We start from the raw sequence: 57,671 nt of genomic DNA, 5'->3' as shown, positions 1-57,671 counted from the left end.
TCTCATTGCAGAGAGAAGGTCAAAACCTGGAACTGATTTTCTCAGTACTTTATTGCTCCACCAGAACCATTTCAATTTGTCGGACGATGAAATTATATCGCAAGCGATTATGATGCTGGTTGCAGGACAAGTGACGACAACTGATCAAATGTGCAATAACTTATACACATTTTAGTTATGGGTATGGCAGCCTTTTTTGTTTGGGCGCAAAATTAGCACGAATTGAAATGCATGAAGTGTTTGAACGTTTGGCGGGAAATTTCCGTCACTTGAATTTTAGCGACCAAATCCCCTCGATAAGAAAACATCATAGTCTTTCATTTTCTGACTTTGAGACATTGGGATTGAAAAAAATTTCAACACATTGCGAGGATAAAATTGTAGCCCTGGTGGAGACGCAGCCGTAATCATGGACGACTTACGAAAACCCCAAGGTCAAGGCTTCATTTTCTGATAGTTACCTCAAAAGTGAAGCTTACAAAGATTTCGTCTACTATTTAATGTAGGTAAGGAACAACCATCTTTAGGAAATAGGTATGAAAAACCAACTCTTCGCTTTTTTGATAATCTTATGTTTTAGTTCTTTTTCCTTCGCTGAAGGCAGCGCCTACAATGGCCCTGACAATCCAATTATTCCCGCTGATAAGGAAGAGATCCGGTTGAAGCTCGATCAATGTATAACCGATTTGAATGACGTATTTACTGATAATGATACGCATGATGCAGCTAAAGAACTCTGTAGGCTTAGACAGGAACATGCTGAAGCAAGACAAGCCGTGTTAAAAGGTTTGGCAGATTTAGTTGTTCAATACAAAGGGGTTACAAATCACGATCACGATCAACAACTTGGCGAAACCATCTCTTTAATACAAACCAACATAAGTAGTTGCATTAATGCTCTAGCCTCCCAAGAGTATTGCCATAACATCAATTGTGAAACCACCCCGGAGCTCGATGCCACCTTTTGTGAGAAACAAGCTCTTACTCTGATTAATCGGATTTTAGGCCGATAGGAGCTAAAGCGAAAATTGACAACCCTATTTAAATAAGATAGCGTTCACGGCATTAATTGAATCCTAGGATCTATAAATGAGTAATGAAAACATTGAATCAGTAGCAACACCTTCTCAAGAAGAACTCAACCAAGCAATGAACACCATTGGACAACAACTCTTCCAATCTTTATCGGAATCAGTTCAAAAGCTTCCTCAACCTTTACGTAAAGGAAAAATCGTTAACCAGGCTTTAGCCGCTTTTCTTACTAATGTAATCTATCGCCAATTTCCTGAGGATAAACAAGCTCGAGAGCTTACAATTGACCAACTGCTGGCGTTTGTCAAACAACACCTAGCCCAGATTTAAAACATAACAAGGTTTACTTCTCAAAATAAGAAGGGGATTGATAATGAAATCCCCAAACAATTTGGTTATAATTAAATCAAATTGATGTGGGATGCAGTAATGAAAGGTAAGTTGTCTACTGAAGAGTATTTAAAGCGTCGTGGCAGTGAATCGGCTGAAGAGCAGGCTAAGAGGATCTTTGATCATCTGATACAAACGCTTCAGCAAGACCCTAATAAAAAAATAGGTTTAATTTATGCCGCTAATAATACTCAGGCCGAACAATTTTATAGGGCCTATCAGGAAACCAAAAAACCGGAAAAGCTACCAACGATTAGTGGTAGTGGACAAGCAGCTGTATTTTCTCACTTGAATCGACTGATTAACCAACATAACAAGAAAAATCCAAGTTTTTCAGGACGAATTAGAGTGCTACCTGTCGCAACTTCGTTATACGGTGGTGAAAACGGTCCTGGAAATATCGTCGATGCTAGCCTAATTGATAGAGATCTCAAGAGCATTCAAGACCATCTATTGCAAGGCTATGATGTTCAAGGTATTCCAAATGCGTCTGGAGGATTTGCTATTGGAGGATTAACTTCAAAATATTGGTTTACTCAGCGCTATTGTGGGGTTACACTAGGTAACAAAAGCATGAGCCAAGGAGAGTTTGTTCAAAGTCAATTGGATCAATTAAAGGCCGACCCCCATCAACGTTTAGCGAAGACCAAACTCATTAAAGGCTTACACTATAAATTTGCAACGACTCCAAACAGCCCAGGACGTGACCATGGTGAATACACAGCTACTTCAGAGAACTACAAGGGCCTACAAGGCGATGCATTAAAAACTAAAATTTTAAGTGACTTTAGAGATGCAATTGCAGGTAAATCAGCAAAAGAAATACAAAACATTTATGACGATTTTAAAACAAAACCTGAGTATACCATTCTTGCTACAGGCCAGGGATGGGCAACACGCTTTTTCCATTGGAAAACATCCTCTATAATAGCGTTGAATGCAATCAAAGAAGAAGCAGCAGCAGAGAATCCCCGCCCTACTGAAGATAACTCGCCCTAACAACACTCTTAAAACTATCGGGACTTACACAAAACCCCAGTCTCTTCGCTAAAAATAGATTTCAATTCGGTCATTTAGTCAATCTAAACTCCCTCATTGAAATCTATTTTTGCCTCGACCTTGGGGTTTTGCGTAAGTCCTGACTAGAATTACCTTACTGTAATTTGCTCAATTTCGTCATTGCGAACAAGCTGAACCAAGGATAAGTACAAGGCATAAATTGGTGAGATAGATTAAATATGTTAATATATGCCCATAATATCGGCATATACATTACAGCATTATGAGTCTTAGAATAGCCTCAGACCACCCAACTTTATCATTGAAAACCAAAATCCAGGAAGTCTGTGATGAGTTTATGACAAATCACGGCTTTAATTATTTTCAATATTTACGATGTTACCATGATGGGTCTATCGGTTTATTAACCAATAACACTGGTCTTCTTGAGTATTTTCAGCATGTCGACAATTCACCGGTTGTGTTTTCTTCTTACACCGAGGATCACCAAACCTCATCGTCATACTGGTTTCTTTGGGATGAAGAACTCCCTCAAATGCCTGTGCAGCTTGCAAGGGAAAAATTCAATATTAGGAATGGAATCACCTTCGTGAAGCGTTCGAAAAACCATTACGACATGATCGCTGTTGCTACACCCGATGAACCTGCTAATGCTGGTGCTTTCTACATGAATAAGTTGAAATTGATGGAGCATTATTTCAATGAGTTTGAAATTGCCAATCATGATTTAATTCAGCTGATGAACAAAAACCCTATCTTGTTACCTGAGTCTTACAGAGACACAAACTACAAGGAATTGTGCCTAAGCCAAGGAAATGTCTTCGTCAAAGGAAAAATGGGACCAAGTTATGTGACAACTCAAGAGCTAAGCTGTTTAAGGCTATTAATTCATGGAAAATCATTTAAAGAAATCGCACAAATTTTGGAAATATCTCCCCGAACGGTTGAAACGTATCTCCAGAGAGTGAAACACAGAACTGGTCTGAATCCTCACCACGAAATGGAACTAATGAATTTATAAGTCCGGATTTGCTCCGGACAGACAAACTCATTGAACTTGATAAAATCTCCCGACTTTACGTAGTGAGGAGAAATGATGATTATCAAAGAAGCAAATTCTGCTAAGAGACTCTTAGATCAATTTTGTGTAGGTTATAAAAACAGAGATTTAAAGTATCTACTTAACCTTTTTACACAGAATGCCACTGTTCTTGGTTCAGGCATCGATGAATACCGAGTTGGCATTAGCGAGATTAAGGAACAACTTGAACGCGATTGGAGTCAATCTGAGAAAGGGGAAATTCTGGTCAATTCTTATATGCCTGGAAACAACGATAATTTATGGACAACAGCGGTTTGTACTGCCAAAGTGACTATTGAGGGCAACGAGCATACTTTTGAGCATCTTCGCGGAACAATTATCTTAGGCGAGGAAGATGGAAGTTGGAAAATTGCTCATATGCACGCGTCGTTTCCTGATTTTAGGAACCCGGAGAATAATTCGTTCCCTGTGAGTTAATTCAGTAGATACTGTCTGTAAATGCTACGGGAATAGCACGAGAATGGAGATAGATCCCACTGGGATCAGTCTCCTGCCATTTACCCAGAGCTTAATAATATCCGCTCCCTCACGGTCGCGGCTCGGTGAGCACAATTTATCCAATCCGCGACCGTGAGGGCTGAGGAATCGGCTCCTATTATAGTGCCCAACTAATCTTTTCTCTGATGGTCCGTGTAAACGTAGGTCCGGCGCTTCGCCTAATGGTGCTGCCTTAAGCAGGGTCATTCGTTAAAGCGGATGGTTTCGTATCCGCTTGCTAACGCGCGCGGCTCGGTTCACTCCCTGCTGTGACTAGGATTTGATTCAGACACCAAAGAAGGAACCGAGCCGCGCGCGTCAGCAAGCGGACCGATGCAGGCCGGATAGATGAACCTAATGACACCGCTTAAGGCAGCACCATTAGGCGAAGCACCCAATCTTTGGTATAAATGCCCCATTTTTAAAAATGAATCGATTCCTCAGCCGTGAGGGAGTGGATAGTTCATTTGACCGTGCAAACAAAATTCATTCCGTGTATTATCCTGACTGTCATATTTTACATTCAAAGGATTGCGTCTATGTTAAAACGAATACTTTTCATCAGTGTTGTTCCTTTTACTCTTTTGAACAACGCAATGGCTTTGCCATGGCTTCCCAAAGAAGGGTTAAACACAAGTTCTACTGCTTTGACAATCGCTCAAGTTTCACCAGTAGGAGAAGCCCTAGTGAACTTTTCAGGCGATTGGACAGGACAGTGTGACAACACGCAAGCCGTGGATCTCTCAATCAAACAAGATCCAAATAGGATTGCTATTTCATATGGTTTTATGGAAGAAAAGTATTTTATTGGCGAAGTTCAATCAAGCTCTTCAGCTCAAGGACCTCGCTCTGAAAACAGCCATGTTTCTGTCCGCTGGAATCCAGAGTTAAGTGCCCTTATTTTCATTCAATCAAAACTGTTTTCTAATGAACAAGGCCATTTGAACAGCTTTTTTAGTAAAGTATCCATGACACTTGAGAATGACAAACTGTTAGTGAATGGGCAGTATTACTACACCAATGCGAATGTGGGACCCATTCAGCAGGATACGATCAACTGTCTGTATATACGGAAATAAGTGAGTGTTAGGTGATGAGGCTGGGACTGACCCCAATGGTCCGTCCCAGTTTTTACCCGTATTTAAAACACAATGAGTCCAAGATACGCGTCACTAGGTTCAGTGATATCCAGCTCATTACCAGCTTTACCGATTTTCCCTAGAGTTTCCTCAATTAATGGGGAAAACATCGCTAATCTCTCATTCCTTTCAAGACAATCTGCTTGATAACACTTATTGATAGCGATTTGCAAGGCAACGGTTATACCACTCTCGTGAGCATCGGTTTGACCCGCAATTACTCCTCCATACCACAGGCCAGTATAACCTTGAAATTGATGTAAAGCTTGTTGCGCCTCATAGTAGTTTATATCCATCACTGGATGGCGATACATCACTTCACGCAAGACGTTCTTGGGCATCGCTTGTCCTGGTAATACCCAGGTTTTCATGATTGGAGTTTCTTCACTCGAAAACTCCCATTGTTTACACATGGTGTTAGCTGCTATTTTTCCATCAAACCGAGTATGCACAACAGTATGGTAGGGAGAGAGATAATCTGGGTCTCTGTGAAAGACTATTTTGGTATCATAATAAGTCACTTTTGCTAACTTTTCTCTCAATGCTTTAATCATTAAATCATCTACCCCTGACAGCAATTCCATAGATGAATAGGCTGGAGTAGAAATAACGACTTCATCGAATAAAATCGGCTTGCCTTCGGGGTCGCTATGAAAGCTATTGTCTTGCTGCAACAACTTGTATTTTGTTTTTCCCATTTCAATGACCGGTACCACTTGTTTAATTGCAGTGTTTATTTTGAATTGGGTATTTGTACATTGCTCAGCCATGTTATGGATATAGGTGCTTAGCCCATCTGGAGCGTCATACCAATCCTTCCCTGCCTCTAAGTAATACATTGCACAATGTGCACCAAAAGTTTTAATGGTATCAATCGATACCCCCCATCCTGAAGCGATTAATGGGTATAACACGTCATTTGCAAATTGATCGCGGTGATAGGGAAAGCCGGCGTCCTTACTTATAAAATCATCGACAAACTGTTCTAAAGTCAACACATCATCGGAATGGAGCAACTTATTTTTTGCCCTGTTGATGATTGCATTCAAATTCAATAAATCACACAACTCTGCAATTAGCGGATTCAAAGCGACCTTGAGTTTTTTCTGTGGGATGTTATTACGGAATAAACCAACGACTGAAAGCAACGCAGACAAGCAGTTACCCAAATAACTCTCTTTTCCATCTGAAGCATGATAGATAGGAGGCATTACCAGATGCTCATCGTCTCTTAAATCATGAAAATCCATGTTCAATTCAAACTTATTTAAGTGAACCCCTAAATGATCTAACAGCGTATGTACATTGGGATAACACTCAGGTTGGCCAATAAATTCAGCACCTCCCTCCAATACAACACCATCAATCTCAATACTATTGACGTGTCCCCCCTACCTATCTTGAGAATCAAACAGAGTCACTTTAAAGTTAGGTTGATTCTCCAGTGCCCAAGCAGTTGTTAATCCTGTACCACCGCCAATGATGGCCACATTTTGCTTACAATCGTCTCTACTCATAACATTGAATCCTTAACGTTGTGAGGTGAGTCTATTGTTTTAACATGGATTCTGCTTATGAAACAGAGGGAGGACTATCTGCCTGGTACTGACTTTTGTATACTGTTTTGAATAAAACTCAATAGGGAATAGCATGCACGATTTTTTTCAAGATCCTCCCAGTTTAGGCAATCAATTTGAAGAAGATCGTGTCTTGCAAAGGTATTTGCAGTGGAAGCTTCCTGCCCCCATGTTGGCTGAAATACAATCTGATCTGCATCAATTGGGACTCCGTGTCTCTAGTGATATTTTAGAACTAGGTCAATTAGCGGAATTAAATCCTCCCAAACACGTCCCTTATTCTCCTTGGGGAAAACGAATTGATCGCATAGAAGTGTCATCAGCCTGGTTGGAATTAGATAAAATTTCGGCTGAAGAAGGATTAATCGCAATTGGTTATGAACGTAAATATGGGCCTTTATCCCGTATCTATCAATTTGCAAAGCTTTATCTGTTCCATCCATCTTCAGCAATTTACAGCTGTCCTTTAGCAATGACCGATGGCGCTGCCCGGGCTATCGAACTTTATGGGGATGAGCAATTAAAGCAAAGAACATATCCTCGTTTAACCAGTAAAGATCCGCAACAGTTTTGGACATCTGGGCAATGGATGACTGAACGAACAGGCGGTTCAGACGTGAGTGGCACCTCCACGATTGCAATTCCTGATGACCAACAGTTTCGTCTCCATGGGGTCAAATGGTTTACCTCAGCAACTACCTCGCAAATGGCCATGACTCTCGCCCGCATTCAAGGAGCGCCAGAGGGAAGTAGAGGCTTAAGTCTGTTCTACCTAGAGCTTCGCGATAATCAGGGAAATCTCAACGGCATACAAATAAACCGTTTGAAAGAAAAGCTGGGTACAAAAGCGCTACCCACAGCAGAACTCACATTAGAAGGAACACCAGCAATACTTGTTGGCGGAGAGGGTAATGGCGTCAAGAAAATTTCTTCTTTGTTTAACATAACACGAATTTACAACGCGTGCTGCGCAGTAGGGTATATGCGCAGAGCCATAGCTCTTGCTCGGGACTATGCCCAAAAACGCAAAGCCTTTGGACGCCCACTTAATGAACTCAGTTTGCATAGGGAAACCTTAGCATCAATGCAATTGGAATTTGAAGCTGGATTCCACCTAGTATTCCATGCCATTGAATTACTGGGCAAAGAGGAGCTTGGACAAGCCAGTCAAAATGAAAAAGCGATTTTAAGACTGCTCACCCCCATTGCAAAATTGTATTCTGCAAAACAGGCCATACAAGTGGTCAGCGAATCTTTAGAGGCATTTGGAGGGGCTGGGTATATAGAGGATACAGGCCTTCCTCAGTTATTGCGCAATACACAAGTCCTTTCTATTTGGGAGGGAACTACAAATGTACTCAGTCTTGATGTGCTCCGTGCAATCCATAAAGAGAATGCAGCTATCCCCTTCCTGCAGGATATGCATCAGCGGATAAATAGTATAAAAAATAATACCTTATTCGAATCTAAAGAAAAACTGATCGTTGCGATAAATAAACTCGAAAACTACTTGAATTCCATGTCCAATCTATCCGAAGAAGAGCAACAATTAGGAGCTCGAATGTTGGCTTATCATTTAGCTCAGTGTTGTGCAGGAACTTTGTTGTTAGAACAAGCGGAATGGTCTGTTCAAAAAATCAAAGATCAATTGGCTGTAGCTTCAGCCATTCGCTGGTGTGCGAAGCCTTTTCCAGATCTTATTCAGTGCGAAGCAAGCTATAGTAAAACATCCCAATTGCTTGCCATGCAATGATTGAAACAAAACAGAGTCTTAAAACCAATGGGAGATAGTCACCCTAGGTGACCATCTCTCAGATGGAACTAGTGCAATGAAGCCGTTTGTTGTTCGGGTTGAGCAGTTACAACAGCTGGCTTTGGAGCAACTGAAGTTGGTTTCACATTGAAAAATCCTCGTTTCAATCCAGCAAAAGTGGTCGTAGCGCCTTGTTCACTAGAAACTGTTATCTTTGGAACTGAAGTCTGCTGATCAGTAACTAGAACAGATGAAGTTACAGACACAGTTACTAGTTTGGTTGGAACGGATGGCAATGTATTGGCTTCTTTGAAGGCTTTAATAAAGCTTGCATGTTCGTCAGAAGTAATGATATTTTCTCTTTCCAAGATCGAACAAATACTGTCTAGTTTTGTAGCATCAATGGTTTTATCAAATTGAGCATGATAATGGTCGTCTTCCATATCGAAGTCATCTTGATGGTATAAAGCATGATCACTGTCATTACGATGCACAAAACGATAAACACCAAGCTCAGTATCTTTTGTCATAAAAAATGTATTGATCTCAGCACTAGCACAATCCATTTGCATAAACAACACGGCCAAGAGAAGTTCAAATTCATTTCTAATGACTGGTAGCTTTTTAGGGCCTGTTGATTTTGGGTACACGGTCAAAGTATCGTTAAATAAACTTAAATTGACTTTTTTGCATAAATGGGTCAGCGCTTTAGGCATATTGAGCTCCGTGGTTACATAAACAAATGTTCTATTTAAAGGTCTTATAGAATAGTATAAAAACATTAAGGGAATATTAAGAAAAACCCATTTTGTTAAAATTTTCTTAATAATGTACAAAATAATTACTATTGGTATTCTGGTTGAGTTTGCAACAGTCATTAAACAGCAAAGCATCAGTATGCATGACCTTGCAAAAAACAGCAGGCTCTTGGTGCTTGAAAACTCAGGACATCTCTCAAATATTGAAAAACCACAACAATGGAATCAAGCAGTCATAGAACAATTTAAATAAATTTTAAAAATCCTATTGAACCTTTTGTACAGATAAGTTAATTATCAATATGGCCTCTAAAGTCACAGTAGAGTGTTTTGAGTGTACAAAAGGATTTGCACCATGAGAGTTAAGCCAAATAGCACGAGTTCACCACAATCGGATTCCAAACAAAACAGGGCTCTGTCTCTGCAATTAGTTCGAGACGCCCAACCAGATCGAACCTACTATCTGACCAATGGCATCATGACGATTGGGAACTTTGTTTCATCTCGAATCGCTGAACTGTACAATACACTCCTATTAACCTTTTCTTTAGACTCCATGGACTGGAGCAATTTTAAGCAATATGTTTGGCCTACCATATCCTCAGGTGCGGCACTGATTGTTGGAAACTATTTAAGTGAAGCAATCAGCGAATATCAAACTGGAAGCCCAGAATACGATTTCATCGTCAAGTTTCTTTTTGGGGCAGCCATACTAGGATATTGCGCCATCCATCGAATCACCGACAAAAAAATCACCTCCCAGGTCGGGCTTTCAGCTGCTGTAGCCAGTGAAGTCATGGGAATTACCTACATGTACAGTTCTGTTTTTACTGGAACTGGTTTTTTACTGGATGGCCATATTTCTGATGAATATTCCTTGATTGCAGGTCTAGGAGCCAGCGCACTCATCGTTCCTAGCACCATTTCCTTACTGACTCAGAAACTGCAAGATTTTTTAGTTCGCAGACAATATGGCTTAGGAGCCCAACGCTCAGATACTGCCGCTATTTCTAGTGGATTGACTCTGCTGTCTAATCTGTATTTTCAAATAAACCATTATGTAGCCAGTGAACTCATGGTTAGTTCTCGTTTATTTCAATTAGGTCTAATTTCACACAACACTCGCTATGCGGAGAGAATAGTTCAAAAATTTCGCAATCTACCGGCCTTATTCGCTGATTTAGCGCCTTCAACCATTAAAAAAATGGTGGCGCAGCAGAAAAAGCTTGCACATGATTACGAGTACAACCATATAGAACATCGAGTACTAAGATGGACCAGTGATGGGGCTGAATTGTTTAGCAAACCCCGGTATCAGTTGCGAACTGGAGATTTGGTGTTGTGTGATGAGAGCATTGATCTGTCCTGTGTGCCACTCTCAGGAGAACTCATCGCTTTCAAGAAGGATACCAATGACACATTTACACAGGAAGTGGAGTTGCAACAAGTTAGTGTCAATTTAAAAGCACAAAATGGCGAAGACCGTTGGATTGAGCATAAAACCAAGCCTAGCCTTGATTCGAATTACAAAAAGATTGATTTACATGCCGTAAAAAATGGGAAACAAGCTGGAGTCTTAGTCGGTGATAAATTGAATTTATACGGCAGTGACTGTGTATTTATTCAGATTAAACCAGAAAATGAGCTTGTATTAAGTAGTGCCTATGAAAAGAAAGCCGTAATCAATGACATTATATCCGAGCGAAAACAAAGAAGTGTTTTGTATTCCATATTAGGCTCCATCATCATGGCTGCCTTTTTACAAAGGGATATTACGACCATGCCTGCGGAAACTCTCAGGCTTATGTTCACACTCTTTCAAACGATGATTCCTTTTTCTGAGGCCTTTCTCCGTGAAACTGTAAACAGTCGTTTAATGAAAAAACTAAATAATAACTTAGGAGAACAATCCTTTGAAACCATTGATGCATTGCGGGTAGTTGATTTATGCAATGCGCTAGGGGGATATTATCGAGATCGATTTCCCAAAGGAGTTGCAATCCTTTCTGATAAAACAGGTACTCTTACTACCAATAAGATGAATGTATTAGGTCTATGGACTGATGACCAACCCGCTGAAGTCCAGGACACATTAAAAGTAACACAGGGATTGCTTCTCCCTACTCAAGAACGATGGCTTAAGACATTTGAAGTATTTTGTAATGCCTATACCTACAATAGTAAAGAGTTAGAGCCTGAAGAACATGCTATGTTAGAGTTCTTCAAATCTCAATTAGAAGATCAGGATTGCCTGAACGTGTCCATACATGGACATAACCACTTACGTAAAACGCTACGAATCAAGGAAGAGATAAAAGAAATTGAATCCTTCCACCTTGGTTTGTACCGTAAATTTGGTGGACGATTTACTTTGGTTAAAGACGGGAAGCAGTACTTCTTGGTATTTTGTGGAGTACCAAAGCAAGATGCCTTTGCAGGAACCCATTTATTGCACTCATACACCAGCATGCAAAGCCGAACCGAAGTTCTGTCTCGTGATTGGTGTTTAGGAAGATGCACTCTTGTTGAGAAAGAGTTTCTCACATTAAGAGACATGTTTGACCAAGATGACAAACAAAAAATCGAATCTTTCCTGACTTCAAACACTGAACTGCTTCAATCCCTGGAGCACCATGGCACTTTTATTGTGGATAACCCCGTAAAAAAAGGTGCTGAGAAATTTATCAATCAATGTCGAGACATTTCCGTGCCAGTCTTCGTAGCTACTGGAGACACTATTAAAGCGGCAGAAAATATCGCAAACGTATTATGCCCACTCAATAGCCAACACATTTTTACTATTCGTGCCGAACAGATCGAAGAAGAAGCCGAAAAAAAAGAAGAGAAGGAAGATGAAATGTATCCACCTAACTCAACCATAATCTACTCTGGCGCGAAGGAAAAGATTTTGCAGCATTTTGAAACCGTCATGGAAATTGAACCAAGCAAACGACCTGTGATTATTTTTGCTGAAATGAGTACGAATGATAAAGGCGCTTTAGCTCTCTATCTTAAGAATCATCACTATTTTGTTGTAGCAAATGGTGATGGCTCAAACGATGTGATGATGATGAAAAACGCCAACGTTGTTATTGCTCACCAAGCTGAAGATGGCAGTTTCGCCCCAGGAGTTGACGCTTTATCAAACATCAGTGAAGAACAGTTGAGGCGATTATTCGGCTCAGAAAAATCTTTTTATGAATTGTTTGATATCAACCTCCCCAAAAGTTTATTTGTGCAACAATTTGCTCCCCTTGCCAACTCTCAGGAAAAGCCAAGCGAGGCTTTAGCCCTTAAAAGTGGAAAAATGACTTTCGATTTAGCCAAAGCCGTCGGAGCCAACGTCACTGAAATGAACCACCAACATTGGTACAGTGTAGGGTTCGACTTGTTGTGGTTGTGGATTGCATTTTATGAAATTAATCAAAGTGCTGATTTGCCTATGGACAACCGTAATATCAATGTTTCGACACTGATTTCCAATTCGATGGCAATTGCCATGTTTTTTGGCGTATTGCAAGCTGTAGGCAACTACATGTGTTGTAATGAATCAACCAACTTATTCAGCATGATGCTGATCTTGCTTATATTGCCTTTTGCATTACGATGCATCTTTGACGGGTTTAAGATGGTGCAAAACAACCTGTATCCTAAACCTGAACCTAAAATTGTAGAAATAGATGATTCTTCAGTAGAAACAATAAAGAGTAACTCAGTGTTTGAGTATCTAGGTACCCTGTTTTCAAAGAAAAAGGTTAAACAAGTTGAAGGAGTCAAAGATCTAGCCAATACTGAACGTTCAAATCATGGTTTAAAATAAGCTTACACTTCATCATCTGTTATACTTTAACAATACGTATTGAATAAGGGATAATTCGATGGGCGAAGAGAATAAAGATACGGAAATTTATATGGCGTTTCCAGAGGATAATGATTCGTCTAAAAAAAACCCTCCTCCATCTGCCGACAAAGAAAAATCAGAGCCCTTAGTTAGGCCATGGGTTCGCTTTTGGGCCCGCTCAGTGGATGAAGTTCTTTTCTCCTATGTTTTTGCATTTTTGCTGTTCTATTTTGTGCCTAGCTTTTTTGAAGGCCCCTATTATCTGGCATTTGCAGTGAGTTGTTTGTTTTGCTGGATATTTGTAGAAACCGCTTTTCTGATTACTTGGGGAACAACTCCAGGAAAATGGATTTTAAACATTCGAATACAAGCCAATAATGGCCAAAAACCCTCTGTTCTCCATGCATTCAAACGAAGTGTAAAAGTCTGGTTTTTTGGCGAAGGAATAGGTGTTCCATTTATTAGCATATTCACCCTATTTTGTGCTTATTTCGAATTAGATAAAAACAAAATATGTACCTGGGATAAATCAGAACAGTTTACGATAACTCACCGGCCACTATCTCATTATCGTATTTTTGCCGCCTCCATGATACTTGTAGTATCTACAGCACTGAGTATTTATGCGACTTTCTTTTAGGTGCCATTATCCGCTCCCTTACGGTCGCGGCTCGGATAGCATGTGACAAAACCGAGCCGAGACCCTAAGGGAGCGGATAAGTGATCCCCAACGGGGACGGACCCCAGTGGAGTCCGTCCCCTGCATCACTGCTTTAATCCCGAACGGGGACGGACCCCAGTGGGGTCCGTCCCCTGCATCTTGCTCTGCATCTTGCTACCAGATCTTAAATTTACCCCACGACTACCAAAGGATGCATCAACATATCCACAATAAACCTCTCACATCGAGCCAACTGATCCAAACTAACAAATTCATCAGCCCTATGCGCCTGCTCAATACTCCCAGGTCCACAAACGATAGTTGGAATTTGTGCCTGCTGAAACAGTCCAGCCTCAGTGGCATAAGCTACTTTTAATACTTCGTCACTTTGACATAGGGACTGAGCTGCTTGAACTAAAGGTTCTGAAAGCTCAGTTTCTAAACCAGGAGCTTTTGCGATCGTATCCAGAATCACTTCAACCTCACTTTGTTCAGCCTGCATTTCAGGCAAAAGATGATCATCTACGAAAGAGGTGATTTTCTGATGAATTAAATCCGAGTCGTCCGTTGCCAGATTTCTAAACTCAAAAATAAACTCGCATAAACTGGGAATAGTATTGTAAGCATTTCCACCTTTAATTAAATTCGTTGTTATTGTTGTGTAAGGAACGTCATAAGAGGAATCCTTTTCTCCATACAACTGATAGTGTTTAGCCATATCACGCAAATAGGTGATAAAACTTGCTGCGTGCTCAATGGCATTACAACCTTGATTGACCAATGAGGAATGTGCAGCCACCCCATGAATTTGACAACGATAGGATTGCTTTCCCTTATGGCCAATCACAGGTTTCATCGAGGTAGGCTCCCCAACAATACAGGCTTTGGGGTGATAATTAAGCTCTATGATTTTATCAATAAGAGAAGGTGCTCCTAAACAACCAATTTCCTCATCGTAAGAAAAGGCAAAATGCACTGGATACTCTAAATTCATGGTTTTAATTTGCGGAAGCAAGGCCATTACCACTGCAATGAAACCTTTCATATCACAAGTTCCGCGCCCATAAACAACCCCCCCTCGTAGGGTTGCTTCAAATGGATTACTAGCCCAATCTTGTCCGTCAACAGGAACTACATCGGTATGCCCTGAAAGAACGATTCCTCCTTCAACACCACCGTCTTTTCCAGGAATACTCGCTAATAAGTTAGCCTTAGGTTCCTTACTGTCATGAATAAGAATAGGTTTGATCGCATGCTCCTCAAGAGCATTCGCCAGATAATTTATCAAATCTAAATTTGAATAACGAGATGTTGTATCAAAGGCAATTAGTTTCTTTAACCAATCAAGAGTTGTCATCGTTTTCCTTGTATATTTATACAGCCAATACGTCCACTAATTGAGGCTCTTTTGCCACCTGCTTCCCTTCTTTATAAAACAAAGAGGCAAACAAACTAATGGAAACAGCAAGCATCAAATAATAGGTAAATATCATGGGGTTTTTAGTATACTCAATCAATGCCGTTATCACGAAAGGCGCAAAGCCACCAAACAACATGACGCCTAGGTTGTAGCTAATCGCCAAACAGGTGGAACGACCTTCTTCTGGAAATAAGTTGCTCAATACACTGGTAAAAACACCAAAGTAAGCCGCTATACATAAGGCTAAAATCGATTCCACCAAAACCAATATTTCTGTGCTTGGATTGGAGTTGAGCATCGATAACAAAGGAAAAATAAGACTAAGATAAACTGTGAGGGATATAACAAGAATTTGTTTTTTTCCTATCTTATCGGATAAAGCACCGAATGCAGGGATTAAAAGGGCACTAATGGTTGTCCCAACTAAAGGACCTAAATACGCTTGCCACAGTGTAAAGTGCAAATACTTCTTACCAAACACAGGCATATAACTGAATAACGTGTATACCGAACCAGTGCAACCAATCACCAATCCTAGGCCAATGACCAAAGTACCCTTTTGTCTTCGAATTAAAGGCAATAAGGCAACGGATTTTGGTTTCATACTCCTCCAAAAACCTTGATTTTGCAGTTGCCTTCTTAAAACCCAAGCAATGGGTAAGATGACCAAGCCAAAAGCAAAAGGAAGGCGCCAGGCATACTGATAGAGAACCTCCTCACTGCAGGTCATTGTTAATAGGAAACATAAGGAAGAACCTAGAATTAAAGCAAGTAATTGCCCTACCATTTGCAATGATGTGTACAACCCTTTCTTATTCATGGGAGCTAATGCAGCCAATAATGAGCTTGCGATACCAAATTCTCCACCCGTTGCTAATCCTTGCAACAAACGTGCTCCAACAAGTAGAACAGTAGCTATGATGCCAATTTTCGCGTAAGTGGGTGTCAACGTAATCAAAGCGGTGGCAACTGTCATTAGATAAAAAACCAACATCAGTGCTTTATGATGACCACGCTTATCGGCCCAGGCCCCCAGTAGGATGCCTCCAATAGGCCTAACTACTAAAGCGACCCCAGAGCTAATCATCGTAGCCAGCAACGAGTGTATATCGTTTTGACTTGGGAAATAGGCTTGGGCTATAAAGAGCAGTAAGTAGTTAAAGATCATAAAATCATACCATTCCATTGCATTGCCAATACAAATAGCGGACATGGTTCTTACTGAGTTGGCTGTCTTGATCATGATTCCCTATACACTGCTAGAAGCTGGAAAATCACTATCCTAAATGAATTCGTGCGTAAATGGCAAGCCACAGTTTCCATATTAACCTCTAGTCAAATTGAATACCTTGAGTACAATATGGCCCTTGTTTAGTCTTTTTGTGAACAGAGGTCCTACAATGCGTGAATGGTTAAAATGTTTTTTTTATGAAAAAGAGGCCACATTGGTTATAAACGGCAAATCCTATAAGCCATCAGATTGGGAAAAAATCGGAGAAGGTTCTGAAAAGAGAGTATTTAAGATCAAAGATGAAAAACTTTGTTTCTTTATTCCAAACAAATGGAGAAGTGAAGACGATTGGAATAGTAAAATTGAAGCTGAAAAATACTTTCTCGATGAAATGACCAAGTTGGGAATGAAAACTCAGCAATTTGAGCTGGTTTCAATAGACATTAGTGCGCCCAATAAACCAACCTATACCATCAAAGCACTTACCACAACAGATTTTGAAAACCTTTGTAAAGAGGAATCCATCGTTATCCATAACCCCAAAGGAGATCAGCGCATCATAGGGACCCCTCCAGATTTTATGGCTATGAGGGACAAGTTTAAGGACAAACAATTTGTTCGCGAGGTGTTTAAGAAGTTTATTGATGAATACGCCACTGCTTATACGTTCTCATTGCCCGTTTCAGCACTTCAAAGCAATGACGATAGCCAACACCTCTGCTTCGAGTTATCTGCAAATCCCGAACAGCCACCAGTAGTAAGATATATGTTTTGGGATGTTGTATCGGATATGGGTAACCGTGCTTTAATTCCTATAGTACCTACTCTAAAAGAACTTAGAAAGGGAGCCGAATCATATACCTGGAGAACAAACGATAATGATGCACTGGCGGCACTGGCTAGTTCGGTAGCCTATTCCATTTATGAAATGCTCAATCAATCTGTAAAACAAAATATTGATCCATTCAAATTCATCAAAGAATTAGAAACAGACATTCTATCAGCCATCGATGACGATGCGTTTTTATTGCCAGCACTTGAACATGCGAAAAAGCAAGCGGTGAAAATGATCAATGAAAATCTAACTGAATTAAGCCAAGATCAAAGATCAAATGAAATATTCATTGGATTGATGCTCTTAGCCATCCCTACTGACGATATTGATTTAGTTAAACGTTGCTTTCAGTTTTGCTCTCCGAGCGATATCAAGAAGGAACAAGTTGATAAAGTGATGGAAATAGCCTCAAAATACAATAACCCGGTCATTATTCAATGCATCAAAGATAACTTAGGCACCGAAAAAGAGAAGGTCCAAGGCTTAAAACCATCATTCTTTAAACAACACCAGGTTCAAATAAACGAAATAAGGTCTACAGTGTCTAATACGATGTGAAAAGGTTAAACCATTGTCACAAGCCCGCCGACTTTTAGCTCTTATTCAGCTGTTGCGGCAACCCCGCTATGCTGTCAGTGGGCAACACCTAGCAGATACTTTAGGCGTGAGCCTACGAACGATTTTAGAGAGAGTGAAGTCAGTTTGTGCCCCTCACAGTCGCGACTCGGATTTGCTCCGCGCTGACCGAGAAGCGACCTTGAGGAAACGGATAAAAAGTGCCAATCATCAATCAATCGATGAGCTAAAACCTCTAGCTAACGCGCTGGCAATGTAATAGACCCGCAAGCTCCTCTAATGCTTGTTTATCTTGTACAGTAAGCAAAGTAACCCAAGCAGCAATAATCTGATTGTAGGTATACACCCTATTTAACCATTGCTTTTCCTTCTCTTTTTCCGAAATCATTTCAACCAAAGCCTGTTGCTTCTTATCGAGCAACTCAAAACTAGTAATCGCATTGGCAAGAGAATCATTTTTATTCTTTAACGCCCAATCTAAAATAATGGCATTTCTATCCTTGTGGTAAGCAATTAGATCTGGATCATTTTTCTTTGCAGATAAGTACTGCAGATAATACATATCAAATTGATAGGGATGTTGATACAAATGCTTGTCGACAAGGGTTTGATACAGTTCTTTTTCAAAAGTGGATTGTTTCTCGTTCAACACGTTTGCATTTGATTGCTCCACTGCGATTTTCCAACTTGGAAAAATAATCTGAAGGCTAAGATTCATCATGCCATCCCAAAGAGTCTCTAATTCTTTACCTTGATCCTGTAAGTGATCTTCTAGAGTACTTATTTTCTTCTTTTGCTCCTCCAATGACAGGGACACAAAACTCTTCGCCTCAGGCATGTGTTGGATAATCTTATTCTCAGAATCTTTTGCCAACTGAACGAATTGAGCAAGATCTTGGTTCTTTAAAGAAGCAATTTCTTTTTTATAATTGAAGAAAATGGTTTTGATCGCCTTCTCATCATACTGATCCAAACGTGATTTCAGATGATTTGCAGCAAACAAATGTGCCCATTGCAATAAATAATAGTCCGAAGTACTGAGTGGAATATCAACAGTCATATCCTCTAAAATTGCTGATTGATGAGCAGCCAAAATGCTCTTTGCAGGCTCTCGAATTTTTTTACCGTCAATAACACTAAAACCCGTGTACCACTCCGTGAATGACCGCTCATAACCCTGATAAGTATCCCCATTTGCATCAGCAGTACACCCACTGGCGTAATGGTCATCGTTTGTAGAAGTAAATCCACAAATTGCTGGATTCGCCTTTGGATATCCCTCTTTGAATGATACCGACAATTGGTGAAAACCTCCTGAATAGCATTGAGACATTACGAAAACCACATGCTTACTGGGAACTAATGAGAGTAACGAGGATAATTCATTTTTAGATAAACACGTGTTACTAAAATTTTGAGCGTCCGTGAAATTATTGATAAAGGGCTTTTGGTAATGCCACAGATCAATGCAATTGTTTCCGTATTCATTAGCACTTTTATCTTCAAGAAATCCATGAGGCATTCCATGATCACTCACGAACAAATAAAAGCGGTCCGTTGTCGAACTTTTTTGAATTTTATCCTTTAAAAAATAAGCAATTACATTGGGTTTATTGGCTTGATGATTATTTGCAATGATCCCAGTTAGCATCTTATCTTGCTTATTCTCGTCACTGCCAATGAGCCTATGCACATCAAAGGGCAACATTTCCGAGCTAAGAGTATTACCTCCCCCAAAAAACAAGCTTACTGTGCTTGGTTCAAATCGAGTCAATAAGTGCTCATAAAGGGTTTTAGTTTGTAGATATTGAGAAAAGTGATTTAATCCAGGGTTATCTCCTCCAGATAAAACCAACACTTGTTGATTCGCACAGACCGCTAAGCTAAAAAATACGAGTGAATACATAAGATTTTTTTTCATTGATCGTCTCAACCCATTTTCTTTTCTAAGTCACTATGAATAACGCAAGCATATCAAGTCTCTATGTCCTTGCCAAAAATAACAAACTCATAAAGGGCTTCCAAATCAGTTTTTAACGACAAGATTGGGCGTTTTTCGTAAGTTTTGTCATAATTAATTCAGGAATCCTCTATTTGGAATAACACAATGAGACGCAACAGTTTACTAGTAATAATTCTAGGCATGATACAGTTTAATGCCCTTGCAGGAAATTTCACTTTAGAAAGCCCATCTTTTCAATCAAACAGCATGATCCCAGCTCAATTTACTTGTGCCGGGACTAATGTTTCTCCTCCATTGAACTGGCAAGGTGTGCCACCTAATACTAAATCGCTTGCTTTGGTCGTTAATGATCCCGATGCACCAAATGGACTTTGGACCCATTGGATTTTGTTTAATATCCCGCCCTCTGTGAACAAGTTAGAGGAAGGGACTGCTATACCCCAAGGCGCAGCAACGGCTCTCAATAGTTGGAATAATGCGATTTATCAGGGTCCATGTCCAAACTTAGGCGCTCATCGTTATGTTTTCACTCTTTATGCCCTAGACACTGTATTAGATCAGCAGAATGGTACAGCCACAAACGATGTTCTGGACGCTATAACAGGTCATGTGATTGAGAACGCAGTCTTGGTCGGTCTTTATCAGAAGTAATGCTTTTTATGAGAAAGGCAAGGATGGAGACAGCACCCTCTATGGTCCGTCCCCATTCAAAGCAAACCGAGCCGCGACCGTGAGAGCTGGGGAGTCGACTCCTAACTAATCTCATCTCTGATGGTCAGTAAGCATAGGTCCGGCGCTTCTCCGAATGGTGCCGCCTTAAGCGGCGTCATTTGTGAAAGCGGATAGTTCCGTATCCGCTTGCTGACGCGCGCGGCTCGGTTCACTCCCTGCTGCTGTGACTAGGATTTGATTCAGACACCAAAGAAGGAACCGAGCCGCGCGCGTCAGCAAGCGGACTGATGCGGGCTGGATAGAAGAACCTAATGACACCGCTTGAGGCAGCGCCATTCGGCGAAGCATCCGACCTTGGGTATAAATGCCCCATTTAAAAAATGAGTCGATTCCTCAGCCGTGAGGGAGCGGATTTACCCTTTTTACAGAGAATAACAATTGCCTAATATCCCAAAGATATGTGTAAATAGGACAGTGCTTACTAAAAAAACCAATCTCTTCGTGAAAAATAGATTTTAAAACCATTTATTTTTGCCTCGATCTTGGGGGTTGCGTAAGTCCTTTATGAATTAATCAATATGGAGATTCAATGGTGTTTAGAAATGAGCAGGTTGATTTGTTTTTAAAGTCCAAGGCATTTGCAGTTGCTGGGGCTTCTACCAATCGTGATAAATACGGGAATAAAGTATTGCGTTGTTATCTACAACATAACCTTACTGTATATCCACTAAACCCTAAGGAAAAAACAATAGAAGGTATAGGGGTAGTGCATACAATGAGTGAACTGCCTGAAGAAGTGAACAGCCTTTCAATCATTACCCCACCCGCAATAACCGAGCAGGTAGTTTCTGAGGCCATTAAGAAAGGAATTAAGAATGTCTGGATGCAGCCTGGGGCAGAAAGTGAAAAAGCAATCCAAGATTGTTTGGATAACCATGTGAACGTGATTGCTAAAGGTCCATGTATTTTAGTCGCTCTTGGCTACAGGGAAACACCATAATGCCTTCAGGAAGTCCTGTTAGTGGTAGACGGCTCTGGGCAATTGTTTTGCCTGTTCAATCCAGATCATGAGCTGAGATAAGCCGGGAATATGCTGAACAAAATGAAATTTATCGTTTTTCTCTTTGAGAAAGCTATAAAGCTGTTCAGGATTTCGATGCGCTAGCTCAGGAATGGAGTCAACCCCTACTCTTTCTAACAACTCAGCATACTCTTCGCCAATGCCACTAATGCGTGCAAGATCAGCTTGATTAGTCCATTTGAGTAGGAGTTTATGACTAATTCCGGTTAGGCCAGCAATTCTAAAGCGACCTCTTCGACTGTTACATGTACGCAATAAATCGTCCTGACTTTCTATTCCAACCCGCTTTAACATCTCGGCGTATTTTGGGCCTATTCCTTCCAGTTCAATTAATTTATGCATGTTGTGATTCAAGCTCTTCAGTATCTAATGTTAATTATAGAATAAAATGAATAATAAATGAACATTTGTTTTTTATGTATTATTTACTATAGTATTGATATTTAGCATTTATTTGAGTTTCAAACAGTAATGCCCCTAGTTGTCCTCTACAGTTAGAATTAAGGAAGAAAAATGACAAAAACCGTTGGATATGCTGCACTTGCTTGTGGTTCTTTATTGGAGCGTTTTGAATTCGAGCGCAGAGCTGCTAAAGAAACAGATGTAGCCATAGATATTTTGTATTGTGGGATCTGCCATTCGGATCTCCATCAAGTGAACAATGATTGGGCTGGCAGCCAATATCCTATGGTTCCAGGTCATGAAATAGTTGGACGAGTTAAAAGTGTTGGCTCTCAGGTGTCTCGATTTAAAGTTGGAGATTTAGTCGGTGTGGGTTGTATGGTGAATTCGTGTCGACATTGTCATTACTGCGCCCAAAATGAAGAACAATTTTGCTTGGAGGGTGGTACTTTCACCTACAACAGCCCGGATTTGATTTCAGGAGGGCTTACTTATGGTGGGTATTCAAAATACATAGTGGTTGAGCAAGATTTTGTTTTAAAAGTGAGTGAGGCTCTAGATCCTGCAGCAGCAGCGCCTTTATTATGTGCAGGGATTACCACATACTCCCCTCTAAAAAGAGCAAAAGTTGGAAAACTGAGTAAAGTCGGGATAGTAGGTCTCGGGGGATTAGGACATATGGCCGTTAAAATCGCTCATGCCATGGGGGCCTACGTGACAGTATTTACCACGTCAACCGATAAAATACAGGCAGCGAAGAGCTTAGGTGCTAATGATGTGGTTTTATCCACAGACGCTAACAGCATGAAATCATTAAATAATCACTATGACTTTATTTTGGACACGGTCTCGGCGAATCATGACATTAACAACTACTTGCGTTTGCTTAAAAAGGACGGTCAATTTACTCAAGTAGGTTTGCCTTCAGATCCATTAGAGGTTGCTATGGGGCCAGTTATCTTAAATCGTTTAACGGTCAGTGGCTCGTTAATTGGTGGGATCAAAGAAACACAAGAGGTTTTAGACTTTTGCGCACAACACAACATTGCAGCTGATATTGAGCTGATCAAAATGAGTGAGGTAAATGACGCTTATAAGCGTTTAATGAAAGGGGATGTAAAGTATCGTTTTGTGATTGATATGGCTTCACTCTAAAACGTCATCTGTACATTCTTTTTTAGGAATTATCTTGATTTGATTGATGAACGAATCTTGAACTTTCACAATGAGGGCATCAAACTCTGTAAACTGAATGAGTTCGCCCTCCTTGGGTAGTTTTCCATGATGGGTGATGATTAATCCATACAATGTACTGAGCTCCTCTTCATCAGGGAGAAGAGTAATGTCGCAATCCAGGGCTCTCTCAAGGGAATATATGGAGCAATCTCCTTTAGCAGTGATTGTGCCATCGGCATGCTTAACCCAGTCGACTTGCGTCTTATGAAATTCGTCTTTAATTCGACCGATCAAAACATGCAACAAATTATCCAAGGTCACAAAACCCAGTAAATTTGATTTAAATTTATAAATTAAGGCAAAGTGCGACATACCTGTTTTAAATTTTCTCAATAGATCCATTGCGGGTAGGTTATGAGCCACCTTAATTACAGGCATTATATAGGGAGTCAGTGAGTGAATGTCCTTATTGAGCATCAGGTCAGCGAATAAATTTTTAACATGTACCACGCCAATGATTTCTTTTGTGATTGAATCCACCACCGGATAACGACTGTAGCGATGTTTGAGGATAATCTCTTTTATTGACTCAAAAGGTTGGTTGACGTCGATGGCGATCATTTCATCGGCTGGTCGCATGACTTCGGTCACTTTCAACTCAGCAAAATCAAGCGTATGTTCAAGCATTTCCCTTTCTTCTTTTTTAATTTCGTTATGCAATTGCTCGCCAGACAGTATGAGTTTAAGTTCCTCACTGGAATAAAACCCTTCATTTTTTTGAGAAATATCCAGTCCTATCAGTGATAGGAGGAGATTAGAACAGGTATTTAAAAGCCATATCGCTGGATACATCATCCAATAAAACCAGTAAAGAGGCACGGCAGTCCAGATTGATATTTTTTCTGCTTGGCGGATGGCGATTGATTTAGGCATGAGTTCACCTAGCACAATGTGCAAAAACGAGATAATAATAAAGGCAATAAAGAACGAGCTTACTGTGATCAAATGAGGGGAAGTAATACCGATGAATGAGAAACTGGGTTTCAATAGATCCGCAAATGCAGGTTCACCAATCCATCCTAATCCTAAAGAAGTCAGAGTAATACCTAACTGGCACGCTGATAAATAGGCGTCAAGCTTATGGTGAACATGCTCAAGTATACGCCCCCGAAATCCGTATTCTTCTTTAATGGCTGGTATACGCGTGCTTCTTAATTTTACCATGCCAAACTCAGCGGCAACAAAGCAAGCATTCAGAAGTACCAGAAAGACAGCAACAACTATCAGCAGGATGTTATACATTATTCAGCAAAATCCATTTCTTCGATAAACCTCCTAGACCCTAAATAAATTATAACAGAGATTGTGGAGTGTATTCTGGAACTAGCTTAATTCATAAAAATGTATTCGATAGTTTTGCTGCCAATGGTTTTTTTCAGGATGTTGGGGTTGAATTGAAAATGAGGCAATAGTCTTTTTATCGAGAAAGTGATCTTGATTAAATAACAAGCCAAACTCTGCTGTGTCTTCAATCAAGGGGGACAACAAAAATCTACTTTGACCCATGTTTGGAATAATCCTGAATTCTTTGCTTTTTCCATCAATAAGAGTGAGATTCATGGTTAATTGATCGGTTTTATAGAGTGCACTAACGATTCTTCCCAGGAGTGTTGGTTGGATTTCAAATTCAACGAATAGAGGATGGCTTGATTTAGGTAGTTCGATTTTTTCCCCTAATACAGCTCGTTCATCGTTTAACTTATGCAAATTTAGCTTTGGAGCTGTGGCTTGTTTTTTTAAGTAGAGATTGCTGTTTTTGAATTGGAAGGGTTGATAATTACCAAGAAGTAATGGCCAACTGGTTCCATCTTCCAGAGAAGGAAGACGATTATCGATGGGCTCGATTTTGAAAATGATGTATTCCGGGCTGGTTGCACTCGCTAAATAATGAGCATTTGTTTCTGCAAGTGATTGGGTAAACACGGAGTAGCTTTGAAAAACTGGTCTTGGGGACCAATTCATTCCAGCAGCGATTAAGGCGGATTGGCGGTAAGAGTAGATGTCCACACTCCCAGGCAAATTAGGGAAGTTATCCTGCTCCTTCAGATAATTCAATGCGAGATCAAAGTTTTGCTTTAACCAATTTTGATTTTCTAATCTATATTTAGCACCATACCATGCCGCTTTGTATGTTGAGGTGATGTTATCTTGGATGGAGATTTTGGTGTATTGACCATTGATGTATGTGGCTGAGTATATCGCTAGAGCTATAATGGGAGCATTCCATTTGGATTTGGACACAAAAGGAAGCAGAAAAGAGGCTAGCAATATGGAAGTACCGCTAATGAATGCATGCCCAAAATGTCGGGTAAAACCTGCTTTCGAAGAGATAAGCAAAAATAGAAAAAAAATCCCGGATAAAAATAACCGAGCTTTAGTGGGCACGTTTTTTTCTGCAAGCAGATTGAGCAGGATCAAACAAGCGCTTAACCAATAAAGCAAAACTTCACTGATATTGCCCTCTAAAGACATCGCTTCAGTAAACCCAAAAGACAGGACTAAGGTACTATGAATGTAAGCCGGTATATTAAAAATAGATTGTCCGCAGAGTGTCCAAAAGAACACTAAGGTTATAGATGGAATCAACAGGCTAATCCAGGCTAATCGATTTTGTCGATGCAGTTTGAGTATTGCAGCAAAAAAAAGGGCTGTTATGATTGATAATATCATCAATGACCCTTTGATGAGAGACAGTAAACCAAGTGGTGTCAACAAGAAGGAAAATAGTAAAGGTTGATCGGTCCTGTGTTCAATAAACCCATTTTTCATGAATGTTGTTTTATAAACAAAGAGACCCAAAAGCAGGGGATAAGAGAAAAACAACGAATCTCTTGAATACATCATGCTAAACAGGATAAACGCAAAAGCAATTGTCCATCGCCATTTTACTCCAGGCATTAAATGCATAAGACATAACCAATAACAAAGGCTTAAATAGAGGCTACCACCCATCATTATCCAATCCGTAGCGGGGTGATAACTCTTTGTATAAATCGATGAATAAGGACCTAAAGTAAACAAAATGTCTTTGCCAAACGCAAGGCCTCGAGCAACGGCTTCATTCAAGGCCAAAGCCCATGAGGCATCCAGTGAGGGACCTGGTAGTTTAGGCGAAAAAGGGATGAACACAGTGACAGCAACGATCAATAATAGGCCCTTCAATAGATAATCCATCATGAGGCTCAAAGGATTAATCTTTGAATCAAGAGTTGAATTGATTGGATTGGATCTAGGTTCAAAAAAAGTGATGTCCATAACTCTGGGTATCCCTTTGAATAAAATAGTAAAGACTCTACAGAGCAAGCGAAGTGGAGTCAATTTTATCTTAAAAGCACTTTAAAAAAGAATCACAGTTACTGTATGATGGTTTTTGCTGTTTATAACAAGGAGTAGTTTTTATGACATTAAGTGAATTCTTCGCTAAATGCGGAGACTTTATGTTGAAACACGGAGGTACAACCTACGATGTTTTTGATCACGTGATAAAAGATGATAAAAAACCTTGGAGCACCGTTTTTTTCACACCCTATAAATCAGCCCCCGATTTTTTTTATAGGGCGGGCAGTGTGGTAAGTGGACCTGTTTTCTTGAGTCTTTTGGCGATTGAGCTTGCTTCGGTTTCATTTTATTTAAGTTTAAATTCTTTATTTAAATTGGTGACCTTAAATCCTCAGGCTGCTAAAACACGAATTATCGATTCCACCGTGCATTTTCTAGCTACTATAGCGGCAGCCTTTGCAGCATTTGTTAGCCCGTTCGTTAATTTTGTTGATTTCATCGGCGCTGCTGTGACTAGCATGATGCCTAAAAGGGATGAGGCGCAAGATTTAAGGCCAGCTATGCCTTAGAGCGCTTACTAGACTTATCCGCTCCCTGACGGCTGAGAAATCGACTCATTATCAAATCCTAGTCACAGCAGGGAGTGAACCGAGCCGCGCGCGTCAGCAAGCGGATACGGAACTATCCGCTTTCAGGAATGACGCCGCTTAAGGCGGCACCATTCGGCGAAGTGCCGGACCCACGCTTACTGACAATCAGAGATGAGATTAGTTAGGAGTCGACTCCCCAGCCCTCACGGTCGCGGCTCGGTTAGATGAATGGGTACAGACCCAGTTGGAGCATTCCCATTCCTGCAACTGAGTGGATTTATCTTCTGCTAATGCATTCCCAAAAAACGTTTGATACAATCGCGATTTGTTTAATTTGTTTTCATATATACCATGCCCATATTCTATCAAGGTAAACAATTAACTCGTTTCAAAGAAAAGACTGGTGGAAAAAATAAAAGTGATAAAGGTGGTTTCTATGAAACCTCCGCAAGTCTGGACTCAGAGAAGCTACGCTATTTTATAAAAAAGCCTGACAAGCCTTACGAATTATTCACCGAATTATTTGCTGGATTACTCCTGAAAGAGTTCATGGAGCGCAAGTTGATTGAGGAAGAATATTTTCCCTCACTCATCTGTGCGGATGTCGTCGAATTTGAAGATCATTCTTACGGGCTTATACAGCCTTTAGTTGCCTTTGATGAACTGTATAAAGTAATTGGCACTGGTTCCAACAATAATCGTGATCGAAGCGTAGTGTTAGAAAGCTTATTTGGCCCAGCGTATTACTCTGAAATCATCCAACAAGGAAAACAGTTTGGTTTATCGATATCCCTGATGTTTTCCTTATTATTGGGGGCCCATAGTGTCCACAGTGGAAACATGGTCATTCTGAAAGCAATGAAGGGCAAAAGTAAACAATTTGGACGCATTGATTGGGGTGATGCTTTCAGGAACTATGCTCTTCCAGAAAATAATGAGAATATACTTTACGCCTATGAAAATCGTGGTTTCACCTACAAACAATTTACCAAAGATTATTTCCTCAATTACAAAAACATCAAAGGCATTTTTCCTGCCATGGCTGAAAAAGCCAAATCCTTACAAAGTAAGTTAAGTGAGCAATTAGTTGTCGATATTGTTACCTCGGCTTTAAAACGGATCCCACCCAATTTGATCGATAAGCAAACTCAAGCAGAACTCAGTCAATACATGTGCATGGATTCCTTTAAATCGGTAAGTTTTGGACCAGATGGACATACACAGACCTTTGCGGAGGATATGGCTAAAACGATGATGCACCGACTATTAAAAATCTCCGAATTGAAAGATTTAACAGTAACAAATACAAACGAGAACTTATATACTAGTCTTTTGGAATTCCCCCCCGTAACGATGAAAATTAATCAAGGTGAATCTTTTTCACAAAGCGTCGGCAACTTACACACACTTCTGGATGTATCGGGTAAAACTAAAACAGTAGACTGTACAAATCTAGACATCATTGAACTAACCAAGCAATTTAACGGCTACGTTAGCCGCCTTGCCCAGTTCAGTGAAACACAAGGGTTTTGGAGTCCTGATAATAGCCAAGTTTACAATATTTTTTCGCCACACTACACCAAAGAGGGTCAAGCAGAGTATGGATTTGCATTTCTCCCACAATACAAAGAAGGCACCATACTAGAGCATTTATTCAGCATTGATCTCAAAACACTGAATATCTATCGCTTTGCCCCATTTGAAGGGCCAATCTTGGCATACTGTAAAAGTCACCCAAACTCGAAGTGGGTAAAATTACAATCCATTCTGAGCAAAGGTCAGGATATCATCAATACATTGAGCGTTATAAAAAATGCCCAACAGTTAGGCATTGACGATGCAGTGACTGAGCAACTGCCAAACCTAATGACCTTTTTGAAGGATTTTCTTGAAGCAGAAAAAACGCTTGATATCAAATTTCCAGCTGACCATGAACGAGCCCCTAAAGTAACAAATGCAAGCCTCTTTTTCTATCCGATGGATGAAATCACATTGCATCAGTTAACCGCTGATCAACTTGCAACAATATGCTTAGAAGAGTTAAACGCGCCTACCCCCAGCCCACTTATTCATACTATTCTGACCAATAAGGATCTCTGGAGTAAAGTCCAATTAGCTCTGGAATCAGGGCAGTTTAATGCACGCTTAGATGCGCCCGCGGATAAAATTAAAAAACTGCATGAATGGCATCAACTGCTCGCATTTTCGGAGCAAACCAAATCTAAACTCCTTCAAGAAAATGAACTGCTCAATACCGAGTTTGAAAATTTATTAGAACATGTAGAACAATTAACAGCACAAACTAAAATAGTCATTGAGGCTTCAGCAAAATCAATAAGAGAGAATCAGCAATCACGTGAGAGCATCAATCGACTTAAAAAAGAACTTGAGCAACAAAAACAACAGAATGAAAGTCAAGTACAGAAACTAGTCCAAGAAAACCAAAAGGCCCAGTTACAATTCGAATCTCTCCTAGCCCAAAGCAAAAGTGTGTCTCTTGCTCGCCAAGAAAGACTTGTTCCTTTTCTCATGCAAATACAAGAAATGACTACTAAAGCAAGTCATTTACAAAAACGCCATGAAAGCGATGCATCCATAAAAGCACTCGCTTTATCACTGAACTTACGTAAAGAGGTTCAAGCGTATCTGAATAGCAACGAAACCGATGAAGGGCTCGCCTTGCACAATTTCAAGGAAAAAGCCTTAGCTTGTATCGATCAATCAACCAAAGAGGTGCTGAATACTCATCGTGAGGAATGGAAGTACATTGTCGGTAATATTGCTTTAGGTGTTTTACTGATTGGTTTTGGGTATTTAGCAGCCATCTTTATTAACAAGCAACTCACTGGAAATTATACCTTTTTTAGTCAAACTGATAGTGGGAAACAACTTGATAACATGGAGCATCAAATTCGGGCTATCACTGTCAATTAGCTTATCGTCATTTTCAATGGCCAAAATGGTTGTCTTTGTATTCATTGACGCCGGTTGCCATGTTGACTTTGGTTTGGGTAATTTTGCAGAACTCATCACTAAACATTAAATAAAAGATGATAAATCCACTTTGAATCAAGATAACGATCAACAAAGTAATCGAGAACAGAGCGTAAGAGAACTTACGCTTTATTGTGTTTTTTTCACCAAACTGGGCTACGTATTTCAGATTTTCGTTTTGTAATCGCCCATTAAGAATACGTATGACCTGCTTCAACAATTGCACCAAGCAATCGCTTTTGTCTTTTGTCGTGAGATCGGTAATGGATAAAGCAAATAGGTTCATATCCTCTTCAGCAACTGCACTTAATGAACAGACACGCGACTCTACTAAGCGCATCTCCCCCAAAGACTCTCCTGAACTCAAGGAAGTAATCATGCATTGAGATAAATCATTCTCATTGCTCTTAAACAAACTCACAGAGCCTGAAAGAATGATATACAACATATCTGACTCTTGGTTTTCTTGTAAAATCATCTCCCCTTTTTTTGCTGAAATTCTTTTACTAAGCAGCAATATCTCATCAAAGAAATCCAGACTCAATTCCTTTAATAAGTTACAATTTCTAAGAATCTTTAGCTCTTCTGATGAGTATTGATCCATATTTAATCCATTTTGAGCACGGTTGGCTCGTACAGTGTCATGCAAAACATTAATACGCCCAATTGCCTAAATTATAGATGAAACTTTCATAAAATGCTTGATTTATAGGCATTTGTTATTGGGTTAGGTCTATTTATAATCGCCAAAATGAAATCTAGTCTATCAACCTGAGGATAGTGTATGTTTAACAAAAAAGAAGAAAGTCCCTCCGTTATTTTTTCAAGTTTAATCGATTTTCAAAAAGCGGGTGAAATACTAAGCAGTAACAGACTGCTTTGGGCTGAAAAATGGGGACGATTCCCAATGGGTTCCCCAGCTAATTAATTGATGACAACCGACGCGACCGTATGGGAGCGGATGATGATGGATGCTTATTTTCGGTAATTGGATTCTAAAGTAGTGGCCACCAACATCAAAACAATTCCAGTAACAGCTCCGATTGCTGTACCAAGGCCTGGTGTCTTTAAGCTGCCAATTATTCCCCCTATCAACAAGCCAATTGACAACTCCAGACTGATCCACAAAGTGCTTTTTAAAACAGTCTTGATGTTTTCTTTGGATAAGATCTTAGGCAGAGACTCTTTTCTGTAAATATGTATCGTAGTCACTAATCCGGTGACAGCTCCACCGAACGCTGCACCGACCACTGCTCCTAATACTGCTCCAGCTACAGCATTAAGATTGATAAAACCAATGTCATAGCCAAATACACTGGTTGGGCACTCATAGCAAAGTTTCAATTCATAGCCAATAAATCCACCCGATACAAGTCCCACTAAGACACCAAAAGCCCCGCCGATTAAAGTTGCGATGACTAGGGAAACATAGATGTTGGGTGTGTAAATAATTGTTTGAATACGTTTTTTTAATTGCATGGCTTCATTCTATTCTAATTCTTGCATACCGTAGCATAGCGCATTTTTCTGATTCGCCTCAAGCTTGCAATGCCCATAAGCAAAGACAGGACTTAGCTTTCATGATAAAGTCAGTTTTAATTCGAACGCAGAAAAAAATGGAAACACAGTAAATGCCAAAAGAAGGATTTGGTGGGTTACTCACTCCAAAAACCTCCATGCAATTTGCCATTCTTATCGTCTTAGGAGGCGCACCTGTATTTGCATTCATTGATAGCCCGTTCCTTGCCAATTATTACCCATACGGCCAAGACGTGGCTAACTTGATTATGTTCATTACTTACAGTTGGTTTTTGCTCAAATCAAATCGGAAATTATACTGGCTCATGGTATTGATGACTATTTCTAGCCTGTTTGCCGAAATTATTGGATCAATACTCTTAGGCTTGTATCAATATCGATTGCACAATATTCCTCTCTATATTCCTTTAGGCCATGCAGTCATTTACGCAACGATATATCTGGTATGCAAACAACCGTTTGTATGGAGCTCTCATGTTGACATGGAGCGATGTCTAGCTAAGTTTGCCTTTGTAGTCAGTTTTATGTCTTTGTTTGTTATCAATGATGTCGGTGGATTTCTGGGTTATTTGCTGTTTTTGATTATTTTGCGTTCACGCAAAAAACCTCTATTTTATTTAAATATGTTTGCCATGGTTTATTACATCGAGCTCTGTGGTACGGTCTGTTCGACTTGGTCCTGGTACTCAGTTCTTGGCAATCACCCCTCTTTTCCACCCATTGGTTATACACCATCTGGCATGGCGGGGCTCTATATTCTCATTGATCTGGTGAGTAATTCCATTTACTTTTATGCTCTCAAATTTATCAGGGGCTTTAGAGGGGCACAAAGGACGTTGTTGGTTGAAAACCCTTGAATAACCTTGGGGATAACAATCAAGTGAACGTACACCAGTGGTGTCCATCACTGTCTTTACGCGTAAAAGCTAAGCCTTGAGAACGGTCAATTACCATTTTTTTAAGAAAGCTCAGAATCCCGCATCGCAAATGATGATGTCATAGATTAAAACCAAAACAGTCCCTGAATGGGTTTGTAGTTCAATGTCTGTTTGTTGGCAACGATTGAAACAAGAAGTGTTGCCTGGGAACGATAAATGAGTCTGATCCAAATTCCATTTCAAACCGGTTGAGGAGCATACTGCATTAGGCAATCCGATTAAGGAAATCTTGGTGTTTTCTTGTAAGCTCAAGCTGGCTTTGCATTGTTCCTTAATCACAAAACCTCTAATCGGAGGTGAATACAACAAGCAATCACTGTCCATGAAAATATTGATATTGTTTAAAATGTGGTCTAAATAGCCACCATTTATCCCCAGGATTATCGATGGCAGCAACTGTTTTTGTCTGAGATAAACCATTGTTTTTTGGTAATCGCTCTGACTTTGATCGGGCAAATGCAGGGATGGACATTTCTGAAGGATTGTAGGTTTAACTGAGTCTAAATCCCCTGTGATGATGCTTGGAGTCACACCCATCTCATACAAATGATTTGCAGCGCCATCCGCAGCAATGATTGGCAAATTCAGACTTTTAAAAAATGAAGCCTCAGGTAAATCGCCATTAAGACAGACAATAGACTTGTAAAATCCTAAATCAATTCGGTTGTGCATCGTAGTATCTTTTTATAAAAATAAGTACTGCACTAACCAATAATCCAATAACGTTGGAGCTGATAACAAAAAATGACTCGGTACCACTGCCATAAATAATCCAAGCCAATGAACACACCACGTAATTCACTAACATGATCATGGACAGATCTTGGGTTGATTTTGTTTTTAAGGATTTAATAATTTGTGGCAACAAGCCAATAAAGGAAGTAATAAAAGCAATAATGCCTGACAAGGTAATAATAGTCACATTTTCCTCCGCTCAGACTAATGAGATCAGGTTCGAAGGGTTGGATAGTCCTCTCAGCCACTCCTAAAAATGGCACCCCTAATGTACAGACTGTATTATACCACATACTTTTAAGTAAAACAGAACTTCTAAATAACTCCCTTCAATTTCCCCTTCGCCCCAAGAATAGGGAGAAGGTGTCCGAAGGGCTGATGAGGGGTTGATTGTTCGAAGTTATCTAGTTTATGTGGAGCACTTGGTGATTGAAATGCTAACGAAAAACCCCAATGTCTTTTAACGAAGAGATTGGGGTTTTTCGTAAGTCCTGTAAAAATCCATTATAGTTATATTAGGTGACTAAGGAGAGATAATAATGAGAAAAGGACGCTTCCATCTAATGCTGTTTTTATTCTATATTCCGATTCAGGCTCACTCTATTCAGGCCGTACAGATTGAAGATCCTGTGCAAGCAGAATGTAGGAAAGAATTTTACAATCAGTGCATCAGTAAATGTGAAACTACTGATGTTACAGATTGTGGCAAAGCTTGCGAGCAACAAGCGGTTAATCAATGTGTTGAGGCTGGGGAGTAACTAGTCCTTTGCTCATCGTAACCCATACCATACCCCTCACGGTTTTGGCTCGGTTGCAACTGTGTTACTCCGATAACCCAGGAATGATTCGCATAAATAGCTCTTACTGTTCCTTAGGTTTTTTCCAGACCTCTTGTCCCATATAAGGCGTGATTGATTCAAATCCCCCTTTAATGCATCATGTAATAATTTAAATTCCACATAATCCATAACGACCCAACAATAATTGATGTCAAAATAACGCCAGTGAAGAGAAAGCTCATTACATTCGTTTTACCTTGCTCTGTTTGTGTGCTCAAGCGAAGGAAGCAGAGGACCTGTACCAAAAATTGAATGCACGCTGAAGAAAAAATGAGTATCAATACTTCTGTTTTAGAAAAGATGTGCGACATGACTACCCAAAATGAGAGCAGCGTCAGGAGAGAGCAGCTTATAAAACCAACCAAATAGAGTCCCAGTTTTTTTTGGCCTGTGCCATAATCAGGCGCCGTTATTCCATGATGTTCCATCTTAAGTAGCCCCCATCAGGTATACAATAGTAAATACAAAAATCCAAACAATGTCTAAGAAATTCCAAAATAATCCCAAATAGGTCATACGCCGTCGCTTCACATGATTTAATTGAATCAAAGGAAGCTGGACAATCATGATTAAAATCCACAACAAACCAAAGCCTACATGCAGTCCATGAGTACCTACTAAAGTGAAAAACGAGGAAATTGCGCCACTAACATCCCATCGAAAACCTTCATTGGCCATATGAATAAATTCAGAGACTTCCATTGAAATAAAACCAGCACCAAGCAAGAAGGTAATACCAAGCCACAATTGAACTTTGTGTTGTTTATCCTGGTATACATTTAAAATAGCCAAGCAGAAAGTAAAGTTAGATATCAGCAAAAGAAATGTTTCGATGAGTACATCATGTAAATTAACATAATTTTTAAGCGCGGGGCCTGGGTATCCTGGATTGTTTAATACTAAAAAGGTTGCAAATAAACAACCAAATAAAATGCAATCCGTCAGTATATACATCCAAAACCCAAATACATCCGTTGAATCGCTGTCATGATGATGTATGTCAGTGTGGATAGCTTCATTATGCATTACACAAGCTCCCTAAAGTGAGCTAATTCAGTTTTTTTGACTGTTTCAGCATCAATATAATAATCAACGTCGTTTGAAAACGTCCGAGCAATAGCTGTGGAGACAACTCCAAGTAAACCAATAATTCCCGGGATAAGCATGTGCCAAATTAAAGCAAATCCTGCAATTCCAGAAAAAATGGCAATAATAAATCCCGCCGATGTATTTTTTGGCATATGAATTGGATCGTAATGAATGTCTTTAGGATGAATTTGGCCTTCTGCCTGATGATGTTGCTTATCTACCCAAAACTGGTCGAGTGCTTGTACTGTAGGTAATTTAGCAAAATTATATACGGGTGCGGGTGATGCAACCGACCACTCCAATGTCCTTCCATTCCATGGATCACCTGTTCGGTCATGAAGAGCATGACGATTTTTAATGCTGACAATGAGCTGAATAACCTGAAATACAATGCCTACTAAAATGAACAAGGCACCCAACGCTGCAAAAACTAAATAGGGTTGATACATCGTGTTTGCGTAATGATTAGTGCGGCGCACAAATCCATCAAGACCTAAAACGTACAAGGGCATGAAGGCGCAATAAAAGCCGGTAACCCAAAAATAAAAAGCGCGTTTACCCCAGGACTCATCCAAACAAAAACCGAAAGCTTTCGGAAACCAATAGGTGATTCCTGCAAAGGCGCCGAACAGTACACCACCGATTATGACATTATGAAAGTGTGCGACGAGAAACAAACTGTTATGGGTCTGAAAATCAACCGGGGGAACGGCCATCATCACACCGGTCATACCACCTATTGCAAAAGTAGTAAAAAAAGCCGTGACCCAAAGCATGGGGGTCGCCATGATAATTCGTCCTTTATACATGGTAAACAACCAGTTAAATACTTTTACTCCCGTAGGAATTGCAATAATCATAGTCGCGATTCCAAAAAAGGAGTTCACATCTGCTCCGGCGCCCATAGTAAAAAAATGGTGAAGCCACACAAGGAAGGATAAAAGCGTTATCATTGCTATGGCCCATACCATAGTGGTGTAACCAAATAATTTTTTTTGACTGAACGTTGCCACCACTTCAGAAAAAATACCGAACACTGGCAAAATTAAGATGTATACCTCCGGGTGGCCCCATACCCAGATCAAATTAATATACATCATGCTGTTTCCACCGGCAAAATCAGAAAAGAAGTGCATATCAAGCATGCGATCTAGCGATAAAAGAGCAAGCGTTACGGTTAAAACCGGAAAAGCAAGAGCTACTAAAATCATGGCGCACAAACCAGACCAAACAAAAACAGGCATTTTCATTAACGTCATGCCTTTACATCGCATTTTCAAAATAGTCGCGATAAAATTAATACCTCCAAGCAAGCTTCCAACGCCTGAAATTTGCAAGGACCAGATGTAGTAATCCACACCCACATCAGGACTATAATACAGCTCAGACAAAGGTGGATAAGCAAGCCAACCGGTTGAGGCAAACTGCCCCACCACCAGTGAAATATTGCACAACATCGCTCCGACAAAGGTCAGCCAAAAACTAAGTGAATTTAAATAAGGATAAGCCACATCACGCGCACCAATTTGTAAAGGGACTATCATATTGAGTAGAGCGAAAATAAGCGGCATAGCAACAAAGAAAATCATAATAACGCCATGCGCTGTAAAAATCTGATCGTAATGATCAGGGGGCAAAAATCCTACGGCATTCCCCGCGGCAACTGCTTGTTGTGAGCGCATTAAAAGCGCGTCTGAAAAACCACGTAGCAGCATTACAAAGGCCAAGATTAAATACATAATCCCAATTTTTTTATGATCAACTGAAGTGACCCATTCGTTCCAGATATAGGACCATTTTTTGAATACAGTCAGTAAGGCCAGAACCCCTCCTAATGCCAGTACCATAAAAATTCCAGCCCCCATAGCAAAAAAGTTATGAAAAGGAATGGCGTCCAGGGTCAATTTACCGAATAATAAATTTTGAAGCATAACTATTCCTTATGGAATTTAACGATATTTTCACGCGGGTGCGTCCGACCTACACTTTCCATATAAGTCATGATTACTTTGTCAAAGAGGTCATTTTGTACGCCCGAGAATAGTTTTGGTTTATCAGCAATCGATGGGTATAACAACTGATTGTAAGATGCATCTGTCAACCCATCAGGCGATTTTTTTACTTCTGTAAACCATTGTTGTAGTGTTTGAGGTTCAACGACATGCACTTCAAAATGCATGTCTGAAAATCCATCTCCATTGTATTGCGTGTTTAAACCATCATAAACGCCAGGTTCACTTGCTAAAAGATGCAAACGGGTTCGCATGCCAGCCATGGCATAAATCTGACTACCTAACTGCGGGATAAAAAAGGCACTCATTGGGACATTATCTGCTGTTATCCAATACTCCACCTGCTGCCCTAATGGAACTTTAAGATAGTTCACTGTTGCAATGTTTTGTTCTGGATAGATAAATAGCCATTTCCACGGCAAAGCAATCACTTGAACTAATAAGGGTTTTTGAGCTTGACCTGCAATAGGTCGGTAGGGATCCAATTCATGCGTCTTTTTCCACGTCATAATGGCCAAAACCAATATAATCACACAAGGAATACCCCACCATAATACTTCCAAATAAAAATTATGGCCCCAATTCGGCTTATAATCCTTGGTACGATGGGATACCTGATAATGATAAACAAAGGTAATACTCATGATGATTACGGGCAACACCACAATCAACATTAAAGCCAAAGTATCAAAAAACAACTTACGCTGCTCGAAAGCAATGATACCCTTGGGGTTAAGCATCCCAATAAAATGCTCTTTACAACCACCCAAAGAGACTAGTATTAGAGAACCTGAGATGATGAATACAATTTTTAAAAGCCATCGAAAGACATTATTATTAATAAAAGTAGTTCGCGTCCTTGCGACCATAAAGACTCCTGGTTGCTTTGCTTTCCTAGAGCATAGTATTATGATACGATTTAAAATGAATTACAAAAACTTTATTGAAAATAACATGTAGTTACTATGGATTGGTACTATGACCTATATAATATTTGCCCGCTGGTTTGGCTTGGTATCAGTAATACTTTCTTTAGGTATTTTATTTAACCTAGAGGATGCTCGCGATATGGCGAAACACATGGTGAAATCAGATTCTGGTTACATCATGGGTGGGGTTCTTCCCACCATCTTTGGCAGTTTATCTTTAATGTTCGCCAATAGTTTTGAGTTAGGTTGGACCTTAATCATCACTTTGATTGGAGCAAGTATGCTCTTGATTGGGATTTTTCGAGTCATTTTTGTTAAACAATGGAAAGCACTTTTATCACAATACATCCAAGAAATTCCTTTTTTGTTTAGCTTATTTGGATTGATGTTTGGTGTAATCCTGCTCTATGTTGGTTTTATTGCAAATTCATTTGCATTCTAGGGCGCGTAGTGTTGCGCAAAGTACCTAAAGATAATAGAGCTAATATTATGGATTTGAACTGCAGTAAATAAAAGCAGGGTAAGGCCAAAAATAGAATAGCTACCGTGGTGATTAACAGCATTTTTTTCGGGTAAAATAATCACCGCACAGGCCTGCCAAAAGAACAGTAAACAGCATTATAATTAACATAGAGCTCTCAATGGTTAATGCATCCGCCAATGAAAAGCCAATATACTGATCTAAATCTGGGGTACCAATTCGGTTTAAGGCGTGCATTTCTTTCGATGCTTTAAAAGCCAAATCATTTGAAATAAGTCACGCGGTAAGCGGGGTATCAGTCACTGCTCGCTGCAATAACTAAATAGTTCGCCATAATCTATTTTTGCCTTTTGATTTGTTATTCAACCAAATGAACGGGTTTATCGTTTAAATGATAATTACATAACGACTTTGAAAAAAATCCCTCATTGAGCAGAATTTCTGGTAATTTAACAGCTATTATCAATAAATTGAAATCTTACTTCAGTACGCAATTATTATTGCCACTGCATTAAGGAAGTGATACTCAAGCAAAATGTGCGTACTTAGCCTTTCTTGAGATTTTGGCATGAGGTTATATTGTTCTACACGGTGGCTTAAATCATGAATGAAAAAAATATCCTGACAGCACGACTCCTCACTTATGGAGGCATTATACCCTTTTTGTTTTTGGGGATTGCAGTTGTTCTAAACGCTAGCCACTTAGATTATAGTTTGGCTTTATTTGCATACGGAGCTGTTATTATCTCCTTTCTTTGTGGAATCCATTGGGCGGTATTCTTATTTTTTTCGCATAATTGTTCACGCAATCTCTTGTTTCAGAGCAATACTATAAGCTTACTAGGATGGTTGTCGGTTCTACCGGTTATGTCTTATTTAACTTTCGGGCTTCAGATTTTATGTTTTCTATATCTGCTTATTCTTGATCTGGAACTTTATCGTAACAAAGTTATTCCATTATGTTTTTTTGACTTACGTCTTAGGGCGACAATTGTTGTTGCTTTGCTGCTTTTCATTACGGCATGCTACTCATGATATTTCCCTTAGCCAAGATCGGTTCAGATGATATAGAGTTATATTGAATAGCAATAAATCTAGAGTTTATGTAATTTTTGTGACAAGGGCTTTAATCTTCTCAAAGTTATTGAGTTAAGTTGCGAACTATTTTAAGAGCAAGGTCATTTGAATGAAGCCACGTATCTTCTATGCGTGACCTGCTGCACCAATCCCCAACAGATGCCAATTGTAAGGCATCATCATAATAAGGTTCAATTTTAGTTTTGTCACTATTTAGCTTATCCAGCTGAGCATAGCGCCATCGATGCAACGAAAAATAATCTGGATTGCTAATATCAAATTTTAAAATTTGTTGCAGTTCGTCACGTAAAAAACACTCTGTTTTTTTCAAATCATCATCTACATGCGATTGCGCCCACCTATTAGTGGAATGCACAACCAATGTAGTTAGATCATGGTTTCGTCCTGGCTTGGTGGAGTTAACGGCTATCCATTCCAAAGGGCTATTCAAAATATTTGCAGCAATCCATGAATGCCCCCATTTTTTATGAAATCCAAACATGAGAGAATAACACCCTAAAAACTTACTCTGTTTTAAGAGCGAGTTCTGAGGCAGAAATGCATCAAAAAGATGAGCTGTTTGCACCGGTGGTGCTGTTGAAATAACCCAATTATAATAACCCAATCTACTTCCATTTTTATCGATCAATTCCCAGCCTTGCTTGCTTTTTTCACCAAGAGGTGCAATATCACAATTGAGTTTAATCTTGATATTTTGAGCCAGTTTTTTACAAAGATTGTTCATCCCAGGTGTAGCGACATAGTGCGGCTCGAACCATATACGGTCAGTCATCTTCTTGCCTTTTTCAAGGGTTACAACTTTCCCTTTCCATTCTTGCACCAAACCAGAAGAAAAATGCGGTTCAAGAAATTGTTTAAAATGTTTGTTGCGTGCAGTAAAAAACTGTGCACCATTATCAAAATAAAATTCGTCGGCGTATCGTGTAGACATTCTTCCGCCAACGCCCCTTGCTTTCTCAAAAACAGTAACTTCAGCATGATTGCCAATAGCATTTGCAATTGTTAAACCTGAAAGACCTGCGCCCACTATGGCAATAGATAATTTCATAAATTAAATCCTTTGATAACAGACAACAAAAAAATACGCCTTTAAATCATCTCGTCTAAAACTAAAATAGTTCTAGCACATCATTCTCCTCGGTGTTCCTATGATTGAATGGTGAGTAACTTGTTTAATGCATCAGTCGGAAAAACTATCAATGCGTGACTTGTGAATTTCAATAGGAGATTATGCCAAAGAAGACCAAAGAGTGGGTAGTTGTTTCGCGAAAAATCAAGTAATTATAAGTTAAGTCTTGTATCAAAATGGCGCTCCTAAATGAGCGCCGTCCTTGAAGAGTTACTCTTTGGGAAGCAATACTTGATTCACAACATGAATAACACCATTTGAAGCCTTAATATCGGCTTTTACAACTTCAGCATTATTGACATATACTTTTCCATGTTTAACAGAAATATCGAAATCCTGCCCACTAAGTGTTTTAACCATACCTGGTTTAATTTTATCAGAGGTAATGTCTCCACTAACCACATGATAGAGCAATACAGCCTTTAATTTTTCGGGATTAGCTAAAAGAGCGTCTAAATCGGCCTTAGGAACAGCTGCAAATGCCTCATTAGTTGGAGCAAAAACCGTAAAAGGACCAGTCTCTTCTAGAGCTTTAACTAAATCAGCTTTTTTCAATAAAGAAACAAGGGTTGAAAAGTCCTTATTGCCAACGGCGATGTCAACTACACTAGTACCTGCATTTGCCACCAAGCTGAATAAAGAAACCATAGCCACTAAAAATAACTTTCTAAAAGAGTTCATTTTACTATCCTTATAATTAAAAACAATTTTAACAAAATAACATTTCAATATTAGCCCAGTGGTTAGCTGTATGCAATTTTAGAATACCAGTTAAATTATTTTTTAACCCCCGAGAAGCACTTTGTTATAATAGGATTTAAACAACTAGAATATAAGAAATTTTTTGATAACCGTTTTTTATGATGGTAAATGAAATATATGAAGCAAAGAAATTGCTTACTCTAAATGAGTTGCCCCTCGGATAAATTTACATGGTGCTATATTACTCTAGATTCGAATCCTTTAACTCAAAGAGGATCTAGCCTTAGAAATAGATTAATGTTTTTTAACGTTGAAGATGAAAATGCTGAAGATCCTTAGGGGGGATTGGGAAGAGCTGAAAACTGTTCGTTTAAAAAAATATAATTAGAAACAGGCTTTAAATGAACTATAATGTATGCAGAGACGTGATTTTTTTGAGTATTATATCCGCATAATTTATTTTAAAACTGACATGTTATAGAACTATTGTTTATAAAAATATGCTGATGATTATGTTACAAGTGGGTTTTGTATGTCAGTAGCTATAACTCTCTAATTATTAAGGATTAAAAAAATGAATCCCTCTCGCAAGGATTTAATTTATGAGGCTCAAACCAAATCAATATCTATTGCACTCATATACTCACCTAATGAATTAAATCAATACATTGTTGAAATAATATCTAAAGATTCAGACCTATATATTCTTGAGAATGATAATATCCGTCATTTCCTTTCGGTTAATGATGCCATTTCTAATGCAAAAAAATATGGTGCTCAACAATTTTTTCTTTGTGTGTATAATACTTATGACGAATGCGGTTCAATGGGTTCAGCACAACAATTTGATTACATTCCCATTCATTTTCCGTAACGCTCACTACCGTGGCTCGTTACCAAAGCAGCTTACGGTGGTTTATAATCAGTTCATGTAAACCGAATATGAGAAGCTGACCCTCCTTCCTCATACGCCTTGCTGGAGCATACCCTCATCGATTATCCATGAACCGCCTGTTGGTCGCTTGTGACGTCTGCGAAGGGTTTCTTCCAGCTGGGGAGAATATTCAATGCCCCAGCAATGGATGGTGGAATGGTAAAGTTACAAGCCTCGCTCTAGAGCAATTTTCTCATCATCATGATAACAGAGACCATAGACAAGATACCACTTAACCTATATCAATATGATATTCGGCTTCAAATGCTTTTTCTAGTATGATTTAAAAACAACTTGATCTTTGCTAATATACGGTCTTTTTTTAGGTTATTTGTATGCAATCCCCTCGAAACTCCATTCTTTTTCTTGGCCTACTGTCCGCTTTCTCACTCTTAACCTTTGATTTATACCAACCTTCACTGCCCTCTATTACTAATTACTTCGAAATTAGCCCAAGTCTAGGACAATTAAGCTTGACGATCTATCTCATTGTGTATGGGGCTATGCATCTAGTGTGGGGTCCGCTTGTTGATCATTATGGACGACGCCGCTTACTACCAGGAAACTTACTCATCGCTCTGATAGGAAGCTTACTGTGTGCCTATGCTGGAAACATATACATGCTCTTGATAGGACGGTCATTACAAGGCTTCGCCTTATGTTGCGCTAACTTAATTGCCTACTCTTCATCTAGAGATTATGAAGAAGCGAATGATCGAGCAAAAGTTATCTCTTACATCAACATGACCGTTTCAATATCCCCAATCATTGCCCCGGTCTTCGGCGCAATTCTATTCAGTTACATGGGATGGCAAGCCAATTTTATCGTCATGGCCATTGTGTCACTGGTACTGATGATTCAATCCAATAAGTCATTGGTTGAATCCCCTTATTGGACGCCCCCAAAAGTAGCATTCTCCCTGCAACAAGTTATTAATGCGTACAAAGCAATACTCCCTAGACCAACACTATGGTACAGCTCGCTAATCATGATGTTTAGTTTCTCAGCGGTCATGTTAACCGTCATCAACTCATCTTATTTAATTATTGACGTCCTCAATTATTCTCCACTTGCCTATGGCATTATTTTTATCTTCAATGGCCTAAATATTATTTTTGGTAACTATTTAGGTATTTGGCTAAGGAAGTATCTCCGCATGCAAACATCAATTTATATTGGTCATTGCTTTATCATCTTTGGGGGTATAGCGATGTTATTGGTCACCAAGCTGTATGAATTTAACCTTGTTGCATTCTCTTTTTCACTGATATCGAACCTTGGAATAAGCATTAGTGCTCCGCCAACAATGTCCCTAGCATTGGATGATTTTGCTGAAAACCCTGGAATTGCCACTGGGTTCATTAATACTTTACGACTCATAGGATCATCCCTATGCACTATATTGATAGGGTATTGGTTAATCAACGACCTGGATGCACTTCCTGTTGGCCTGATACTCACTGGATTTGGAGCTCTGATTTTTTCTAGGCAATTCAATAAGCGAAGCAACCCCTCAGTAAGTTCAAATCTGGCTGGAAAAGAGATTACTACTTAATGAGTAGGTTTTGTTCCTTGCTTACGATTTTCTTGCCAAGTAGTCAGCAACACGTAAAACACAGGCACGAACACAACAGCCAAACAAGTTGATGCAATCATACCACTACTCACAGCGATTCCAATGGAGCGACGAGCATTAGCCCCTGCTCCAGAGGCGAATACCAAGGGCATAACCCCAAGGATAAAGGCAAAAGAAGTCATCAGAATTGGGCGAAAACGAGTTTTTGCACCCAGCACAGCAGCTTCCATTATGGATTTTTTGTGGATGTGATGTTGCTCATGTGCCACCTCAACGATCAAAATAGCATTCTTTGCTGCCAATGCAATCAATAATAACAACCCTATCTGTGTATACATATTATTATCAATTTGCAGGCTTATGAGAGCAAAAACAGTGCCTATTAAGGTCAGAGGCACGCCTAAAATGATGGAGGTGGGAATAAGCCAGTTTTCATATTGACCGGATAAAATTAAATACACCAGGACTAAAGACATGGCAAAGATAATATAGCTTAGATTCCCTGCAACTTTCTCTTGATAGGCAGTACTTGTCCATTCATAATCGATACCCGAAGGCAGTTTTTCTTTAGCAAGTCCTTCCATAACTTGTATCGCTTGCCCCGAACTATAGCCCTTGGCCGATGAGCCAGTGACCGCACTTGAGGGATATAAATTATAAAGAGAAATGATTGCAGGACCTACGTCAGGACTAACATCGGTTAGAGTACCTAGGGGCACCATCGAACCGGATTTATTTCTCACGTAAAAATTTCTCATGTCACTGTCGGTCATACGCGCATTTGCATCTGCTTGAACATAGACTGGAAACACCTGACCGAACTTAGTGAATAAATTCACGTAAGAAGAGCCTAAGTAAGTTTGTAGCGTATCAAAGGCATCTTGAACGCTTACACCAAGTGACTCCGCTTTAATTCGATTAACTGGCGCTAATACCTGAGGAACACTTGCCCTAAAGGGAGTCATTAGACGTTGTAATTGTGTTGTTTGATTGCCAGTGTTTACCAACAGATCTGTCGCTTGTTGTAACTTTCGATAATCAAACGAGCCATCTTGAAGCTCTAATTGCATTTGAAAGCCCCCTGATTGACCCAAACCCTGGATAGGCGGAGGAACAACAACCATCGACTTTGCTTCCAACGTTTCTTTAGCAATGTCATTTAATTTCATGTACAGAGACATTAAATCTTCTGATTTTCCTCGTTCACTCCAGTCTTTGAACATAATGTAGAGAATGCCAGCATTGGCCAGACTGGCACTATTGTCTAAAAGAGAGACTCCAGTGATTGCCACAACATTAGCTATACCGTCAACTTTCCTAATTTTTTCTGATAACTTATTGACGACCTTCTCTGTTCTCCCTAAATTTGCCCCATCAGGCAGTTGCACGCTCATAATCACGTAACCCTGATCCTCCATAGGAATAAAACCTGTTGGGACACGAGTTAACCCTAAAACAGCTAAACAAATTAGGAATATCCCAAATAGACTCACTTTGCGACTGTGATGTACAAGTCCATCCATAAACCGAACGTAAGATTCCTCTATAGGATTGTAGATTCGATCGAAGGCCTTAAAAAACACATTTTTTGGTTTGCTAGGATCCGCAGGTTTAAGCCACAAGGCACATTGAGTAGGTTTTAAGGTTATTGCGTTTATGGCGCTGATTAAAGCCGTTGCTGCAATCACCAAAGCAAATTGAGCGTACATAGCCCCTGTTAAACCAGGCATGAATCCAGCGGGAACAAAAACCGCCATCAATACCAAGGTAATGCCCATAATAGGGCCAAACAATTCCTTCATCGCAATAATAGCGGACTCTTTCGGGGAAGTACCCTTTTCAATATGCTGAGTTACTCCCTCTACAATCACTATGGCATCATCCACCACGATTCCAATGGCTAAAACCAAAGCCAAGAGGGTTAACAAATTAATGCTATATCCAAGCAACAACATAGCAAAAAAGGTTCCGATTATTGTTACTGGTACCGTAGTGGCAGGAACAAGAGTGGCACGAAAATTCTGCAAGAAGACCACAATCACTATCAATACCAAGATACCCGCTTCATACAATGTCTTATAAACTTCTTTAATTGATTCTGTAACAAAAATGGTGGTATCAAAAGGAATGGAATACTCCATTCCAGGTGGAAACTTCTTAGACATTTTCTCAACGGTTTTACGCACGCTATTTGCCACGTCTAAAGCGTTTGCACCAGGCGTCTGAAATATACCTATAGCGGCTGTTGGTTTGCCATTTAGTCGAGCAAGTTGAGTATAGCTCTCGGAACCTAGCTCAATTCTAGCAACGTCTTTAAGCCGAACTACCTGTGCAGCACTACTTGCATTCGCGCTTTGATCGGAGGAGGTCGCAACGGTTTTAATAACAATGTTCCCAAACTGCTCTGGGTCGGCGAGTTGACCAGGGACGTTGACAGTAAACTGATAAGCAGGATTACCCGTTGTTGGTGGCGCACCTAACTGTCCTGCTGTAACTTCCTTATTTTGAGCACTAATTGCATTAAGCACTTCACTTGGGTTTATAGAAAAGGCATACATTTTTTTGGGATCTAGCCAAACTCTCATGGCATAGCTTCCTGATCCAAAAATTAAGACATTCCCTACTCCTGGTAATCGGGCCAGTTCATTCTGCATATTGATGGTGGCATAACTGTCTAGAAAAACTCCATCGTATTCATTGTTTTTAGAGGTAAGATTAACAAACTGAAGAATGGCGGTGGATTTTTGCTGCACCAAAACCCCTTGCTTTTGGACTGAATCTGGCAATTGAGCCATTGCAGCTTGCACCCGATTTTGCACCAGCACTTGCGCATAGTTAAGATCAGTTCCAATTGCAAAGGTTACAATCAGAGTGTAGCTACCGCTGTTTGTGCTGGTAGATTGCATGTACAACATGTCTTGCACACCATTAACCTGCTGCTCGATTGGCAATGCAACTGTTTTGATGAGCGTTTTTGCATTGGCCCCAGGATAATTGGTGGTGACTTGAATTGTTGGTGGTACAATAGCTGGGTATTGAGACACCGGCAACACAACCACAGCGACCAAACCCAAAAACACTATCAATAATGCAATGACATTAGCCAGTATTGGTCTTTCAATAAAAAATTGAGATATCATTTTTGGTATATGCTCCGTCCAGCCTTCCAGAGTTACGTAAAGATCGGTGTTTTTCGTAAATCTTGTCTATAAACTCGATTCTTTAGGGCTCACTGTTTGATCAGGTGTCGCGTTTTGCAACCCTGATACAATCACCCTATCATTTGCCCCAACCCCTTTAGTGATTGCTCGTGAACCATTTTCGATCCCACCTATAACCACTCGCCTCACCTCTACCACATCCTTAGCATTGACCACCAATACATACGCTCCAATTTGATCGTACAAAACGGCCTCATCGGGAATGGTTAGCTGAGGATAGGGTTCAGATAGAGGAACTCGTACTTGTACAAATAATCCAGGCACTAAAGGATAGCCATCATTCTTTAAAATCCCTCTAAATTCCATAGTGCCTGTAGAAGCATTCAATCCAGAATCCACAAAATTAAGCTCCCCTTTATGGGGATATCCAGTTTCAGTCTGCAAACCAACTTCGATAGGTATCGGTGCAACGTCCATTGGCTTTAAATGTCTCTTTTTGGCCATGGCTCTTAGCTTAATTAAATCAATTTCATTTAAATTAAAGTACACATAGATTGGATTGATTTGCTCAATGTTGGCTATCGTTGTTGCTGCTCCATTACCCACTAAATTGCCCACGTCAACCAGATGCCTCCCCATTCGACCATCGAAGGGTGCACTAACATGGGTGTAGCCATAATTAATCTTAGCCGTCATCACACTAGCTTCTGCTGACTCTATATTTGCCTGTGATTCTTCCACTTTAGATTTCCACATCTCCACGCTATTGAGAGACGTAGCATTTTGCTTGTACATGTTTTTCTGCCTTTCATATTCTGACTTATTGTAGGCATAAGTGGCTTTTTGGGATTTTAAAGTGGCCTCTGCAGATAACAATTGCTCAAGATAGGGTTCAGGTTCAACGACGAACAACTCTTGTCCTTTTTTAACAAATGCTCCATCAGTAAACTCAATTGAATCCAAATACCCTTCAATACGGGCAACTAAGTCAACGGATTGATAGGCCACTGTGTTACCCGTTTGAGTCACGTAATCTCCCATTTTTATGACTTTGGGTTTCTGGACAATCACCGGAAGTGGAGCAGGGCCTTGGGGTTTACTCTGGAAAAATTGATCATATAGAAAATAAACAAAAGCAAACCCAAGTAAAGCAACGGCTATGTTTCTAACTATTGGCTGATTAAATTTCATACTTATCACCAGGCTGGCAAATATTGTTGTTTTATTTTTTGCTTGTTTGTAACTGGAGGTAAATGGTTTTGTTGTTTCAACAAGGAACCCCAGTTAGTACGAGCAGCCATTTCCGCTTTGATTGAATCAGGAACGACGTCGTTATTCCCTCTAATTTGCCAACCTCCGCCAAGCGAGCGATACAATGACACCAGGGATTGAGCAACATTCGCTCTTGCATTCACCAAGGAAACTTGCACACTTAATTGTTGTTGTTCAGAATTCAATACCGTGGTGTATATTGCCTCTCCTTCTTTGTAGCGAATTAAAGACAAGTTCGTACCTTTAATCGCGGAGTTATTGGCTCTAGCAAGCGCTGCGGCAGCGTTTCTTGACTCCAGATATTGGGTAATATTGTCTTGTACTTCTTGCTGCACTTTTAAGACGAGATTCAGATAACTTAACAAAGCCTGTTGGAAAGTGGCGTCTTGCACTCGAACGGCATTGGTGATTTGTCCGTAATTTAATAGTGACCAAGCCAATGAAGGACCTGCGGTAATCGCTCGATTTGACCAATCAAACATATCACTAATCGATGAGGTTCCGATACTATTCGACGCAAATAGAAACTCCCCTGTTAAGGATAAGGAAGGATATAGTTGTGCTTTCACTGCACCTATTGCGTTCAATTGAGCGATCGCTTGCATTCGTGATTGATACACATCCGGTCGACGTGCAATCACTTCTTTTGGAATTCCAACAGAAACAACAGAAGATACTCTGGGTATACCGCGGTATTTTTTGTCTCGAATTAAAGCATCAATCTTATCGGGTGTCGTTCCCAGTAAAACGGCTAGAGCATCTTTTTGAGTTTGTAGATTGCTTACATAGCCAGGTAATGTAGATTGCGTCTGTGCTAACTGTGTTTTTGCTTGCTGCACGTCCAACAAACTGGTTTCCCCGCTGGTGTAACGAGCATTAGCAATTTTAAGACTCATTGTTTGTACAGCAATGTTTTGGCGAGTCACTTTAATCAGTTCTTCAGCCGTTCTTATTTGAATAAAGGTCGTTGCGATATCAGCCGTTAAGGTTACCAGTGCGGAATCGTAAGCTGCCACAGAAGCCAGGAAAAGGGCATTATTGGATTGGATAGCTCGTCGGTATTTCCCCCAAAAATCCAACTCCCAGCTCGCATTGAATCCTATATTAGAACTTAAATAATCATTAGGCAACAGGCCTTGTGCTTGACTCCCTCCAGGACGAATAAAAGTATAGGCCCCAGTCATTAACTGCTGCTGTGGATAAAGATCACCAACAGCTTGTGCCAATTGTGCCCTAGCTTGCAACACACTGACCCCCGTGCTTTGCAACGTTAAATTATGTTGATACCCAAGGAGTATTAGTTTCGTCAAGATCGGGTCATGAAACGCATTCCACCAATTGGCGTTTTGGACTTGGGTTTGTTTCACTGGGGGCTTGGTTTTTAACCAATGCTCTTCAATGTCCTTTGGTGGCTCCTTATAATTAGGTCCAACCATGCAAGAACTTAGGATAAAACAAGCCAGCAGAATAAATAATTTTAACATTAGAAACAGTGATTCCCTATCAATTCAACAGCAGCCTCATTCAACAGCTGACTATTCGTTCCTTAAACTGTTTTTTCCAATTACTCAATACTACCGGTGAATTTACCAATGAACAAGTGAGGACTTACGAAAAAACCATTGTTCTCTTGAAAGTTAATACTCTTCTTCAATCCGAATGACCTGATAAGAGGGACTTTCATAGGGATGTGCTGCTTTTAGGGCAGCAACTATGGATCTGATCTTATCATCGCTGCATACTGTTTCTACTTTGTATTCATTGACAGTTTCTAACTGACTCTCTTGTCCTATGAATGGAGTGCTGCCTTTCTGTGGCATAAATTGCCCTTGGCCTAGCACTTGCCAAGAGCAATTTGTATAGTTATCTACACAACCTGCACCAGCAGCGAAAATTGCTGATTTTACAATTTCTAAATGTGTCTCTGGAACATGGAAATACAACATGTACATACTCAAAACTCCTTTGCTGTGCTTTAAATTGTATTGGATTTTATCGAAAGCAATTAATTACAACAATATGTCCTAAAGCTACTGCTTTTTGTCCGCAAATACCAAGAGGAAAACCTCACAAATTGGATACAGTTTCCGGATAAGAGTGCCGTTGAGTCAGTTTTTAGGAGAAAATTGAATGCCCCTCATTAGAAATGCCGAAGTGAATGCGATTATTCTGCAAGCCATGACTGGCTACCTAAGTTCTCATAATTCAGAGGAGCTTCAACAAGCACTCGCAGATTACTCTCTTCCCTCACCTCTGGCTAAACACATACACTCATCCTTGCTAAAAATCGCCTGTACTCAAAAGACCAAGATTTTAAACCAGTTCGTCCGTACACAAAGAAAAGAAGATGCGTTTTTTGGAAATGTTAGTTCTCGATGGATTGTCTATGATTCCCCTCAAAAATTAGAGCGACTCATCGCGCAGAATGGAAGAAGAGTAGATCAACTCAATGAAAAAATGGCTCGGGCCGAGCATAATTACACTGTTTTACCATCAGGCTATCATTACGTTACTCCGAGCAAACCCAATGAATGTTTATTTTCCGAAGATGATTATTATTATCAAAGAAGACAATACTTCGACATGAATGAACGAATAAAAGAAATTCGCGACCCGAATAAAAAAAAGGAATTAAGGGATCTTTTTAATCTTTGTTTTATGGGACAAGCCCACAACCCCGTTTATTGCCCTAAAATCACTTACCGCTCAACGTTACCCCAATTAACCAAAAAACTCTATTGGGCTAGACAATTACAAACAGTTCAAGACGAGTTAAATGCTCTTAATGCTTGGAGTGAGAAACCTAAGATGTCACAGACTGAATATTCAGTTCGAAAAAACAGACTGAGACTTCAATTGCCTTCAAAACCAACAACAGAACAAAAATTGGAGTATTTACTTTGTTCCAATAGAGAGCAGTATGTGGCTAAAGCCAAAATGCTCGATGAAGCCTATGGGAATTTGACTCCAGCGGAGTGCAATCAAATCATCGTTCATCTATTAAATCGTGTCAAAAAGTCTCATGAGCTTACTGAATTAGACATCCCCAGCATAAAACAATTTTGTGCTACTCAAAACGCATTGATTACTCTCCTCAAAAGGTGTGTTGATGGGAGTAGACACTCCATAATGGATAAAACGTTAAAAGACATACTCCTTCGTATAGCCAGCATTGAGCTTGATTCAGATGCCAGTGTTGAGACGTTTTACCTCGTGATCAACGAATGGCAAAAAGAGCGCTCTCCCTATGATTTAAGCAAAACGAATGGTCAGATGCTCAAACCAAATAGAAGTCTGCCTAGACTGTTTAAAAGTTCTGAAAGGAGTATTTTGGAACGTTTATTTGAATTAATTCCAAGATTAAGTAACCAGCCCATCCCTGGGCAACAATATATCCAGCTGGAGGACTCAAGATACCAGAGGGCTTTACTGTAAATGATGGAAACCTTGGTTAGGCCTATGGCTGCACCAAGGCTACAATTTAAATGACGCTTTTTATCTTGAACGCCAGAGGAGTGAGTTCGAAGATTTATTTCTCTCCCTTCACCAAATAAATACTAAAATCAAATGGGTATTGGCTAAGGTGTTTCTTCTTGCATTCATTCTCGTAGTAGCTCACCATTGCTTCATTGATGTCTTGTATCTCTGCAACGGATAACTGCCCCTGATAAAATCCAATGCCATTAACAAACTTTCTAAACACATCCAAGGACGGTAGCATTATTGATTCCTGACAAAGGTTCACGGTCAGACTTTTACACGGTAAAGAATTTAATTTTCGCTGCAAATTATCCAGATTGCTGTAATCCACTGGGGGATTAAAATCCTTCAGTGAGGGAAACTGGCCCGATCTTCTCAGCGCGTAAAAACTCAAGATAAAGGGATCATCGCCTGCTGGAAAAAGGGTGAAAAATTTACCCTGCGACTTTAATGCCTTTAGGATATTGCTAAAGGCTTTTTCGATGTCAGAGGATGCCCACTGCAAGCACCAGAAAGAGACCGCATAATCAAATTGATCACTGAACTCCATGGTTAACACGTCTGATTTTTGGGTCAAAAAATTAGGGTATTCCTTACTCACTTCTTGAGCTAAATCAAGCATGTTTTGTGATGAATCGATACCTAATACAGACCCAGAGGGTGTCTTTGCAAGAATATTTTTTGTAAAGGCCCCATTTCCACAACCAATATCCAGTACTTTATCAGAAGGTTTCAACTCCAAGTCGGACAAGTATTTTTCCGCTACTGTCGCTTGAATATAGGACCCAATCGCATAATCATTGGCGGGCCATTCCTTTTCAGACATGATATTCCCTCTCATTTGAAATAAAAGAGATTAGCAGTCCCAAGCATCTACATCAATTTAAATCGTTTTTTTGCAAGAACTCGATAACTATCATCCAGCATTAATTTGACATCGTAGTCCCCTGGGGTCTTGGGGAAATACCAAGGTTCTCCATAACAATCAAGTCCACCGGCTTGAGTCTCTTTAAGATTAAATGTCATGGATCCTTTCATTTGTCCGTTCACATAAATGCATATTGGCTCTAATTGTTTATTATTGATTGCCTGAATGTACAGACAGTCATAGCGATTTCCAGGTGCATTGTCCCATGAAATAGTGATTTCGTCCTTGTTGCTTGTTTTGGTTCTAGAGATTTCTAGGGTTGGCTTTTGGGAGATATTCATTCGAGTAGACGTTGAATATAGACGGGTATGTTCATAAGCTGCGGGAATCACCTGAAACTCAGACACAATGGCACGATGATCGGAAGGCCAAGGATCAATTTTTATCTGCACCAAGCTACTGCTTGCTTCACCAATCAGTTGACTGTTTACCACCTGAGCAGGACCAGCAGAAAAAACATAATCAATTCGCTCTGGCACCTCATTTTTGCTTGGATTAAACCCATCGACAGCGTTTTTTAGATAGGGACGACCACCTGGCCATGTGTATCCTGGCTCCTTGATGGTATTAGGATGTATTTGACGATAAGAATCTACAAACTGTAACTGTTGCAGAGTTTGAGTAATCGGCCAATTGAGAGCATACCGGTGGTTGGGTAGTTTCCCCACTTCTTTGGCTCCCCAATCTAAATGAGATCCAGAATTAAAATCCCCTGTTAGGAAAGAGGGTACTCCTTGCTTAGCCAGGGCTGATAATCGTTGGATGAAGGGCATAGCAACTGACATCCGCTTTGCTTTTTCATTCTTTTCTATCTCTGTGCCTGATTGACCTTGCTTAACGAGATCTGGGCTATACAAACTACCAGGCAAATGGACGTTCGCTATAGCGATGTATTTCTTTGGTCTTACTTCAACGTAGGTAATTAGATCCTGATCAGCTTGAGTGGTAAACATAGGAAACCGGGAAATAAGGTGTTGTTTTCGATGGTGATATGTCCATCCCAAACCTGTGGCTAAACGCACCGTATTCCCCCATGGTTCCTGAATGCCAACAATGTCCGCACCTGATTTTTTTATAGCCTCCAGAACTTTTTGAAAACTGACTTGCGTCCCTCCATTTTCTATATTAAAAGTCATGATTTTCAGTGTTACAGAACTTTGGGAATTTGGGGATACCGCAAATAGATGTAGGGAATAAACGAATAAGATGTTTAAAAGTACTGTGTTGCGTTTCATAGGATACCAATAGATAAAATAAAATATTAGTCAGATAATAGCAACTCTTATCCGAATGAACATAGACCTTAGGCATGGATTGATTCTTGACAGTTCATCTGTTCGTCATTGAACTGCAAGAATCTTGGTGGAGGTGAATGATTAACGTAAATTATGCGTTATTAACTTTTGGGCTCTCTTCATCCCTTTGTTTGGCTTCATTAAGAGCATCATCTACTGCCAATACCAACTCCCTCAGCTCATCTTGTGTTCTAGTGGTATTTTTTTGCCAAAATCTATCCCATTTAGGATTACGATGAATATTAAAAACATCATTATGAGCAGACCTATTGAGAATTTTAGTTAATTTACTTAATTCTCCTTTGGCTCCGTATATCTGGTCTAATAAATGTCTTAATACTTTTCCTTTACTTTTTGCAAGAGCATCGCCATTTTCTAATTTTTGGCAGTGACAATCGATTTTGTTAATGATTGTATTGATTTTGGTCCTGTGTTCATCTGAAGGATATATATTTTCATCTGCTGGGAATTGTGAACAATGCATTTCTTCAAATTGCTTTGGAACAATTAACCCAAGTTCATCCTTTAACTTTTTCATCTCTTTTCTTTTATCTACAGAGTGTTCACCTGGTTTAATAGTTGGGGACCTATAATCAAAAACAGCGTCGTATTTTTCCATGTATTTTTCAGCGAGCCAAGCATGCATATCTGCAGTAGGATGCACATCATCCCAGAACATGTACCCCTCAGATGGGGACATACCTTCCAGTTTTTCTTGGGGATTTTCCTGATTCTTTTTAAAAGCCTCAGATTCGGTATAGGGTGTTGATAATAGTTCCTTTTTGAATTTGTACTTTTCTGGATCTTGATAGACTTCAGTGAGCAAACTACTGACATCAAAAACATCCAGAAATACGTCTTGATACTTATCTTGAAGTTTTTTTACTTCAGCGGCCAATTGCTGATTGAAATACTTTGAGCAATCACTTGCATTCTCTTGTTCTTCACCGCCCTTTCTTACGTATCTAGGTGTCAAACCTAAATCTGGTAAATTCATGAGGACGAAATTACGATATCCCTTGCCTATCATTGCTTCAATATTAGCAATGCGGGCCTTTACTGCTTCATCGGCTATCTCACGGCTTGGTCTAGAATTGACTGTGATTAAATCATTAGCTCCGGACCATTCAGTCACTAAAGTTTCTGCTTTTTCCTGATCAGAGACTTTATATCGTTGATCATCGTTTAATAGTTGCTCTCTTTTGTCTGCGAGATTTGAAACAACAAGTCTTGCTCCTTCGTTAGCTGGCTTTATAGTTACTTTCTCTTTCCAGTCTGCAGACGTTGCTCCACCTTCGCAATAAGTACGTATATAGCGAGCTCCGTTAAATAGGATGTTTTTATCATCATCCAGTGTGAATGCTTCTCGGTTACGTTTTAATTTTTTTGCAAGAATCAAATCAGCCAGGTCAGCATCCTCTACGGGAGTATCTTTTAAACCTAAATGGTAGCGCCAATGATCGATTTCTAATTGTTCAATACCCGATGCCCCAACCATATCTATCCATAAAAAGCCATTGGTGAATCGGCCTCGTGGAGATTTACTGGATAGACCAGATACAAGTGACATGGGTATAAAACCAGCAAGCTTTAAATGATCTAAGGTTCCCCGATCCGATAAGCTGTCACCCATGAAAATTTTACGTCGTATGATGCGTTTAGGCATAGATAATCCTGATGTTTTCTATATATTATACACAAATTGATCTAATTTTGAATGCCATGTATATAAAAATCAAATTCTATAAAGAATTATGATTTCATACTGCCAATTTGAATGGCTTTCACTGGTCTTGACTGCTCTTCCAAAACTTGTTTGTCATTTTCATCACAAGAGATTACAAAAATAACAAAGGCCATCATTAACATTGCCCGGCTCAGTAAATTAAATAGTGTTTTTAGAAACCTCATTCTTGATCCTTAGTTAATGCAATCTGCTTTTCTGCCACATAACGACCAATCATTAATCCAATAATCACTGCTAAATAAATTTGGCCAGTGAAAGACTCCAGCCAAGTCAGTGTTTGTGCTATAGGTTTAATAGGGATAATTTCACCAAATCCTACCGTCGTTAAGGTGATAAAGGAAAAATACATCGACTTCACTTCTCCTCCATCCGCAAACCCAGAAAAGGAATTCGGACTCAATAGCTCAACGAACAAATAGATGTATGAAAAGATCAACCCGATAAAAAGATAAACAGAGATTGAGCCAAACAAAGTTGTAATGCTGATTGTCTGATCCTGTGCAGTATAGTAGAAGCAGAGAAGGGTCATTACTGATAGAAATCCAATAACAAAGAACAGCCTAAAACCATAAATAATTTGATTGTCAAAATAAATTCCCAGCACGTGCAATAGCACAACAATAACTAGAATCAACACAACAAATGAATACAAATACTTCTCTTGATTTCCAATAATAAAGAGATTCGCAACAATAAGAACACCAAAAATAATATCAAAATGATCAAGAAGCCCAAATTGAGCACTAAACGCCTTAAATAAACAAGAGGTAACCAGTAATACAAAAAGACAGAAAAAGCGATATTTGTTAAATAAAAAAAACATACCAATCCTTGTTGTTCAGTTTTTGTTTTAACAAAATAATGACAAGAAACTAATTCAGTATAAAATATTACTAGGATCTTGGAAATAGAATAGAAAATGCATAAAGCAGTAGGGAATCTAAATAAATATCAATTCGTTTTAGCGTTGTTAGTTCAACTTACTTTAATGGCTCAGCCTCAAGCATTTCAGCTCGATAAAAAAGCCAGCTCACCCAAGCAATCTAAAGAAATAGTTATCCTTGTCCATGGACTCTTGCGTACCTCTTTGAGCATGATGCCATTAAAATCATTTTTGGAATCTCAAGGGTATGAAGTGCTTTACTACAAATACCCTTCGACAAAATACTCCATTCATGAACATGGAGACCACTTAAGTCAATACGTTCAAACTATCATGCACGATAATCCCGGAGTAACAATTCATTTTGTGACTCATAGTTTAGGGGGCATTATTGTAAGAGAAGCGTTGCCTAATCTTTCTAAATCCCAAATGGGCCACATTGGTTATTTGGTGATGTTAGCTCCGCCAAATCAAGGTTCAATGGGGGCTAAGTTCGCTGTTAAGCTATTTCCCTTTGTGAATTATTTTATTAAGCCATTGGCTGAATTAAGCTCTGATCAAGCTGCCTATGTCCATAAGGTACCCGTGCCTCAAATCCCCATGGGAATCATTGCTGGTCGTTATGATTCCAAAGTCCCTCCAGAATACACTCGTTTAGCGGGGCAACAATCACCGGTCATTATTGACGCTACCCATACTTTTATAATGAATAAATATCGAACAAAGAAATTAATTGTTTATTTCTTAAAACATGGGAAATTTCCGGTTTGAGTTTTCCGCTCCCTGACGGCTGAGGTATCGACTCATTTTATAGTCCCTCGGCTAATCTCTTCTCTGATGGTCAGTAAGCGTAGGTCCGGCGCTTCGCCCAATA

The 57,671-nt window shown here is 39.7% G+C and carries 55 protein-coding genes, 1 pseudogene and 1 riboswitch (1 of these 57 running past the window's edge); of the genes and pseudogenes, 28 read left to right on the top strand and 28 right to left on the bottom strand.

Going from position 1 to position 57,671, the window contains the following annotated elements; all coding sequences use genetic code 11:
- From Lwal_RS17905 to Lwal_RS07810, 7 genes are all read left to right on the top strand, one after another.
- A protein-coding gene (locus Lwal_RS17905) for a cytochrome P450 (RefSeq protein WP_058480273.1) crosses the window boundary here: on the top strand, positions 1-175 show its 3' portion. It extends 116 nt beyond the left edge of the window; 175 of the gene's 291 nt are visible here — the last part of the coding sequence; its start codon lies beyond the left edge, outside the window; it ends in the stop codon at positions 173-175.
- A gap of 361 nt (positions 176-536) precedes the next feature.
- Positions 537-1,013 (top strand): hypothetical protein, encoded by a 477-nt coding sequence (locus tag Lwal_RS07835; protein WP_058480272.1) that lies wholly within the window; start codon positions 537-539, stop codon positions 1,011-1,013.
- A 76-nt stretch (positions 1,014-1,089) separates the two neighbouring features.
- The gene (locus tag Lwal_RS07830) at positions 1,090-1,362 is read left to right on the top strand and encodes a hypothetical protein (protein ID WP_058480271.1); all 273 of its coding nucleotides are present in this window, start codon (positions 1,090-1,092) and stop codon (positions 1,360-1,362) included.
- Positions 1,363-1,461: 99 nt separating this feature from the next.
- On the top strand, positions 1,462-2,421 hold the full coding sequence (locus Lwal_RS07825; RefSeq protein WP_058480270.1) for a hypothetical protein: 960 nt from the start codon (positions 1,462-1,464) through the stop codon (positions 2,419-2,421).
- 358 nt (positions 2,422-2,779) lie between these two features.
- Positions 2,780-3,463: a helix-turn-helix transcriptional regulator gene (locus Lwal_RS07820; RefSeq protein WP_231950968.1), complete on the top strand. Its 684-nt coding sequence runs from the start codon at positions 2,780-2,782 to the stop codon at positions 3,461-3,463.
- A 72-nt stretch (positions 3,464-3,535) separates the two neighbouring features.
- Positions 3,536-3,961, top strand: a complete 426-nt coding sequence (locus Lwal_RS07815; RefSeq protein ID WP_231950969.1) for a nuclear transport factor 2 family protein — start codon at positions 3,536-3,538, stop codon at positions 3,959-3,961.
- A gap of 599 nt (positions 3,962-4,560) precedes the next feature.
- The gene (locus Lwal_RS07810) at positions 4,561-5,100 is read left to right on the top strand and encodes a hypothetical protein (RefSeq protein ID WP_058480268.1); all 540 of its coding nucleotides are present in this window, start codon (positions 4,561-4,563) and stop codon (positions 5,098-5,100) included.
- A 62-nt stretch (positions 5,101-5,162) separates the two neighbouring features.
- Here the strand turns inward: Lwal_RS07810 and Lwal_RS07805 are convergent.
- Positions 5,163-6,539, bottom strand: a pseudogene (locus tag Lwal_RS07805) (NAD(P)/FAD-dependent oxidoreductase); the annotation flags it as partial.
- 12 nt (positions 6,540-6,551) lie between these two features.
- Positions 6,552-6,677 (bottom strand): NAD(P)-binding protein, encoded by a 126-nt coding sequence (locus Lwal_RS17900; RefSeq protein ID WP_231950971.1) that lies wholly within the window; start codon positions 6,675-6,677, stop codon positions 6,552-6,554.
- Positions 6,678-6,810: 133 nt separating this feature from the next.
- Between Lwal_RS17900 and Lwal_RS07800 the strand changes: the two genes are divergently transcribed.
- A complete protein-coding gene (locus Lwal_RS07800; protein ID WP_058480267.1) occupies positions 6,811-8,490 on the top strand; it encodes an acyl-CoA dehydrogenase family protein in 1,680 nt (559 codons plus the stop codon).
- A gap of 68 nt (positions 8,491-8,558) precedes the next feature.
- Here the strand turns inward: Lwal_RS07800 and Lwal_RS07795 are convergent, their stop codons facing one another.
- The gene (locus tag Lwal_RS07795; protein ID WP_058480266.1) at positions 8,559-9,206 is read right to left on the bottom strand and encodes a hypothetical protein; all 648 of its coding nucleotides are present in this window, start codon (positions 9,204-9,206) and stop codon (positions 8,559-8,561) included.
- A 112-nt stretch (positions 9,207-9,318) separates the two neighbouring features.
- Between Lwal_RS07795 and Lwal_RS07790 the strand changes: the two genes are divergently transcribed.
- From Lwal_RS07790 to Lwal_RS07780, 3 genes are all read left to right on the top strand, one after another.
- Complete coding sequence (locus Lwal_RS07790) at positions 9,319-9,501, top strand: alpha/beta fold hydrolase (protein WP_058480265.1); 183 nt, start codon at positions 9,319-9,321, stop codon at positions 9,499-9,501.
- A 102-nt stretch (positions 9,502-9,603) separates the two neighbouring features.
- Positions 9,604-13,068 carry an HAD family hydrolase gene (locus Lwal_RS07785; protein WP_058480264.1) on the top strand — a complete coding sequence of 1,155 codons (3,465 nt, stop codon included), beginning with the start codon at positions 9,604-9,606 and terminating at the stop codon, positions 13,066-13,068.
- Between the two features lie 58 nt (positions 13,069-13,126).
- Positions 13,127-13,729, top strand: a complete 603-nt coding sequence (locus Lwal_RS07780) for an RDD family protein (protein ID WP_058480263.1) — start codon at positions 13,127-13,129, stop codon at positions 13,727-13,729.
- A gap of 211 nt (positions 13,730-13,940) precedes the next feature.
- Here the strand turns inward: Lwal_RS07780 and argE are convergent, their stop codons facing one another.
- Positions 13,941-15,107, bottom strand: a complete 1,167-nt coding sequence (gene argE, locus Lwal_RS07775) for an acetylornithine deacetylase (protein WP_058480262.1) — start codon at positions 15,105-15,107, stop codon at positions 13,941-13,943.
- 16 nt (positions 15,108-15,123) lie between these two features.
- Complete coding sequence (locus tag Lwal_RS07770; RefSeq protein WP_231950972.1) at positions 15,124-16,413, bottom strand: MFS transporter; 1,290 nt, start codon at positions 16,411-16,413, stop codon at positions 15,124-15,126.
- A 157-nt stretch (positions 16,414-16,570) separates the two neighbouring features.
- On the opposite strand from Lwal_RS07770, the gene Lwal_RS07765 reads away from it, so the two are divergent.
- Both Lwal_RS07765 and Lwal_RS18190 read left to right on the top strand, forming a co-directional pair.
- Positions 16,571-17,794 (top strand): hypothetical protein, encoded by a 1,224-nt coding sequence (locus Lwal_RS07765; protein ID WP_058480261.1) that lies wholly within the window; start codon positions 16,571-16,573, stop codon positions 17,792-17,794.
- Positions 17,795-17,807: 13 nt separating this feature from the next.
- Positions 17,808-18,071 (top strand): HTH domain-containing protein, encoded by a 264-nt coding sequence (locus Lwal_RS18190; protein ID WP_083500063.1) that lies wholly within the window; start codon positions 17,808-17,810, stop codon positions 18,069-18,071.
- On the opposite strand, the gene Lwal_RS07760 is transcribed toward Lwal_RS18190, so the two are convergent.
- Positions 18,048-19,733 carry a hypothetical protein gene (locus Lwal_RS07760; RefSeq protein WP_058480260.1) on the bottom strand — a complete coding sequence of 562 codons (1,686 nt, stop codon included), beginning with the start codon at positions 19,731-19,733 and terminating at the stop codon, positions 18,048-18,050. The two genes, Lwal_RS18190 and Lwal_RS07760, sit on opposite strands and share 24 nt — an antisense overlap.
- A 186-nt stretch (positions 19,734-19,919) precedes the next feature.
- On the opposite strand from Lwal_RS07760, the gene Lwal_RS07755 reads away from it, so the two are divergent.
- Both Lwal_RS07755 and Lwal_RS07750 read left to right on the top strand, forming a co-directional pair.
- Positions 19,920-20,426, top strand: coding sequence for a YbhB/YbcL family Raf kinase inhibitor-like protein (locus tag Lwal_RS07755; RefSeq protein WP_058480259.1), 507 nt, complete (start codon positions 19,920-19,922; stop codon positions 20,424-20,426).
- 610 nt (positions 20,427-21,036) lie between these two features.
- Positions 21,037-21,447, top strand: a complete 411-nt coding sequence (locus Lwal_RS07750) for a CoA-binding protein (RefSeq protein WP_058480258.1) — start codon at positions 21,037-21,039, stop codon at positions 21,445-21,447.
- A gap of 18 nt (positions 21,448-21,465) precedes the next feature.
- On the opposite strand, the gene Lwal_RS07745 is transcribed toward Lwal_RS07750, so the two are convergent.
- A complete protein-coding gene (locus tag Lwal_RS07745) occupies positions 21,466-21,870 on the bottom strand; it encodes a DUF4332 domain-containing protein (RefSeq protein ID WP_058480257.1) in 405 nt (134 codons plus the stop codon).
- A 171-nt stretch (positions 21,871-22,041) separates the two neighbouring features.
- Here Lwal_RS07745 and Lwal_RS07740 point away from each other — a divergent pair, with 171 nt between their 5' ends.
- Positions 22,042-23,085 carry an NAD(P)-dependent alcohol dehydrogenase gene (locus Lwal_RS07740; protein ID WP_058480256.1) on the top strand — a complete coding sequence of 348 codons (1,044 nt, stop codon included), beginning with the start codon at positions 22,042-22,044 and terminating at the stop codon, positions 23,083-23,085.
- Here Lwal_RS07740 and Lwal_RS07735 read toward each other — a convergent pair.
- Both Lwal_RS07735 and Lwal_RS07730 read right to left on the bottom strand, forming a co-directional pair.
- The gene (locus Lwal_RS07735; RefSeq protein ID WP_058480255.1) at positions 23,077-24,408 is read right to left on the bottom strand and encodes a hemolysin family protein; all 1,332 of its coding nucleotides are present in this window, start codon (positions 24,406-24,408) and stop codon (positions 23,077-23,079) included. The genes Lwal_RS07740 and Lwal_RS07735 overlap by 9 nt on opposite strands.
- An 81-nt stretch (positions 24,409-24,489) precedes the next feature.
- On the bottom strand, positions 24,490-26,421 hold the full coding sequence (locus Lwal_RS07730) for a hypothetical protein (protein WP_058480254.1): 1,932 nt from the start codon (positions 26,419-26,421) through the stop codon (positions 24,490-24,492).
- Between the two features lie 143 nt (positions 26,422-26,564).
- Between Lwal_RS07730 and Lwal_RS07725 the strand changes: the two genes are divergently transcribed.
- Entirely contained in the window at positions 26,565-27,014 is a 450-nt protein-coding gene (locus Lwal_RS07725; RefSeq protein ID WP_058480253.1) for a hypothetical protein, read from the top strand.
- Between the two features lie 372 nt (positions 27,015-27,386).
- Positions 27,387-29,969 carry a LepB GTPase-activating domain-containing protein gene (locus tag Lwal_RS07720; protein ID WP_058480252.1) on the top strand — a complete coding sequence of 861 codons (2,583 nt, stop codon included), beginning with the start codon at positions 27,387-27,389 and terminating at the stop codon, positions 29,967-29,969.
- Positions 29,970-29,982: 13 nt separating this feature from the next.
- On the opposite strand, the gene Lwal_RS07715 is transcribed toward Lwal_RS07720, so the two are convergent.
- The gene (locus Lwal_RS07715) at positions 29,983-30,633 is read right to left on the bottom strand and encodes a cyclic nucleotide-binding domain-containing protein (RefSeq protein ID WP_058480251.1); all 651 of its coding nucleotides are present in this window, start codon (positions 30,631-30,633) and stop codon (positions 29,983-29,985) included.
- Positions 30,634-30,813: 180 nt separating this feature from the next.
- Between Lwal_RS07715 and Lwal_RS17350 the strand changes: the two genes are divergently transcribed.
- The gene (locus Lwal_RS17350; RefSeq protein ID WP_157066273.1) at positions 30,814-30,957 is read left to right on the top strand and encodes a hypothetical protein; all 144 of its coding nucleotides are present in this window, start codon (positions 30,814-30,816) and stop codon (positions 30,955-30,957) included.
- A 47-nt stretch (positions 30,958-31,004) separates the two neighbouring features.
- Here the strand turns inward: Lwal_RS17350 and Lwal_RS07710 are convergent, their stop codons facing one another.
- Positions 31,005-31,508: a hypothetical protein gene (locus Lwal_RS07710; RefSeq protein WP_058480250.1), complete on the bottom strand. Its 504-nt coding sequence runs from the start codon at positions 31,506-31,508 to the stop codon at positions 31,005-31,007.
- 152 nt (positions 31,509-31,660) lie between these two features.
- Between Lwal_RS07710 and Lwal_RS07705 the strand changes: the two genes are divergently transcribed.
- Positions 31,661-32,425, top strand: coding sequence for a hypothetical protein (locus Lwal_RS07705; protein ID WP_095197591.1), 765 nt, complete (start codon positions 31,661-31,663; stop codon positions 32,423-32,425).
- A 111-nt stretch (positions 32,426-32,536) separates the two neighbouring features.
- Here Lwal_RS07705 and Lwal_RS07700 read toward each other — a convergent pair whose 3' ends face one another.
- Positions 32,537-33,178, bottom strand: a complete 642-nt coding sequence (locus Lwal_RS07700) for a thiamine diphosphokinase (RefSeq protein ID WP_058480249.1) — start codon at positions 33,176-33,178, stop codon at positions 32,537-32,539.
- The gene (locus Lwal_RS07695; protein ID WP_058480248.1) at positions 33,162-33,428 is read right to left on the bottom strand and encodes a SemiSWEET family sugar transporter; all 267 of its coding nucleotides are present in this window, start codon (positions 33,426-33,428) and stop codon (positions 33,162-33,164) included. Before Lwal_RS07695 ends, Lwal_RS07700 begins: the two co-directional genes overlap by 17 nt.
- Positions 33,415-33,518, bottom strand: a riboswitch (TPP riboswitch). (Overlaps the previous gene by 14 nt.)
- A 262-nt stretch (positions 33,519-33,780) precedes the next feature.
- Between Lwal_RS07695 and Lwal_RS07690 the strand changes: the two genes are divergently transcribed.
- A complete protein-coding gene (locus tag Lwal_RS07690) occupies positions 33,781-33,999 on the top strand; it encodes a hypothetical protein (protein WP_058480247.1) in 219 nt (72 codons plus the stop codon).
- 170 nt (positions 34,000-34,169) lie between these two features.
- Here Lwal_RS07690 and cyoD read toward each other — a convergent pair whose 3' ends face one another.
- The 4 genes from cyoD to cyoA are packed head-to-tail and all read right to left on the bottom strand — an operon-like array spanning position 34,170 to position 38,050.
- Positions 34,170-34,508: a cytochrome o ubiquinol oxidase subunit IV gene (cyoD, locus tag Lwal_RS07685; RefSeq protein ID WP_058480246.1), complete on the bottom strand. Its 339-nt coding sequence runs from the start codon at positions 34,506-34,508 to the stop codon at positions 34,170-34,172.
- Between the two features lies 1 nt (position 34,509).
- A complete protein-coding gene (gene cyoC, locus Lwal_RS07680) occupies positions 34,510-35,106 on the bottom strand; it encodes a cytochrome o ubiquinol oxidase subunit III (RefSeq protein ID WP_058480245.1) in 597 nt (198 codons plus the stop codon).
- A complete protein-coding gene (gene cyoB / locus Lwal_RS07675) occupies positions 35,106-37,100 on the bottom strand; it encodes a cytochrome o ubiquinol oxidase subunit I (RefSeq protein WP_058480244.1) in 1,995 nt (664 codons plus the stop codon). Before cyoB ends, cyoC begins: the two co-directional genes overlap by 1 nt.
- 2 nt (positions 37,101-37,102) lie before the next feature.
- On the bottom strand, positions 37,103-38,050 hold the full coding sequence (cyoA, locus tag Lwal_RS07670) for a ubiquinol oxidase subunit II (protein WP_058480243.1): 948 nt from the start codon (positions 38,048-38,050) through the stop codon (positions 37,103-37,105).
- 109 nt (positions 38,051-38,159) lie between these two features.
- On the opposite strand from cyoA, the gene Lwal_RS07665 reads away from it, so the two are divergent.
- Positions 38,160-38,552, top strand: a complete 393-nt coding sequence (locus Lwal_RS07665) for a hypothetical protein (protein ID WP_058480242.1) — start codon at positions 38,160-38,162, stop codon at positions 38,550-38,552.
- Between the two features lie 642 nt (positions 38,553-39,194).
- Positions 39,195-39,626, top strand: a complete 432-nt coding sequence (locus tag Lwal_RS18185) for a DUF3429 domain-containing protein (protein ID WP_083500062.1) — start codon at positions 39,195-39,197, stop codon at positions 39,624-39,626.
- Between the two features lie 106 nt (positions 39,627-39,732).
- On the opposite strand, the gene Lwal_RS07660 is transcribed toward Lwal_RS18185, so the two are convergent.
- Entirely contained in the window at positions 39,733-40,737 is a 1,005-nt protein-coding gene (locus Lwal_RS07660) for an NAD(P)/FAD-dependent oxidoreductase (RefSeq protein ID WP_058480241.1), read from the bottom strand.
- A gap of 291 nt (positions 40,738-41,028) precedes the next feature.
- Entirely contained in the window at positions 41,029-41,499 is a 471-nt protein-coding gene (locus Lwal_RS07655; RefSeq protein ID WP_058480240.1) for a fasciclin domain-containing protein, read from the bottom strand.
- Positions 41,500-42,094: 595 nt separating this feature from the next.
- On the opposite strand from Lwal_RS07655, the gene Lwal_RS07650 reads away from it, so the two are divergent.
- The 3 genes from Lwal_RS07650 (at position 42,095) to Lwal_RS07645 (ending at position 44,010) form a co-directional block, all read left to right on the top strand.
- Positions 42,095-42,394 carry a hypothetical protein gene (locus Lwal_RS07650; protein ID WP_058480239.1) on the top strand — a complete coding sequence of 100 codons (300 nt, stop codon included), beginning with the start codon at positions 42,095-42,097 and terminating at the stop codon, positions 42,392-42,394.
- 128 nt (positions 42,395-42,522) lie between these two features.
- On the top strand, positions 42,523-42,690 hold the full coding sequence (locus Lwal_RS17345) for a hypothetical protein (RefSeq protein ID WP_157066272.1): 168 nt from the start codon (positions 42,523-42,525) through the stop codon (positions 42,688-42,690).
- A 99-nt stretch (positions 42,691-42,789) separates the two neighbouring features.
- Positions 42,790-44,010, top strand: coding sequence for a multidrug effflux MFS transporter (locus Lwal_RS07645; protein WP_058480238.1), 1,221 nt, complete (start codon positions 42,790-42,792; stop codon positions 44,008-44,010).
- On the opposite strand, the gene Lwal_RS07640 is transcribed toward Lwal_RS07645, so the two are convergent.
- The 4 genes from Lwal_RS07640 to Lwal_RS07625 all read right to left on the bottom strand — a co-directional run bounded on the left by Lwal_RS07640 (position 44,007) and on the right by Lwal_RS07625 (position 50,416).
- The gene (locus Lwal_RS07640) at positions 44,007-47,171 is read right to left on the bottom strand and encodes an efflux RND transporter permease subunit (protein ID WP_058480237.1); all 3,165 of its coding nucleotides are present in this window, start codon (positions 47,169-47,171) and stop codon (positions 44,007-44,009) included. The two genes, Lwal_RS07645 and Lwal_RS07640, sit on opposite strands and share 4 nt — an antisense overlap.
- A 66-nt stretch (positions 47,172-47,237) precedes the next feature.
- On the bottom strand, positions 47,238-48,383 hold the full coding sequence (locus Lwal_RS07635) for an efflux RND transporter periplasmic adaptor subunit (RefSeq protein WP_095197592.1): 1,146 nt from the start codon (positions 48,381-48,383) through the stop codon (positions 47,238-47,240).
- A gap of 5 nt (positions 48,384-48,388) precedes the next feature.
- Positions 48,389-49,948: an efflux transporter outer membrane subunit gene (locus Lwal_RS07630; protein WP_058480236.1), complete on the bottom strand. Its 1,560-nt coding sequence runs from the start codon at positions 49,946-49,948 to the stop codon at positions 48,389-48,391.
- Between the two features lie 153 nt (positions 49,949-50,101).
- On the bottom strand, positions 50,102-50,416 hold the full coding sequence (locus Lwal_RS07625; RefSeq protein ID WP_058480235.1) for a YqfO family protein: 315 nt from the start codon (positions 50,414-50,416) through the stop codon (positions 50,102-50,104).
- Positions 50,417-50,594: 178 nt separating this feature from the next.
- On the opposite strand from Lwal_RS07625, the gene Lwal_RS07620 reads away from it, so the two are divergent.
- Positions 50,595-51,899, top strand: a complete 1,305-nt coding sequence (locus tag Lwal_RS07620; protein WP_058480234.1) for a hypothetical protein — start codon at positions 50,595-50,597, stop codon at positions 51,897-51,899.
- 94 nt (positions 51,900-51,993) lie between these two features.
- Here the strand turns inward: Lwal_RS07620 and Lwal_RS07615 are convergent, their stop codons facing one another.
- The 5 genes from Lwal_RS07615 to Lwal_RS07600 all read right to left on the bottom strand — a co-directional run bounded on the left by Lwal_RS07615 (position 51,994) and on the right by Lwal_RS07600 (position 56,737).
- The gene (locus Lwal_RS07615; protein WP_058480233.1) at positions 51,994-52,770 is read right to left on the bottom strand and encodes a class I SAM-dependent methyltransferase; all 777 of its coding nucleotides are present in this window, start codon (positions 52,768-52,770) and stop codon (positions 51,994-51,996) included.
- A gap of 47 nt (positions 52,771-52,817) precedes the next feature.
- Entirely contained in the window at positions 52,818-54,107 is a 1,290-nt protein-coding gene (locus Lwal_RS07610; protein WP_058480232.1) for an endonuclease/exonuclease/phosphatase family protein, read from the bottom strand.
- A gap of 151 nt (positions 54,108-54,258) precedes the next feature.
- The gene (locus Lwal_RS07605; RefSeq protein WP_058480231.1) at positions 54,259-55,833 is read right to left on the bottom strand and encodes an SGNH/GDSL hydrolase family protein; all 1,575 of its coding nucleotides are present in this window, start codon (positions 55,831-55,833) and stop codon (positions 54,259-54,261) included.
- 86 nt (positions 55,834-55,919) lie between these two features.
- On the bottom strand, positions 55,920-56,078 hold the full coding sequence (locus Lwal_RS17340) for a hypothetical protein (RefSeq protein WP_157066271.1): 159 nt from the start codon (positions 56,076-56,078) through the stop codon (positions 55,920-55,922).
- The gene (locus tag Lwal_RS07600) at positions 56,075-56,737 is read right to left on the bottom strand and encodes an ion channel (protein ID WP_058480230.1); all 663 of its coding nucleotides are present in this window, start codon (positions 56,735-56,737) and stop codon (positions 56,075-56,077) included. Before Lwal_RS07600 ends, Lwal_RS17340 begins: the two co-directional genes overlap by 4 nt.
- 96 nt (positions 56,738-56,833) lie before the next feature.
- Here Lwal_RS07600 and Lwal_RS07595 point away from each other — a divergent pair, with 96 nt between their 5' ends.
- Complete coding sequence (locus Lwal_RS07595) at positions 56,834-57,568, top strand: esterase/lipase family protein (RefSeq protein ID WP_058480229.1); 735 nt, start codon at positions 56,834-56,836, stop codon at positions 57,566-57,568.
- Positions 57,569-57,671 lie beyond the last annotated feature (103 nt).

The organism is Legionella waltersii (genome assembly GCF_001468085.1).
In the GTDB taxonomy this organism is placed as follows: Bacteria; Pseudomonadota; Gammaproteobacteria; order Legionellales; family Legionellaceae; genus Legionella; species Legionella waltersii.
Note: the sequence above shows the minus strand (reverse complement) of the source record. Positions and strands in the feature narration are given on the sequence as shown.

Excerpts from the sequence above, each read along its gene's own strand:
- Lwal_RS07835 (WP_058480272.1), top strand. The coding sequence starts at position 537 with ATGAAAAACCAACTCTTCGCTTTTTTGATAATCTTATGTTTTAGTTCT.
- Lwal_RS07830 (WP_058480271.1), top strand. The coding sequence starts at position 1,090 with ATGAGTAATGAAAACATTGAATCAGTAGCAACACCTTCTCAAGAAGAA.
- Lwal_RS07825 (WP_058480270.1), top strand. The coding sequence starts at position 1,462 with ATGAAAGGTAAGTTGTCTACTGAAGAGTATTTAAAGCGTCGTGGCAGT.
- Lwal_RS07820 (WP_231950968.1), top strand. The coding sequence starts at position 2,780 with ATGACAAATCACGGCTTTAATTATTTTCAATATTTACGATGTTACCAT.
- Lwal_RS07815 (WP_231950969.1), top strand. The coding sequence starts at position 3,536 with ATGATGATTATCAAAGAAGCAAATTCTGCTAAGAGACTCTTAGATCAA.
- Lwal_RS07810 (WP_058480268.1), top strand. The coding sequence starts at position 4,561 with ATGTTAAAACGAATACTTTTCATCAGTGTTGTTCCTTTTACTCTTTTG.
- Lwal_RS17900 (WP_231950971.1), bottom strand. The coding sequence starts at position 6,677 with ATGAGTAGAGACGATTGTAAGCAAAATGTGGCCATCATTGGCGGTGGT.
- Lwal_RS07800 (WP_058480267.1), top strand. The coding sequence starts at position 6,811 with ATGCACGATTTTTTTCAAGATCCTCCCAGTTTAGGCAATCAATTTGAA.
- Lwal_RS07795 (WP_058480266.1), bottom strand. The coding sequence starts at position 9,206 with ATGCCTAAAGCGCTGACCCATTTATGCAAAAAAGTCAATTTAAGTTTA.
- Lwal_RS07790 (WP_058480265.1), top strand. The coding sequence starts at position 9,319 with ATGTACAAAATAATTACTATTGGTATTCTGGTTGAGTTTGCAACAGTC.
- Lwal_RS07785 (WP_058480264.1), top strand. The coding sequence starts at position 9,604 with ATGAGAGTTAAGCCAAATAGCACGAGTTCACCACAATCGGATTCCAAA.
- Lwal_RS07780 (WP_058480263.1), top strand. The coding sequence starts at position 13,127 with ATGGGCGAAGAGAATAAAGATACGGAAATTTATATGGCGTTTCCAGAG.
- argE (WP_058480262.1), bottom strand. The coding sequence starts at position 15,107 with ATGACAACTCTTGATTGGTTAAAGAAACTAATTGCCTTTGATACAACA.
- Lwal_RS07770 (WP_231950972.1), bottom strand. The coding sequence starts at position 16,413 with ATGATCAAGACAGCCAACTCAGTAAGAACCATGTCCGCTATTTGTATT.
- Lwal_RS07765 (WP_058480261.1), top strand. The coding sequence starts at position 16,571 with ATGCGTGAATGGTTAAAATGTTTTTTTTATGAAAAAGAGGCCACATTG.
- Lwal_RS07760 (WP_058480260.1), bottom strand. The coding sequence starts at position 19,733 with ATGAAAAAAAATCTTATGTATTCACTCGTATTTTTTAGCTTAGCGGTC.
- Lwal_RS07755 (WP_058480259.1), top strand. The coding sequence starts at position 19,920 with ATGAGACGCAACAGTTTACTAGTAATAATTCTAGGCATGATACAGTTT.
- Lwal_RS07750 (WP_058480258.1), top strand. The coding sequence starts at position 21,037 with ATGGTGTTTAGAAATGAGCAGGTTGATTTGTTTTTAAAGTCCAAGGCA.
- Lwal_RS07745 (WP_058480257.1), bottom strand. The coding sequence starts at position 21,870 with ATGCATAAATTAATTGAACTGGAAGGAATAGGCCCAAAATACGCCGAG.
- Lwal_RS07740 (WP_058480256.1), top strand. The coding sequence starts at position 22,042 with ATGACAAAAACCGTTGGATATGCTGCACTTGCTTGTGGTTCTTTATTG.
- Lwal_RS07735 (WP_058480255.1), bottom strand. The coding sequence starts at position 24,408 with ATGTATAACATCCTGCTGATAGTTGTTGCTGTCTTTCTGGTACTTCTG.
- Lwal_RS07730 (WP_058480254.1), bottom strand. The coding sequence starts at position 26,421 with ATGGACATCACTTTTTTTGAACCTAGATCCAATCCAATCAATTCAACT.
- Lwal_RS07725 (WP_058480253.1), top strand. The coding sequence starts at position 26,565 with ATGACATTAAGTGAATTCTTCGCTAAATGCGGAGACTTTATGTTGAAA.
- Lwal_RS07720 (WP_058480252.1), top strand. The coding sequence starts at position 27,387 with ATGCCCATATTCTATCAAGGTAAACAATTAACTCGTTTCAAAGAAAAG.
- Lwal_RS07715 (WP_058480251.1), bottom strand. The coding sequence starts at position 30,633 with ATGGATCAATACTCATCAGAAGAGCTAAAGATTCTTAGAAATTGTAAC.
- Lwal_RS17350 (WP_157066273.1), top strand. The coding sequence starts at position 30,814 with ATGTTTAACAAAAAAGAAGAAAGTCCCTCCGTTATTTTTTCAAGTTTA.
- Lwal_RS07710 (WP_058480250.1), bottom strand. The coding sequence starts at position 31,508 with ATGCAATTAAAAAAACGTATTCAAACAATTATTTACACACCCAACATC.
- Lwal_RS07705 (WP_095197591.1), top strand. The coding sequence starts at position 31,661 with ATGCCAAAAGAAGGATTTGGTGGGTTACTCACTCCAAAAACCTCCATG.
- Lwal_RS07700 (WP_058480249.1), bottom strand. The coding sequence starts at position 33,178 with ATGCACAACCGAATTGATTTAGGATTTTACAAGTCTATTGTCTGTCTT.
- Lwal_RS07690 (WP_058480247.1), top strand. The coding sequence starts at position 33,781 with ATGAGAAAAGGACGCTTCCATCTAATGCTGTTTTTATTCTATATTCCG.
- cyoD (WP_058480246.1), bottom strand. The coding sequence starts at position 34,508 with ATGGAACATCATGGAATAACGGCGCCTGATTATGGCACAGGCCAAAAA.
- cyoC (WP_058480245.1), bottom strand. The coding sequence starts at position 35,106 with ATGCATAATGAAGCTATCCACACTGACATACATCATCATGACAGCGAT.
- cyoB (WP_058480244.1), bottom strand. The coding sequence starts at position 37,100 with ATGCTTCAAAATTTATTATTCGGTAAATTGACCCTGGACGCCATTCCT.
- cyoA (WP_058480243.1), bottom strand. The coding sequence starts at position 38,050 with ATGGTCGCAAGGACGCGAACTACTTTTATTAATAATAATGTCTTTCGA.
- Lwal_RS07665 (WP_058480242.1), top strand. The coding sequence starts at position 38,160 with ATGACCTATATAATATTTGCCCGCTGGTTTGGCTTGGTATCAGTAATA.
- Lwal_RS18185 (WP_083500062.1), top strand. The coding sequence starts at position 39,195 with ATGAATGAAAAAAATATCCTGACAGCACGACTCCTCACTTATGGAGGC.
- Lwal_RS07660 (WP_058480241.1), bottom strand. The coding sequence starts at position 40,737 with ATGAAATTATCTATTGCCATAGTGGGCGCAGGTCTTTCAGGTTTAACA.
- Lwal_RS07655 (WP_058480240.1), bottom strand. The coding sequence starts at position 41,499 with ATGAACTCTTTTAGAAAGTTATTTTTAGTGGCTATGGTTTCTTTATTC.
- Lwal_RS07650 (WP_058480239.1), top strand. The coding sequence starts at position 42,095 with ATGAATCCCTCTCGCAAGGATTTAATTTATGAGGCTCAAACCAAATCA.
- Lwal_RS17345 (WP_157066272.1), top strand. The coding sequence starts at position 42,523 with ATGAACCGCCTGTTGGTCGCTTGTGACGTCTGCGAAGGGTTTCTTCCA.
- Lwal_RS07645 (WP_058480238.1), top strand. The coding sequence starts at position 42,790 with ATGCAATCCCCTCGAAACTCCATTCTTTTTCTTGGCCTACTGTCCGCT.
- Lwal_RS07640 (WP_058480237.1), bottom strand. The coding sequence starts at position 47,171 with ATGATATCTCAATTTTTTATTGAAAGACCAATACTGGCTAATGTCATT.
- Lwal_RS07635 (WP_095197592.1), bottom strand. The coding sequence starts at position 48,383 with ATGAAATTTAATCAGCCAATAGTTAGAAACATAGCCGTTGCTTTACTT.
- Lwal_RS07630 (WP_058480236.1), bottom strand. The coding sequence starts at position 49,948 with ATGTTAAAATTATTTATTCTGCTGGCTTGTTTTATCCTAAGTTCTTGC.
- Lwal_RS07625 (WP_058480235.1), bottom strand. The coding sequence starts at position 50,416 with ATGTACATGTTGTATTTCCATGTTCCAGAGACACATTTAGAAATTGTA.
- Lwal_RS07620 (WP_058480234.1), top strand. The coding sequence starts at position 50,595 with ATGCCCCTCATTAGAAATGCCGAAGTGAATGCGATTATTCTGCAAGCC.
- Lwal_RS07615 (WP_058480233.1), bottom strand. The coding sequence starts at position 52,770 with ATGTCTGAAAAGGAATGGCCCGCCAATGATTATGCGATTGGGTCCTAT.
- Lwal_RS07610 (WP_058480232.1), bottom strand. The coding sequence starts at position 54,107 with ATGAAACGCAACACAGTACTTTTAAACATCTTATTCGTTTATTCCCTA.
- Lwal_RS07605 (WP_058480231.1), bottom strand. The coding sequence starts at position 55,833 with ATGCCTAAACGCATCATACGACGTAAAATTTTCATGGGTGACAGCTTA.
- Lwal_RS17340 (WP_157066271.1), bottom strand. The coding sequence starts at position 56,078 with ATGAGGTTTCTAAAAACACTATTTAATTTACTGAGCCGGGCAATGTTA.
- Lwal_RS07600 (WP_058480230.1), bottom strand. The coding sequence starts at position 56,737 with ATGTTTTTTTTATTTAACAAATATCGCTTTTTCTGTCTTTTTGTATTA.
- Lwal_RS07595 (WP_058480229.1), top strand. The coding sequence starts at position 56,834 with ATGCATAAAGCAGTAGGGAATCTAAATAAATATCAATTCGTTTTAGCG.